Annotated in this window: 48 protein-coding genes and 5 pseudogenes (2 of these 53 only partly in view); 31 read left to right on the top strand and 22 right to left on the bottom strand. The window is 58.7% G+C overall.

The annotated features are described in order from the left end of the window. The 5 genes from KKQ10_RS03140 to KKQ10_RS03120 all read right to left on the bottom strand — a co-directional run. Positions 1-59 carry the start of a PqiC family protein gene (locus KKQ10_RS03140; protein ID WP_215500150.1) on the bottom strand. 493 nt of this gene lie to the left of the window's left edge, so the window shows 59 of its 552 coding nt (coding positions 1-59); its start codon is at positions 57-59; the stop codon falls past the left edge of the window. Between the two features lie 16 nt (positions 60-75). Next, positions 76-1,731: a PqiB family protein gene (locus KKQ10_RS03135; protein WP_127647282.1), complete on the bottom strand. Its 1,656-nt coding sequence runs from the start codon at positions 1,729-1,731 to the stop codon at positions 76-78. A gap of 256 nt (positions 1,732-1,987) precedes the next feature. Beyond that, positions 1,988-3,289 (bottom strand): NAD(P)/FAD-dependent oxidoreductase, encoded by a 1,302-nt coding sequence (locus KKQ10_RS03130; RefSeq protein WP_215500149.1) that lies wholly within the window; start codon positions 3,287-3,289, stop codon positions 1,988-1,990. After that, on the bottom strand, positions 3,286-4,374 hold the full coding sequence (locus tag KKQ10_RS03125) for a polyamine ABC transporter substrate-binding protein (RefSeq protein WP_127647286.1): 1,089 nt from the start codon (positions 4,372-4,374) through the stop codon (positions 3,286-3,288). Before KKQ10_RS03125 ends, KKQ10_RS03130 begins: the two co-directional genes overlap by 4 nt. Positions 4,375-4,532: 158 nt before the next feature. Further along, positions 4,533-5,891, bottom strand: a complete 1,359-nt coding sequence (locus KKQ10_RS03120) for a glutamine synthetase family protein (protein WP_127647288.1) — start codon at positions 5,889-5,891, stop codon at positions 4,533-4,535. A 161-nt stretch (positions 5,892-6,052) separates the two neighbouring features. Here KKQ10_RS03120 and KKQ10_RS03115 point away from each other — a divergent pair, with 161 nt between their 5' ends. Further along, entirely contained in the window at positions 6,053-6,949 is an 897-nt protein-coding gene (locus KKQ10_RS03115) for a helix-turn-helix domain-containing protein (RefSeq protein WP_215500148.1), read from the top strand. 111 nt (positions 6,950-7,060) lie between these two features. On the opposite strand, the gene KKQ10_RS03110 is transcribed toward KKQ10_RS03115, so the two are convergent. The 4 genes from KKQ10_RS03110 to KKQ10_RS03095 form a co-directional block, all read right to left on the bottom strand. Next, a complete protein-coding gene (locus KKQ10_RS03110; RefSeq protein ID WP_215500147.1) occupies positions 7,061-8,263 on the bottom strand; it encodes a hypothetical protein in 1,203 nt (400 codons plus the stop codon). A gap of 29 nt (positions 8,264-8,292) precedes the next feature. Then, positions 8,293-9,606, bottom strand: coding sequence for a tyrosine-type recombinase/integrase (locus KKQ10_RS03105; RefSeq protein WP_502941535.1), 1,314 nt, complete (start codon positions 9,604-9,606; stop codon positions 8,293-8,295). A gap of 1,431 nt (positions 9,607-11,037) precedes the next feature. Next, complete coding sequence (locus KKQ10_RS03100) at positions 11,038-11,649, bottom strand: dTMP kinase (protein WP_215500146.1); 612 nt, start codon at positions 11,647-11,649, stop codon at positions 11,038-11,040. Between the two features lie 57 nt (positions 11,650-11,706). After that, on the bottom strand, positions 11,707-12,888 hold the full coding sequence (locus KKQ10_RS03095) for a XylR family transcriptional regulator (RefSeq protein ID WP_215500145.1): 1,182 nt from the start codon (positions 12,886-12,888) through the stop codon (positions 11,707-11,709). 175 nt (positions 12,889-13,063) lie between these two features. Between KKQ10_RS03095 and xylA the strand changes: the two genes are divergently transcribed. The 5 genes from xylA to KKQ10_RS03070 all read left to right on the top strand — a co-directional run bounded on the left by xylA (position 13,064) and on the right by KKQ10_RS03070 (position 19,772). Next, complete coding sequence (gene xylA / locus KKQ10_RS03090; RefSeq protein ID WP_215500144.1) at positions 13,064-14,380, top strand: xylose isomerase; 1,317 nt, start codon at positions 13,064-13,066, stop codon at positions 14,378-14,380. A gap of 149 nt (positions 14,381-14,529) precedes the next feature. Continuing rightward, positions 14,530-15,531, top strand: a complete 1,002-nt coding sequence (gene xylF / locus KKQ10_RS03085; RefSeq protein WP_102899781.1) for a D-xylose ABC transporter substrate-binding protein — start codon at positions 14,530-14,532, stop codon at positions 15,529-15,531. A 165-nt stretch (positions 15,532-15,696) separates the two neighbouring features. Continuing rightward, positions 15,697-17,253 (top strand): D-xylose ABC transporter ATP-binding protein, encoded by a 1,557-nt coding sequence (gene xylG / locus KKQ10_RS03080; RefSeq protein ID WP_215500143.1) that lies wholly within the window; start codon positions 15,697-15,699, stop codon positions 17,251-17,253. Continuing rightward, complete coding sequence (locus tag KKQ10_RS03075; protein WP_215500142.1) at positions 17,254-18,390, top strand: sugar ABC transporter permease; 1,137 nt, start codon at positions 17,254-17,256, stop codon at positions 18,388-18,390. It begins immediately after the preceding gene. Between the two features lie 248 nt (positions 18,391-18,638). After that, the gene (locus KKQ10_RS03070; protein WP_127647319.1) at positions 18,639-19,772 is read left to right on the top strand and encodes an aminotransferase class V-fold PLP-dependent enzyme; all 1,134 of its coding nucleotides are present in this window, start codon (positions 18,639-18,641) and stop codon (positions 19,770-19,772) included. A gap of 126 nt (positions 19,773-19,898) precedes the next feature. Here KKQ10_RS03070 and KKQ10_RS03065 read toward each other — a convergent pair whose 3' ends face one another. Both KKQ10_RS03065 and KKQ10_RS03060 read right to left on the bottom strand, forming a co-directional pair. After that, on the bottom strand, positions 19,899-20,303 hold the full coding sequence (locus KKQ10_RS03065) for an acyl-CoA thioesterase (protein ID WP_127647321.1): 405 nt from the start codon (positions 20,301-20,303) through the stop codon (positions 19,899-19,901). Positions 20,304-20,428: 125 nt separating this feature from the next. Continuing rightward, the gene (locus tag KKQ10_RS03060; RefSeq protein WP_215500141.1) at positions 20,429-21,994 is read right to left on the bottom strand and encodes a carbohydrate porin; all 1,566 of its coding nucleotides are present in this window, start codon (positions 21,992-21,994) and stop codon (positions 20,429-20,431) included. A 169-nt stretch (positions 21,995-22,163) separates the two neighbouring features. On the opposite strand from KKQ10_RS03060, the gene KKQ10_RS03055 reads away from it, so the two are divergent. The 7 genes and pseudogenes from KKQ10_RS03055 to KKQ10_RS03025 form a co-directional block, all read left to right on the top strand. Further along, the gene (locus KKQ10_RS03055) at positions 22,164-23,438 is read left to right on the top strand and encodes an ABC transporter substrate-binding protein (protein ID WP_215500140.1); all 1,275 of its coding nucleotides are present in this window, start codon (positions 22,164-22,166) and stop codon (positions 23,436-23,438) included. 21 nt (positions 23,439-23,459) lie between these two features. Then, complete coding sequence (locus KKQ10_RS03050; RefSeq protein ID WP_215500139.1) at positions 23,460-24,422, top strand: carbohydrate ABC transporter permease; 963 nt, start codon at positions 23,460-23,462, stop codon at positions 24,420-24,422. Then, the gene (locus KKQ10_RS03045; RefSeq protein ID WP_215500138.1) at positions 24,419-25,261 is read left to right on the top strand and encodes a carbohydrate ABC transporter permease; all 843 of its coding nucleotides are present in this window, start codon (positions 24,419-24,421) and stop codon (positions 25,259-25,261) included. The genes KKQ10_RS03050 and KKQ10_RS03045 overlap by 4 nt, the downstream gene beginning before the upstream one ends. 27 nt (positions 25,262-25,288) lie before the next feature. Next, a complete protein-coding gene (locus tag KKQ10_RS03040; RefSeq protein ID WP_215500137.1) occupies positions 25,289-26,434 on the top strand; it encodes an ABC transporter ATP-binding protein in 1,146 nt (381 codons plus the stop codon). Continuing rightward, positions 26,431-27,933, top strand: a complete 1,503-nt coding sequence (locus tag KKQ10_RS03035) for a glycoside hydrolase family 32 protein (protein WP_215500136.1) — start codon at positions 26,431-26,433, stop codon at positions 27,931-27,933. The genes KKQ10_RS03040 and KKQ10_RS03035 overlap by 4 nt, the downstream gene beginning before the upstream one ends. Before the next feature lie 75 nt (positions 27,934-28,008). Then, positions 28,009-29,001, top strand: coding sequence for a LacI family DNA-binding transcriptional regulator (locus KKQ10_RS03030; RefSeq protein WP_127647335.1), 993 nt, complete (start codon positions 28,009-28,011; stop codon positions 28,999-29,001). 20 nt (positions 29,002-29,021) lie between these two features. Continuing rightward, positions 29,022-29,570: pseudogene (locus KKQ10_RS03025) on the top strand (erythromycin esterase family protein); the annotation flags it as partial. A 16-nt stretch (positions 29,571-29,586) separates the two neighbouring features. Here KKQ10_RS03025 and KKQ10_RS28355 read toward each other — a convergent pair. From KKQ10_RS28355 to KKQ10_RS03015, 3 genes and pseudogenes are all read right to left on the bottom strand, one after another. Then, positions 29,587-29,694, bottom strand: a pseudogene (locus KKQ10_RS28355) (alpha/beta hydrolase); the annotation flags it as partial. Positions 29,695-29,701: 7 nt separating this feature from the next. Next, complete coding sequence (locus tag KKQ10_RS03020; RefSeq protein ID WP_215500135.1) at positions 29,702-30,409, bottom strand: phosphoribosyltransferase; 708 nt, start codon at positions 30,407-30,409, stop codon at positions 29,702-29,704. Between the two features lie 165 nt (positions 30,410-30,574). Then, complete coding sequence (locus KKQ10_RS03015) at positions 30,575-30,772, bottom strand: hypothetical protein (RefSeq protein ID WP_215500134.1); 198 nt, start codon at positions 30,770-30,772, stop codon at positions 30,575-30,577. Here KKQ10_RS03015 and KKQ10_RS03010 point away from each other — a divergent pair. The 3 genes from KKQ10_RS03010 (at position 30,765) to KKQ10_RS03000 (ending at position 33,633) form a co-directional block, all read left to right on the top strand. Continuing rightward, on the top strand, positions 30,765-31,331 hold the full coding sequence (locus KKQ10_RS03010) for a phosphoribosyltransferase family protein (protein ID WP_215500133.1): 567 nt from the start codon (positions 30,765-30,767) through the stop codon (positions 31,329-31,331). The genes KKQ10_RS03015 and KKQ10_RS03010 overlap by 8 nt on opposite strands. 38 nt (positions 31,332-31,369) lie before the next feature. Next, on the top strand, positions 31,370-32,335 hold the full coding sequence (locus tag KKQ10_RS03005) for a ribose-phosphate diphosphokinase (RefSeq protein WP_215500132.1): 966 nt from the start codon (positions 31,370-31,372) through the stop codon (positions 32,333-32,335). An 89-nt stretch (positions 32,336-32,424) separates the two neighbouring features. Continuing rightward, positions 32,425-33,633 carry an acetate/propionate family kinase gene (locus KKQ10_RS03000; protein ID WP_215500131.1) on the top strand — a complete coding sequence of 403 codons (1,209 nt, stop codon included), beginning with the start codon at positions 32,425-32,427 and terminating at the stop codon, positions 33,631-33,633. Between the two features lie 9 nt (positions 33,634-33,642). Here the strand turns inward: KKQ10_RS03000 and KKQ10_RS02995 are convergent, their stop codons facing one another. The 6 genes and pseudogenes from KKQ10_RS02995 to KKQ10_RS02970 form a co-directional block, all read right to left on the bottom strand. Then, the gene (locus KKQ10_RS02995) at positions 33,643-35,925 is read right to left on the bottom strand and encodes a heavy metal translocating P-type ATPase (protein WP_215500130.1); all 2,283 of its coding nucleotides are present in this window, start codon (positions 35,923-35,925) and stop codon (positions 33,643-33,645) included. A 68-nt stretch (positions 35,926-35,993) separates the two neighbouring features. Continuing rightward, positions 35,994-36,356: an ABC transporter permease gene (locus tag KKQ10_RS02990; RefSeq protein WP_215500129.1), complete on the bottom strand. Its 363-nt coding sequence runs from the start codon at positions 36,354-36,356 to the stop codon at positions 35,994-35,996. Between the two features lie 81 nt (positions 36,357-36,437). Further along, the gene (locus KKQ10_RS02985) at positions 36,438-37,061 is read right to left on the bottom strand and encodes a Spy/CpxP family protein refolding chaperone (RefSeq protein ID WP_215500128.1); all 624 of its coding nucleotides are present in this window, start codon (positions 37,059-37,061) and stop codon (positions 36,438-36,440) included. Positions 37,062-37,162: 101 nt separating this feature from the next. Continuing rightward, positions 37,163-37,345: a hypothetical protein gene (locus KKQ10_RS02980; protein WP_215500127.1), complete on the bottom strand. Its 183-nt coding sequence runs from the start codon at positions 37,343-37,345 to the stop codon at positions 37,163-37,165. Positions 37,346-37,356: 11 nt separating this feature from the next. Next, positions 37,357-38,687 (bottom strand): annotated as a pseudogene (locus KKQ10_RS02975) (sensor histidine kinase). Next, positions 38,684-39,343 carry a response regulator transcription factor gene (locus KKQ10_RS02970; protein WP_127647357.1) on the bottom strand — a complete coding sequence of 220 codons (660 nt, stop codon included), beginning with the start codon at positions 39,341-39,343 and terminating at the stop codon, positions 38,684-38,686. Before KKQ10_RS02970 ends, KKQ10_RS02975 begins: the two are co-directional and overlap by 4 nt. Positions 39,344-39,474: 131 nt before the next feature. Between KKQ10_RS02970 and KKQ10_RS02965 the strand changes: the two genes are divergently transcribed. The 8 genes from KKQ10_RS02965 (at position 39,475) to KKQ10_RS02930 (ending at position 47,696) form a co-directional block, all read left to right on the top strand. Further along, entirely contained in the window at positions 39,475-39,798 is a 324-nt protein-coding gene (locus tag KKQ10_RS02965) for a PepSY domain-containing protein (protein ID WP_215500126.1), read from the top strand. An 86-nt stretch (positions 39,799-39,884) separates the two neighbouring features. After that, a complete protein-coding gene (locus tag KKQ10_RS02960; protein WP_215500125.1) occupies positions 39,885-40,355 on the top strand; it encodes a DUF2271 domain-containing protein in 471 nt (156 codons plus the stop codon). Between the two features lie 25 nt (positions 40,356-40,380). After that, on the top strand, positions 40,381-42,561 hold the full coding sequence (locus tag KKQ10_RS02955) for a PepSY domain-containing protein (protein WP_215500124.1): 2,181 nt from the start codon (positions 40,381-40,383) through the stop codon (positions 42,559-42,561). Further along, positions 42,551-43,549: an FAD:protein FMN transferase gene (locus KKQ10_RS02950; RefSeq protein WP_215500383.1), complete on the top strand. Its 999-nt coding sequence runs from the start codon at positions 42,551-42,553 to the stop codon at positions 43,547-43,549. The genes KKQ10_RS02955 and KKQ10_RS02950 overlap by 11 nt, the downstream gene beginning before the upstream one ends. A gap of 3 nt (positions 43,550-43,552) precedes the next feature. Further along, positions 43,553-44,254 carry a VIT1/CCC1 transporter family protein gene (locus tag KKQ10_RS02945; RefSeq protein WP_215500123.1) on the top strand — a complete coding sequence of 234 codons (702 nt, stop codon included), beginning with the start codon at positions 43,553-43,555 and terminating at the stop codon, positions 44,252-44,254. 62 nt (positions 44,255-44,316) lie between these two features. Next, entirely contained in the window at positions 44,317-45,237 is a 921-nt protein-coding gene (locus KKQ10_RS02940) for a cation:proton antiporter domain-containing protein (protein WP_252191449.1), read from the top strand. A 164-nt stretch (positions 45,238-45,401) separates the two neighbouring features. Then, positions 45,402-46,742, top strand: a complete 1,341-nt coding sequence (potE, locus tag KKQ10_RS02935) for a putrescine-ornithine antiporter (protein ID WP_215500122.1) — start codon at positions 45,402-45,404, stop codon at positions 46,740-46,742. Positions 46,743-46,790: 48 nt separating this feature from the next. Continuing rightward, a complete protein-coding gene (locus KKQ10_RS02930; protein ID WP_215500121.1) occupies positions 46,791-47,696 on the top strand; it encodes an amino acid ABC transporter substrate-binding protein in 906 nt (301 codons plus the stop codon). Between the two features lie 44 nt (positions 47,697-47,740). On the opposite strand, the gene curR is transcribed toward KKQ10_RS02930, so the two are convergent. Beyond that, positions 47,741-48,334: a TetR family transcriptional repressor CurR gene (curR, locus tag KKQ10_RS02925; protein WP_127647371.1), complete on the bottom strand. Its 594-nt coding sequence runs from the start codon at positions 48,332-48,334 to the stop codon at positions 47,741-47,743. 285 nt (positions 48,335-48,619) lie between these two features. Here curR and KKQ10_RS02920 point away from each other — a divergent pair, with 285 nt between their 5' ends. The 5 genes and pseudogenes from KKQ10_RS02920 (at position 48,620) to KKQ10_RS02900 (ending at position 54,150) form a co-directional block, all read left to right on the top strand. Beyond that, complete coding sequence (locus KKQ10_RS02920) at positions 48,620-49,744, top strand: alkene reductase (RefSeq protein ID WP_215500120.1); 1,125 nt, start codon at positions 48,620-48,622, stop codon at positions 49,742-49,744. A gap of 85 nt (positions 49,745-49,829) precedes the next feature. Continuing rightward, positions 49,830-49,982 (top strand): annotated as a pseudogene (locus KKQ10_RS02915) (DUF3833 family protein); the annotation flags it as partial. Positions 49,983-50,051: 69 nt separating this feature from the next. Further along, positions 50,052-50,162: pseudogene (locus tag KKQ10_RS02910) on the top strand (tryptophan-rich sensory protein); the annotation flags it as partial. Between the two features lie 188 nt (positions 50,163-50,350). Continuing rightward, on the top strand, positions 50,351-52,756 hold the full coding sequence (locus KKQ10_RS02905) for a glucose/quinate/shikimate family membrane-bound PQQ-dependent dehydrogenase (RefSeq protein ID WP_215500119.1): 2,406 nt from the start codon (positions 50,351-50,353) through the stop codon (positions 52,754-52,756). Between the two features lie 104 nt (positions 52,757-52,860). Continuing rightward, positions 52,861-54,150, top strand: a complete 1,290-nt coding sequence (locus KKQ10_RS02900) for a carbohydrate porin (RefSeq protein ID WP_215500118.1) — start codon at positions 52,861-52,863, stop codon at positions 54,148-54,150. A 93-nt stretch (positions 54,151-54,243) separates the two neighbouring features. On the opposite strand, the gene KKQ10_RS02895 is transcribed toward KKQ10_RS02900, so the two are convergent. Next, entirely contained in the window at positions 54,244-55,176 is a 933-nt protein-coding gene (locus KKQ10_RS02895; RefSeq protein ID WP_215500382.1) for a helix-turn-helix transcriptional regulator, read from the bottom strand. 592 nt (positions 55,177-55,768) lie between these two features. Here KKQ10_RS02895 and KKQ10_RS02890 point away from each other — a divergent pair. Both KKQ10_RS02890 and KKQ10_RS02885 read left to right on the top strand, forming a co-directional pair. After that, on the top strand, positions 55,769-57,118 hold the full coding sequence (locus tag KKQ10_RS02890) for an MFS transporter (protein ID WP_215500117.1): 1,350 nt from the start codon (positions 55,769-55,771) through the stop codon (positions 57,116-57,118). Between the two features lie 99 nt (positions 57,119-57,217). After that, a protein-coding gene (locus tag KKQ10_RS02885) for a fumarylacetoacetate hydrolase family protein (protein ID WP_215500116.1) crosses the window boundary here: on the top strand, positions 57,218-57,518 show its start. The gene runs 392 nt beyond the window's last position; 301 of the gene's 693 nt are visible here — the first part of the coding sequence; the start codon lies at positions 57,218-57,220; the stop codon falls past the right edge of the window.

Here is a 57,518-nt window from a genome sequence, read left to right as displayed (position 1 = left end):
CGACAGGCGCCGAGCAACAGGCACGCTGCAAGCACGGTGATCTTCAACGGTGCAGCCATGGTCTGACTCCTGTGCTCAATTGCGCGGTGGTCCTTTCAGGTCCAGCGGTGCAGCGTTGTCGGGACGGCCACGGATCAGCGATTCCGGGTGGCGGCCGAGGTAGTCCGAAAGCTCACGCAGCGAACGCGACATGCGCCCGAGTTCGTCGAGTGTTTCGTTGAGTTTTTCACGCTGTGGCGAGTCTTCGGCCAGTGTCGAGCTGGCCGATTGCAGGGTCTTGCTGACATCCGCCAGGGTGGTCTGCACGCCTGGCAGGGTCTTGGCGTTGAACTGTTGCAGGCCTTTGCGCAGCTCGACCAGATTGCTGTCGAGGTTGCCGGCAATCCGTTCGACCGGCAGTTTGTTGAGCTTGTCGACCATCGCTTCAAGTTTTTCCTGCAGTTGTTCGAGACTGCCGGGAACGGTCGGCAGAGCAACCGGGCGAGCCGTTGGGTCGAACGCGACTTTTTCCGCTTTGGGGAAGAAATCCAGCGCGATGTACAGTTGTCCGGTCAGCAGATTGCCGCTACGGGCCTGGGCGCGCAGGCCGTTATCGACGAAGGTGCCCAGCAGCCGAACACCGGCAGCCTCGTCGTTGGGATCGTGCTTGAATTCCGTGAGCATCTTCTTGTAGGCCTGGCCGAGGCGCTGCGGGTAAATGACGATCCCGACGTTAAGCGGGAAGGTGCGTTTTTTCGCGTCGAAATCCAGGTTGATGCCCACGACCCGACCGATCTCCATGCCGAGAAACTCCACCGGCGCATCGACCTTGAGTCCGCGCAACGACTGCTCGAAACGCAACACCATGTATTGCGCCTTGCCATTGGGCGGGGCGAGGGCGGCCTGTTGATCGGCGAACAGCTCGAAGTCCTTGTCCTCGCCTGCAGCCACATCGTTGGGACTGTAATCCGGCGCACGGAAAGCAATGCCGCCCACCAGCAGGGTCGAGAGTGATTCGGTCTTCACCGCAAAGCCGTTGGCGCCGACATTGATATCGATACCGCTGGCATTCCAGAACCGGGTGTTTTCGGTGACGAAGGCGTCGTTCGGCGAGTGAATGAACACTTCGATATCCACCCCTTTGCCTTCGGGATTGAGGGCGTAGGTGACGACCTGGCCGACCGGAATCTTGCGGTAGTAAACCGGGGAGCCGATGTCCAGCGAACCGAGATCCGGTGCGTGCAGCATGAAGCGCTTGCCCGGTTCGCCGTAGGTGATCGGTGGCGGATTTTCCAGGCCCTTGAAGTGTTTGGCGCGGTTGTTGGCCTGACCGATGTCAGCGCCGATATAGTCGCCGGAGAGCAGGGTGTCGATGCCCGAAACGCCACCGGCGCCTATGCGTGGGCGCACGACCCAGTACTGTGAGTCTTCGCGGGTGAAGGTTTCGGCCTGTTTGGACAGTTTGATGGTGGCGTCGACGCTCTTCTGGTCGCCGCTCAACTCAACGTCAGTCACCTGACCGATCACCACGTTGCGGTATTTGACCTCGGTCTTGTTGGCGGTCAGACCGCTACCGGTCTTGAAGTTGACGATGATCGTCGGGCCTTCCTGCATCACGTTGTGCACCACCAGCGAAATGCCGACCAGCACCGCCACGATCGGCACGATCCACACCAGTGAAATGCTGAAACGTCGGGTCTTGATCGGGGCTTGGCCCGGTGCTCGCGGCTCATCGGCGGCTGACGACTTCATCCATGTCCTCCTCGGTTTATCGGGCACTGAGCGCCAGGAACGCAAAAGCACTTCATCAATATAGAAGTGCTTGGCGATAGAGCAAATGTGTACAGCTCACCAGATAAGAAACAGAGTAAGGGGACAGTGATTTGTGGCGAGGGAGCTTGCTCCCGCTAGGGCGCGAAGCGGCCCTCGTTCTTCATTACCTGAAAAGCCAGGGACTGCTGCGCAGTCCAGCGGGAGCAAGCGCCCTCGCCACAAGTACGATATTGCGTTAACCGAGGATTTCCCGCAGGCGATACCAGAACATGCCCAGTGCCAGCAGTGGCGAGCGCAGGGCCGGACCGCCGGGAAAAGTCATGTGCGGCACTGCGCTGAACACGTCCATGCCCTGACTGTGGCCCGCGTGGATTGCCTCGCCCAGCAGCTTGGCGCACCAGTGCGTGACGTTCAGGCCGTGACCGGAATAACCCTGCGCGTAGAACACGTTCGGCTGCTGCTTGAGGCGCCCGACCTGCGGGAAGCGGTTGGCTGTGATGCCGATCTTGCCGCCCCATTGATAGTCGATGCGCACATCCGCCAGTTGCGGGAAGACCTTGAGCATCTTCGGTCGCATGTAAGCGGCGATGTCCGCCGGATCGCGTCCGGAATAATGGCAGGCGCCACCGAACAACAGACGCCGATCCGCCGAGAGCCGGTAGTAATCGAGGCCGACTTTCTGGTCGCACAGCGCCAGATTCTGCGGGATCAACTGCGCGGCGTGCTCCTCGGACAGTGGCTCGGTGGCGATGATGTAGCTGCCGGCGGGCAGCACTTTACCGCTGAGTTGCTGTTCGAGTTCGTCCAGATGCGCGTTGCAACCGAGCACCAGACTGCCGGCGCGGACGGTGCCCGTGGCGCAGCGCACCTGGACAGTTTCGCCGTGGACGATCTGCTGCACCGGGCTCTGCTCGAAAATCCGTACGCCGAGGGAGGCCGCCAGACGCGCTTCGCCCTGCACCAGGTCCAGCGGGTGCAGATGGCCGGAGCCCATGTCGACCAGACCACCGGCGTAAACGTCGGCGTTCACTACCTGCTGCCGAATTTGCTCCGGACCGACCAAGCGGGTTTCATGGCGGTAGCCGAGTTCGCCGAGGCTGACTTGCTCGTCCTTGAACGCGGCGAACTGTGCGGGAGTGTTGGCCAGCTCGCAGAAGCCCCAGCGCAAGTCGCACTCGATACTGTTGTCGGTGATGCGCTGTCGCACCAGTTCCACCGAATCGATCCCGGCGCGCTGCAAGTAGCGCACGCCGTCATTGCCGACATAGCGCGCGAAGCCTTCGACCTCATGACCGATGCCGCGGATCAACTGCCCACCGTTGCGCCCACTGGCGCCCCAGCCGATGCGCCGGGCTTCGATCAACACCACCGACAACCCGCGCTGCGCGAGCTCAATGGCGGTGTTGACCCCGGTGAAACCACCGCCGATCACGCAGACATCAACGCTCAGGTCACCGTCCAGCCTGGGGTAGGGAGTGGTTGCCCGCGCCGAGGCTGCGTAATAGGAGCGGGCGTGTTCCTGGGTGTACTGATTCATTTGTTCGACTTCACTTTGCTCCAGGACCGGGTCATCAGACGCATGATCGACTGGGGCGGGGTGGTGGAAATGTACAGCTTGTCGAGGACTTCCTGTGGCGGATAAACCTCTGGGTTATTCACCAGCGCCACGTCCATGTACTGTTTGGCGGCCGGGTTCGGGTTGGCGTAACCGACCGAGGCGCTGACCTTGGCGATCACTTGCGGATCGAGCAGGTAATTAATGAAGGCGTGGGCTTCCTTCGGGTTGGCGGCGTCGGCCGGAACCGCGAGCAGGTCAAACCACAGATTGGAGCCTTCCTTGGGAATGGCGTAGGCGATGTTCACGCCGTTCTTGGCTTCCTTGGCGCGGTTGGCGGCCTGGAACACGTCACCGGAATAACCGAAGGCTACGCAGATGTCACCGTTGGCCAGGTCCGAGACGTATTTGGAGGAGTGGAAGTAGGTGATGTACGGGCGGATGCTCAGCAGTTTGGCTTCAGCCTTTTTGAAGTCTTCCGGGTTCTCGCTGCGCGGATCCATGCCCATGTAGTTGAGGATGGCCGGGAACACTTCGTCAGCCGAGTCCATCATCGACACGCCGCACTGCGACAGCTTCTTGATGTTTTCCGGCTCGAACAGCACGGCCCAGGAATCGATGTGGTCGATGCCCAGCACTTGCTTGACCTTGTCGACGTTGTAACCGATGCCGTTGGTGCCCCACAGGTACGGCACCGAGTGCGCGTTTTGCGGGTCGTTTTTCTCCAGCAGCGCGAGCAGTTTCGGGTCGAGATTTTTCCAGTTCGGCAACTGCTCGCGATCCAGTTTGAGGAACGCACCGGCCTTCACCTGACGGGCAAGGAAGTGGTTGGACGGTACCACCACGTCGTAACCGGTACGCCCGGCGAGCAGTTTGCCTTCCAGGGTTTCGTTGGAGTCGAAAACGTCGTAGATCACCTTGATCCCGGTCTTGGCCTGGAAGTCGGCGAGGGTGGTTTCACCGATGTAGTCGGTCCAGTTGTAGACGCTGACCTGGGGTTGGGCCAGGGCTGCGGTGCTGCACAACATTGCCAGTGCGGCGGGGACCATGGATTTCAGTAGACGCATATCGACACCTCTTGAAGTTATTGGATTTTTTCAGGTGGTTCGCTATTCCCCTTGTGGGAGCGAGCCTGCTCGCGAAAACGGAGGGTCAGGCAACGTCGATGGTGACTGTGCTGACGCCTTCGCGAGCAGGCTCACTCCTACAGGGTTTTGGGCTGGAGTCAGACGCTCAGCAGCAGAAACTCGCGCTCCCACGAACTGATCACGCGCTTGAAGTTTTCGTGCTCGGCGCGTTTGACGGCGACGTAGCCGCGGACGAATTTGCTGCCCAGGTACTCGGCAACGGTGTCGCACTCTTCCATTTGCGTCAGCGCCTCTTCGATGGTGATCGGCAGGCGCAGGTTGCGGCGCTCGTAGGCCCGACCTTCAACGGCCGCGCTCGGCTCGATGCCTTCGACCATGCCGATGTAGCCACACAGCAAACTGGCGGCGATCGCCAGGTACGGGTTGGCGTCGGCGCCCGGCAAGCGGTTTTCCACGCGCATCGCTTCCGGGCCGGAGGTCGGCACGCGCAGGCCGACGGTGCGGTTTTCTTCGCCCCATTCGACGTTCACCGGTGCCGAGGTGTCCGGCAGGAAGCGGCGAAACGAGTTCACGTTGGGCGCGAACATCGGCAGCACTTTCGGGATGTACTTCTGCAGGCCGCCGATGTGATGCCGGAACAGGTCGCTCATCTTGCCGTCGGCGTCGGCGAAGATCGGCTTGCCGCTGGCAATTTCCACCACGCTCTGGTGCAAGTGCATGGCACTGCCGGGCTCGTCGCCAATCGGCTTGGCCATGAACGTGGCGGTGACGTTGTGCTTGAGGGCGGCTTCGCGCAGGGTGCGTTTGAACACGGTGATCTGGTCAGCCAGATCGAGGGCGTCGCCGTGACGGAAGTTGATTTCCATCTGCGCCGGCCCGTCTTCGTGGATCAGCGTGTCCAGGTCCAGACCTTGCAATTCGCACCAGTCATAGACGTCTTCAAACAGCGGATCGAATTCGTTGGCGGCGTCGATCGAGAATGACTGACGGCCACTTTCCGCACGGCCCGAACGGCCCAGCGGCGCCTTGAGTGGCAGGTCCGGGTCTTCGCAGCGCTGGGTCAGGTAGAACTCCATTTCCGGCGCGACAATCGGCTTCCAGCCTTTGTCGGTGTACAGCTGCAGGACTTTCTTCAGTACGTTGCGTGGTGACAGTTCGATCGGGTTGCCGAACTTGTCGAAGGTGTCGTGGATGACGATGGCGGTCGGCTCGATCGCCCACGGAATCACGTACACGGCGTCGGCCACCGGCTTGCAGACCATGTCGATGTCGGCCGGGTCGAGCAGGTCGTAGTAGATGTCGTCGTCGACAAAATCCCCGGTTACCGTTTGCAGCAGCACACTTTCCGGCAGGCGCATGCCTCGCTCATGCAGGAACTTGTTGGTCGGTGCGATCTTGCCGCGGGCGATGCCGGTCAGGTCGCTGACCACACATTCAACTTCGGTAATCTTGTGATCTTTCAGCCACGTGAACAGCTGATCGAAAGGGGCATTCATAAAGACCTCGTTATTGGTTTCATAGACGCCGGGGAGGGCGGGTTTCATCTTCCGCCCCTTCCCCTGTGGCGCGTTGACGACTATCTTGGGCGTGCCTTGCAGTTCCATCTATCCACTTTAAGCAGCACCAAAGCGCACCAAAAGAGTGCGCAAGGTCTCTCATGACAACGTGCAATCCTCTACAGGTTCAGGCTTTCAATACCGCTGATGTCACCGAGCAAATCCGCGCCACGCCGGGTTGGGTCCAGCATTACCAGCAGATGTCTCCCGGACATTTCGCCGGGCAGATTCGCTATCTGGATTTGCAGGGTGTGCAGGTTTACGAAGAACAGATGAACACGCGCGTCGAGCAGAATTTCAGCGCGCCGGCGGGTGCTTTGGCGTTTTGTTTTGATCGCAGCGACAACGCGCTGTACCTGCTCAACGAAGAGAGCCGCAACATCTGGATCACTCCGGAGAACTACCAGGAAATCGCCGTGGTGTTCGGCCCGGAATTCGTTCAGCAACACGGTCTGGATGTTCGACGCCTCGAGGGTTTGTTCATGGCGCCGCTGAATTGCGGGCAGAACGCCTTGTTCAGTCGCTGGTTAAGCTCGACTCTCACGAAGTTGACGCAATCCCTTGATCCGCCAAGTAAAGAGGCGCTGACCCAGCAACTGTTGGAGGACTGTTTGTTCATCCTCGATAACGCGCAGGTGTGCCTGGATCGCGGCGGTTTACAGCGCCGCGCAGAAGAGCGAAACATCATGAAGCGCGTAGGGGAGTGGGCTGCTGATTCACCGGAGGAGACACTTAATCTGCTTGAATTGGCGCAGGTGGCCGGCGTGTCGTTGCGACAGTTGCAACACGCGTTCAAGGCCTACACCGGGATGACGCCCAGTCACTGGTTACGCCTGCGGCGGTTGAATAGCGCACACCGTGAACTGCGCCAACGCAGCCCGACGGAGACTACCGTTGCGCAAGTCGCGATGCAGTGGTCGTTCTGGCATTTGGGGCGGTTTTCCAGCAGTTATCGAGCGCTGTTCAATGAGTTGCCGAGCGAGACGCTAAAGCGGTGAAAATCGGTAAATATCGGCCATCGTCTGTTAACTACACTAAATCACTATTTAGTTGAGCTAAAAAAATTACTGGAAAGAAATCACGTAAAGAGCAGGGTAGCCTGCAAAATTCTAACCACGCCACGCAATGAAACGTCGGTAGGCATTTTCGGCATTTGATTTTCGCACAAGTTTGATTACGTCATCCATCCCCATTGTCCTTGCGCTATGGTGCATACCTGTTTCTCGCAACCAGAACAGACTCGCTTTACGGAACCCTGACTCAGGCGAGACTTCATATCCGCTTTCGGTAAGCCGATCAATGACAACCTGACATACAGCTCTGAATAACAGTCTCGCGTGAGCTGAACTTATCGAACCCTTCCCACGAATCTTCCCGAACAATAATGTGTGATCACGCTCCAGTGGAAGGGATTTTCGGCCAAAATTTTCACGATAACGATTCACGTACTTAGTTACAAACTCGGGATGGATTTTCCACGCCCGATTGCCCGGGAAATGATCCTCCACTAAATCGTAAGTTCCATCGCGCATAAGCCCCAGCGCACTGAACGTTAGTTTACCCCCTAAGCTGTCGATCTCAGATGGCTGCATCCTAAGATAATAAATTGATGCCATCATGAGTAGCGTACGTTCATTTTGGATGTCCTCATCCGCCATGTCACTGAGCGTCAACATCAAGACCGCAAACTCTTCGTCAGTGAAAACATTCCCACCTGTGTGAATGGGAAGACTTAAAGCGTAGAAGCCGGCAGTGTGGAGCCTTCGCGCAGGATTGACTGCTATAAGTTCACTGTAGTGCAGATGCAGAAAAAAAGTCGCAATCACAGACCACTGTTTAGCGAGCGCGCCTCTACCAGCTATGTACGTTAAGCGAGTACCGTATTCCCCAACAGACGTCTTATCAAAGCTAAACGGACGCCAGGCGGGGTTAATTCCTATCACCTGTTTCGTGTCGCCGAGAGTGAATCGCCGACATGACTTATCTGCCACCCAAGAGTCGGGGGGAGATGTGCAGAAACTCATAAACTCCTGAATGTCGCCTTCATTCAATTCGGTTATGGGTTTTTTTACCTCCAAAATGCTCCAAAGTAAAAGTCGCTCGATATACCTTCGGTAGTTTGAATAACGAGTAGATTCAGCATGCTTAATCAAAAACTGTTTAACCAGCAGGTAGCTTCTCGTCGGCAGACTGCAGCCTGGACAATTGTTGAGAAAACGCTGAATTACAGGCAGCTCATCATCAAGGGTGTCTGGGTCTAGCCGTGAAAATTCTTCCAGCGCTTCAAAGCAAGGGCGGGGCATTGATTCCATTATTTTTTTCTACCAATTGTTTATGAAAATTATTCGCGATTTTTCAAACCCAGTGTTTTAAGCGAGTACGAGCGCTTATTTTCATAACTGCTGTAGTAGATGTCCTGAGTAGTGGATAAATTGTTGTGACGTAGATCCATCTGCAAGTCCTTAGGGTCTCGCCAAGGGGCATCAAGTGTCGCAGCCGTATGCCTAAGCCAGTGCGTGGAGGCCAGCCGCAGAGCCTCGATCTCGCCAGGTTGGCGATCTTCGTTCACCATTTCATTAATAGCTTGGTCGAATAGCTTCTGGATGATCGAATGAACCATTCGAGTGGATAACCCTGGACGACCATTCAAGGTCGCAATCAGAGGGGTCTGTTCGTTAGGTAATGGCAGTTCAGGCAGCCCCATGAAGCGTCGGTAGCGCTTTAGGTAACGATCAATATATTCCGGCCTTACAGCTACCTTGCCGGCTTTGTCACCCTTACCAATGAGGTAGAACCACCAGTTGCCTTCATGATCTGTCTTGAAGGAGCCCATTGTGGGCTGCCAATTCACCCGACCACAGAGATCTGAAACGCGTAGGTACATCGAAAACAACGTCGCGGCGATGAACAGAGTGCGTTCATGGTGTTCAGGAGCCGTTGCTGCCATTTTTTCAGCGGTGGTCAGTACGAAGTCCCATTGAAGAGGCGTGAGGGCGCGTCCTGTTTGCGCCATTGAGCACGAGGCTTTGAAGCGCGATTTCTGTTTGATCGCTCTGAAGGGATTCGTCGACGTCAGGCCCTCATCTAGGCCGTATTCGTACAAGCTGCTGCAAACCGAGAAAACCTGGGAAATGCTCCCTCGTGATGGTTGGTATGGAACGCCAGTAACTGGGCGGTCGAGATCAGCCGCATTGCTCATGTGCTTCGATGTTTTCACCGAGAATGGATGCCAACGTGGATTTGGGCACAGCTCTGCATATTTGTTGGATGCCACGATCAGAAACCTACTACGTGTCACAGGGCCGAGCCAACCTATGGGTGGAGCCATGCAGAACTCCAAGAAGGCTTCAGCGTCTGCGCGACGCAGCTCCATCAGGGGCTTCTTTCTGATCAACAATGCCCAAAGCAGCAGGCGCTCGGCATGGGTGCGATATGAAACGAATGTCGCCTCGACGTTGGAGTACGAACGCAGAAAACCACGGACAGCTTCGAAACCATCCATGGGTTTGAGATGTGCATCAAAATTCGCCAGATAGTTCATCACCAGCGGTAGGCACGGGTCGGGTTCATCGCAAGTGTGATTGACGAATTCTTTATAGGTGTTAAACAGCGGATACGGGCCCGGCATCTTGTTATCCTTTACGGGATACTGCATTGCAGACTTCCGATTCTGGGAGTTATTGGAAGTAGGGGGCGTATCCTTCCGCTTGTTCGAGGCGAGTGTGTCCGTCAGCTTGGATGAATCACTCATCACCTAGCCCTTACCATTTGATCGATGTCATGTAGGTTATACATAGCAAGCCTGGCTTTGCAAGTGCGCTCTTGGAAAGCTTCACTGACGGCCAGGCAACTAACTTCCCTTCAGTTATATATTGAGAGTCATGGTCGAATCTGATTTAGGGAATTCCGACCGCACGGCTGCACGCCCCAAGCCGTGCGGGCTCAGCCCTTTAACCGTCCAGATGTTTAGAGGCGCCACTGCTGCTTTAGATGGCTGGGCTGGCGTTCACGAAAGACGTGACCTAGGAGGTCACTTTTAAAAGATTCCGGCATTTTTAAAAGTGTTTAGCAGTACCGCTCCGGAAATACATAGGCCCGGCAGTTCTTCGCCATATTTAGCGAGCTTGATCATTTTTAAAAGTTTCGGCCATTTTTAAAAGTTAATGTTTTGAATGTGCAAGGGCGCTTGAGGGTGACCAGTTATCAGCCCATGAAAAAGACTATTGAAATCCTAAAGCATTAGTGATTTATACTGAAGCTTCTTCGAAGCTTCAGTATTTAATCCACCTTTAGATAGTCTCCTTCCGCGTATATAGCGCTGTTCTAAACACCTGAATCTCTCCTGAGCTGACGTCACGCGCTCAAACATCTATCCACGCTACGCACGCCGACGGAGTTAGTCCGCAACCAGGCTGAGTCTTCACGCCGAGGGCGAGGTTCACATCACCTCGGCATGGCTCCCGAGTTTTCTCCTTGATATTCGACCTTTGTAGATCATCGTGAACCGGCGGATGAGACTGAAACGATCTGAGGGCGATCGATTGAATGTCACGTGTTTCGAGTGCGTCTCAGCTCTCAGCAAATCGCAAACCGTCGCATTCATTGGGTTACAGACGTGGTCACTTTTAAAGGGTTCAGCCATTTTTAAAAGAGGTCTCGCATCCTGGCTCTTTGTTGCACTGAACGAGCCAGGTCGAAATGGACGCTTACCAGGACGCATGGAAGCCTTTTTGCTCGGCATGCGGCGTCTCGATCCCACAAAAAATGACCAAACTATGCGTTATGCGCCGATGTAGCCAGAATTAAGAAACACTGAAATGGAGATTTCCGAGGGAGTTGATTGCTCGCGAAGGCGCGGATTGCGAGGCTTTCGGGGTGGAAACGCTAGGCGCCATCTTAGGCGCCATCTTTAAGGGAGGGCCACACAGGTATCAGGGGGCGACGCTTGCAAGCGGTCGCTGGAGATTGAAAACGCGTGCGCAACTGGGCTGATTCTGAAATATCTTGTTACGTGTAATGTATATTATGTTAAATCAAGTATTACGCTATGCACCCTAGCACCAACACCTATCTCTATCTCGAAAAATCACCCCAGCACTTTATAGATCTCAGAAACCACCTGCCTCGTCGCGTCCTCAATCGTTCCCTCATTACGGCATAGAACCCAGCCGTGCTCCTTAACCGCGTGCTCGAACATCTCCGTACACGCCACATGCGCTGGGTGCTTCTGGATCACAGTGCCGCCCAATCCTCGCGATCGCGCCGTGGCCCTTGCCCATGAAATATCCGGATCGGTGACGACGCCGACATGCAGGTCCGGCACTCGCACGCCTCGATCTATGTTCAACTGCAGAATCTCGGCAAACGGGATGGTTTGGCGAAACGCGGCATCAGACGGATACCAGCGATCGATCAAGATAATGCTGTCCAGCGGCTGCTTCGTCAGTACGTTATGGGAGATCCAACTGCGGCTATCAGCAAGTCGCTGACACACAGCCCATTCCAGATCCCGGGAAGGATTTCTGGCCAGCGTGTTAACCAGGGCCATGGTTTCCCCCCTGAAAGGATCGCTTTTTCTCTCGCATAGCCGGATGACTTTCTGGTTGCCCGCCCTCAGTACTTGCGTAACGGCCTCCAACAGTGTGGTTTTGCCGGTGCCTTTGGGCCCATCCAGAGAAACGAACAGCGGACGATTCATTGTTCACGCAACAATCAAGACATTGATGACCACTCTAACCTCATTTCCGGCATTCCATTAGCGCATCCCTGCCCCTTGCTGATACTCCCGAGGCGTACAACCAAACTCCCGCCGAAACACCGTGTGCAGATACTGCGCAGATTTGAACCCACAGCTGCGCGCAACGTCGGCAATCACTGAGTCGGTATTTTTCAGGCCGCGGGTGGCCGCTGCCAGTTTGAAACGCAAGATCTCGTCATGCACGCTGCAGCCTCGCTCGGCGCGGAAATGCGCTTCGAGTGATGAGCGCGACACGCCGACATAAGCCGCCACTTGCGCCGTTTTGATGCCTTGGCAGGCGTATTGGCGGATGAACAGCAGTGCTTGCATGACGTAGGGATTGCCCAATGGCTGGTGCAAACTCGACACCTGCACGTTGACCGCATCGGGAGGAATCAGGATTTGTGTGCCGGTGGATGGCATGCCGTGAAGCATCTGGTGGAGCAATTGCGCGGCGGTACGCCCCATGGTTTCCGTGCCCTGGATGACCGAACTCAGGGGCACTCGGGTCAGGCTGCGGGTCAGCGGGTCGTTGTCGATTCCTATCAATGCCACTTGCTCCGGCACGGCGATGCCGGCGGTCAGGCAGGCTTGCAGCAACTGTCGCGCGCGGGCGTCGCTGACGGCGATGATACCGATGGGCTTGGGCAGGCTTTGCAACCAGGCGATCAGTTGTTCGACGGCGCTGTCCCACAGCGGTGCGCTGGTGCCCATGCCGCGGTAGATTTCGGCGTGCAAGCCGTCGCGCCGCATCAGTCTGCGAAAGGCTTTTTCCCGCTCCTGCGCCCATCGATTGGCCTGCGCTTCAGGCAGGCTGAAGCAGGCAAAACGCTGCAGTCCCGCCTCGATCAAATGCGAGTAAGCCAAGTTGATCAGTGCATTGTTATCGGTGGCGACGTACGGGATCGCTTTCGGATAAGCGCGCTTGTCCTCGTACGACCCCCCTACTGCTACTACCGGCAACTGAATGTCGGCCAGCGCTTCGCCAATCAGCGGATCGTCAAAGTCGGCAATGATCCCGTCACCCTGCCAGCGCTCTATCCCTTTCAAACGACAGAGAAAATCCTCTTCCAGAAACAGGTCCCAGGAGGCGCGAGTGCTGCTCAGGTAGTTGCCGATGCCGCTGATGATCCCACGGTCATAGATCTTGCTACCGTTGAACAACAGGGCGATGCGGTGAACAGGCGGTACGGTTTTCATTGTTTTTATGCTTGTTCTGAGCCCCTTGTCACAGAGGCGATTGGCACAGACTAGGCGCCTCACCGAAGAAGCTCAATACGCAAAATCGCACCTGGTGTTGGTGCTTTTCATAATCAGCAGGCACAGGGCCGTTGCTAGTATCGAGACACCGCCAAGAACAACAAGGACAAGGTCCATGCAGTATTTCCCCGATGTCGAGCCGATTCGGTTCGAAGGCCCAAACAGCGATTCTCCCCTCTCCTTTCGTCACTACGACGCCGACAAACTCATCCTCGGCAAACCCATGCGCGAACACCTGCGTATGGCCGCCTGTTACTGGCACACGTTCGTCTGGCCGGGTTCCGATGTGTTCGGCGCGGGGACGTTCAAGCGCCCGTGGCAACACGCCGGCGACCCGATGGAGCTGGCCATAGGCAAGGCAGCCGCGGCCTTCGAATTTTTCTCCAAACTGGGTATCGACTATTACTGCTTCCATGACACGGATGTCGCCCCGGAAGGCAGCTCTCTGAAGGAGTACCGCAACCACTTCGCGCAAATGGTCGATCACCTGGAGCGACATCAGGAACAAAGCGGAATCAAGCTCTTGTGGGGCACCGCCAATTGCTTCAGCAACCCGCGTTTCGCTGCCGGTGCCGCGAGCAACCCGGATCCGGAAGTGTTCGCCTGCGCCGCTGCCCAGGTGTTCAGCGCGATGAACGCGACCCATCGCCTGAAAGGCGCCAACTACGTGTTGTGGGGCGGCCGCGAGGGCTACGAAACTCTGCTCAACACGGACTTGAAGCGTGAACGCGAACAACTGGGCCGCTTCATGCGCATGGTGGTCGAGCACAAGCACAAGATCGGTTTCACCGGCGACCTGCTGATCGAACCCAAGCCGCAAGAGCCGACCAAGCATCAATACGATTACGACAGCGCCACTGTGTTCGGCTTTCTCCAGCAGTACGGACTGGAGCACGAAATCAAGGTCAACATCGAGGCTAACCACGCGACGCTGGCCGGGCATAGCTTCCATCACGAGATTGCGACGGCCGTCTCGCTGGGGATTTTTGGCAGCATCGACGCCAACCGTGGTGATCCGCAAAACGGCTGGGACACCGACCAGTTCCCCAACAGCGTCGAAGAAATGACCCTGGCCACCTATGAAATCCTCAAGGCTGGCGGGTTCAAGAATGGCGGATTCAACTTTGACTCCAAGGTGCGTCGGCAAAGCCTCGATCAGATCGATCTGTTCCATGGCCACGTCGGCGCCATGGACGTTCTCGCCCTGTCTCTGGAACGGGCAGCGGCCATGGTGCAGAACGACCAGCTGCAACGGCTCAAGGATCAACGCTACGCCGGTTGGACGCAGCCGTTCGGGCAGGCGGTGATGGCGGGTGACTTCAATCTTGAGTCCTTGGCCGAGCACGCGTTCACCAACGAGTTGAATCCGCAAGCCGTCAGCGGCCGGCAGGAAATGCTCGAGAACATCGTTAACCGGTTTATCTATCGCTGAACGCTACGAGACTCTGCCGGCGCAACGACGCGGTGACAATTGCACGACAAATCTGTGCCTGCGGCGCCTGCGGATTCTCTACAGTTTTACCAGCCCGATACTCATCGTCAGGCCGTGTCTTTCCAACAACAATAAAAGGACGCCCCACCATGAAGAACGTAAAACGCACGTTATTGGCCACTGCCTTGGCATTGCTGTCACTGCCAGTGATGGCTGACGCTGCCCACCCGAAAATCGGTTTCTCCATTGATGATCTGCGCCTGGAGCGCTGGTCGCGCGACCGCGACTATTTCGTCGCGGCGGCAGAAAAAATGGACGCCAAGGTCTTCGTGCAGTCGGCCGATGCCAACGAGCAAAAGCAGATTTCCCAGATCGAAAACCTTATTTCCCGAGGCGTCGACGTCATTGTCATCGTGCCGTTCAACGCCACGGTGCTGACCAACGCGGTGGCTGAAGCGAAGAAAGCCGGGATCAAAGTCGTGTCCTATGATCGCCTGATCCTCAATGCCGATGTTGACGCCTATATTTCCTTCGATAACGAGAAAGTCGGCGAGATGCAGGCCAGCGGCGTGCTGAAAGCTGCGCCCAAGGGCAACTACTTTTTGCTCGGTGGTGCGCCCACCGACAACAACGCAAAAATACTGCGCGAGGGTCAGATGAAAGTGCTGCAGCCGGCCATCGACAAGGGCGATATCAAGATCGTCGGCCAGCAGTGGGTGAAGGAATGGAACCCGACCGAGGCGCTGAGCATTGTTGAAAACGCCCTGACCCGCAACGACAACAAAATCGACGGCATTGTCGCCTCCAACGACGCCACGGCGGGCGGTGCCATTCAGGCACTGGCGGCGCAGCAACTGGCTGGCAAGGTACCGATTTCCGGGCAGGACGCTGACCTCGCCGCGGTCAAGCGCGTGATCGCCGGCACGCAAACCATGACCGTGTACAAGCCGCTCAAACTGATTGCCTCAGAAGCAGCCAAGCTCTCGGTGCAACTGGCGCGCAACGAAAAACCCGCCTTCAGCTCGCAGTACGACAACGGCAGCAAAAAAGTCGACACCATCCTGCTCACGCCAACCCCGCTGACCAAGGACAACATCGACCTGCTCGAACAGGACGGCTTCTACACCAAGGCGCAAATTGCCGGGAAGTGATCACATCACAAACTCCGGTTATGCGAAAACCCTTGTGGGAGCGAGCTTGCTCGCGAATGCGTTGCGTCAGCCAACGAAGCTTTGTCTGAACTGACGCTTTCGCGAGCAAGCTCGCTCCCACACAGGTTCAGTGGTGTGTGAGTCTTTGATATACGAGCCCTCTCCATGTCCGACTATCTGCTGCAAATGAACGGCATCGTCAAAACCTTCGGTGGTGTCAAAGCGCTCAACGGCATCGACATCAAGGTCAAACCGGGTGAATGCGTTGGCTTGTGCGGCGAGAATGGCGCCGGCAAGTCCACACTGATGAAGATCCTTTCGGCGGTTTACCCGCACGGCACTTGGGACGGTGAAATCCTCTGGGACGGGCAACCGCTCAGAGCGCAATCGATCAGCGAAACGGAAGCCGCCGGCATCGTCATCATTCACCAGGAACTGACGCTGGTGCCCGACCTGTCGGTGGCTGAAAACATTTTCATGGGCCATGAACTGACACTGCCCGGCGGACGCATGAATTACCCGGCGATGATCCACCGCGCCGAAGCCCTGATGCGCGAATTGAAAGTGCCGGACATGAACGTATCGCTGCCGGTTTCGCAATACGGCGGTGGCTATCAGCAACTGGTGGAAATCGCCAAGGCCCTGAACAAAAAGGCCCGCCTGCTGATCCTCGACGAGCCCTCATCGGCTTTGAGCCGTTCGGAAATCGAGGTGTTGCTGGACATCATCCGCGACCTCAAAGCCAAAGGCGTCGCCTGCGTCTATATCTCGCACAAGCTCGATGAAGTGGCCGCCGTGTGCGACACCATTTCGGTGATCCGCGATGGCAAACATATCGCCACCACCGCGATGGCCGATATGGATATTGCGCAGATCATCACCCAGATGGTCGGGCGGGAAATGAGCAACCTCTACCCCACCGAGCCACACGCCATCGGCGAAGTGATTTTCGAGGCCCGTCATATCACCTGCTACGACGTCGACAACCCCAAGCGCAAACGGGTCGACGATATTTCCTTCGTCCTCAAACGCGGCGAAATCCTCGGTATCGCCGGGCTGGTCGGTGCCGGCCGTACCGAACTGGTAACCGCACTGTTCGGCGCTTACCCCGGCCGCCACGAGGGCGAAGTCTGGCTGGACGGACAACCCATCGACACGCGCACGCCGCTCAAATCAATCCGTGCCGGCCTGTGCCTGGTGCCGGAGGACCGCAAGCGCCAAGGCATCATTCCAGACCTGGGCGTCGGCCAGAACATCACCCTCGCCGTGCTGGACAACTACTCGAAACTGACCCGTATCGATGCCGAAGCCGAACTGGGCTGCATCGATCAGGAAATCTCGCGCCTGCACCTCAAGACCGCAAGTCCGTTCCTGCCGATCACCAGTCTGTCGGGGGGCAATCAACAAAAAGCCGTCCTGGCGAAGATGCTGCTGGCCCAACCGCGGGTGCTGATTCTCGATGAGCCGACCCGAGGCGTGGACGTCGGCGCCAAATACGAAATCTACAAATTGATGGGCGCGCTGGCTGCCGCAGGCGTGTCGATCATCATGGTGTCGTCGGAGCTGGCCGAAGTGCTCGGCGTTTCCGACCGCGTGCTGGTGATCGGCGAAGGCCAGTTGCGTGGCGACTTCATCAACCATGACCTCACCCAGGAACAGGTGCTCGCCGCCGCCCTCAGCCAGCCTGGCAGCCATAACAATAATGATCGGAAATCCGCGTAAATGAATCAGGTCAAACAACTGTTCACCCGCTACAAAATGCTCGCGCTGGTGTTTGCCGTGGTGCTGATCTGGCTGTTTTTCAGCTGGCAGACCGAAGGCGGATTCCTGACCCCGCGCAACCTCTCCAATCTGCTGCGTCAGATGTCGATTACCGGCATTCTCGCTTGCGGCATGGTGCTGGTGATCATCAGCGGCGAGATCGATTTGTCGGTCGGCTCTTTGCTCGGCCTGCTCGGTGGCCTCGCGGCCATTCTCGATGTGGTCTACCACATTCCTCTGCTGGCTAACCTGAGCCTGGTCGCGCTGTGCGGACTGCTGATCGGCCTTGCCAACGGCTACATGGCGGCTTACCTGCGCATCCCCTCATTCATTGTCGGGCTGGGCGGCATGTTGGCGTTTCGCGGGATTCTGCTGGGGATTACCGGCGGCACGACCATTGCGCCGGTATCGCCGGAACTCGTCTACATCGGCCAGGGCTACCTGCCCCATGCGATCGGCACTGGGCTGGGCGTTGTGCTGTTCGCGCTGACGGTGTTCCTCACCTGGAAACAACGGCGCAATCGTGCCCTTCACGGGCTGGCGGCGCATTCATTGGTGCGTGACGTCATCCGCGTGTTAGTGATCGGCGCCGTGCTGGCCGGCTTCGTGCAGACGCTCAACAGCTACGATGGCATTCCCGTGCCGGTCTTGCTGCTGCTGATTCTGTTGGGCGTGTTCAGTTACGTGACCAGTCAGACCGTGTTCGGTCGGCGCGTGTACGCCGTGGGCAGCAACATGGAAGCGACGCGCCTGTCCGGTATCAATGTGCAGGCTGTGAAGCTGTGGATTTTCGGGATCATGGGCGTGATGTGCGCCCTCGCCGGCGTGGTCAACACCGCGCGCCTCGCCGCCGGCTCGCCTTCGGCCGGCAGCATGGGCGAACTCGACGCCATCGCCGCCTGCTTCATCGGCGGCACCTCCATGCGCGGTGGCTCCGGCACGGTCTACGGCGCCCTGCTTGGCGCGCTGGTCATCACCAGCCTGGACAACGGCATGTCCATGCTCGACGTCGACAGCTATTGGCAGATGATCGTCAAGGGCAGCATTCTGGTGTTGGCCGTTTGGGTGGATGTGAGTACGCGGACCGGGCGCCGTTGAGCCACAGAGGGCTGTTTCAGGTACGTGGCTCGGTGCGCAGCCTGTTGACCATTTTCATCGTGTTCAGCAGCGTCAATCCGGCAGGGTTTTATCGCGGGTGATCGTCCTGCTGCCGTTGTCCTCGACGCTGCTCGCGGTGAGGTTGTTTCTGCTCGGCGGCGGTGTTACTCCACCCCGGGCAACCTTGTCATTTGCCCAGGCTTGAGGCAGGGTCGATATCACTACATCCCTGCCAAAGGAGTTACGCCATGTCAAAGCTCTATCCCGGTATCGATCCTGAGGGGCTGGTCGAGTACTCAGTGGTCTACACCGACCGCTCGCTTAACCACATGTCGCAGTCTTTTCAAGGCGTGATGAAGAATATTTCCAAGACCCTGAAACAGGTCTACAACGCCGAGGCCGTTGCGGTGGTGCCGGGCAGTGGCACATTCGGCATGGAAGCAGTGGCGCGGCAGTTCGCCACCGGCCAGCCATGCCTGGTGATACGCAACGGCTGGTTCAGTTATCGCTGGAGCCAGATCCTTGAGATGGGCAACATCCCGGCAGCTACCACGGTGCTCAAGGCCCGTCCGGTCGAGACGGGTCGCCAGGCAGCCTACGCCCCGCCGCCGCTGGACGAAGTGCTGGCAGCCATTGCGGCGCAGAAGCCGCAGGTGGTGTTCGCGCCCCACGTTGAAACGTCCTCCGGAATCATCCTGCCCGACGAGTACCTGCGAGCGGTCGGCGACGCCGTGCATGCGGTGGGCGGTCTGTTCGTGCTGGACTGCATCGCCTCGGGCACGATTTGGGTGGATATGCACAAATGCGCCGTGGACCTGCTGATCAGCGCACCGCAGAAAGGCTGGAGCGCCTCCCCTTGCTGCGCCCTGGTGATGTTCAGTGCTCTGGCCCTCGAACGCATCGAGCAGACACAAAGCAGCAGCTTCGCCTGCGACTTGAAAAAGTGGCTGCAGATCATGCAGGCCTACGAACAGGGCGGACATGCCTATCACGCAACCATGCCCAGCGATTCCCTCGCGCGGTTTAACGACGTGATGAAAGAGACGCAAGCCTACGGCTTCGACAAGATCCGCGACGAACAACAGGCGCTGGGTGATCGGGTACGCGCCATGTTGACCGGCAAAGGCTTCAAAAGCGTGGCCGCTGCCGGCTTTCAAGCCCCGGGCGTCGTGGTGAGCTACACCGATGATGCCGACATCAAGAACGGCAAGAAATTTGCCGAGCACGGTCTGCAGATCGCCGCCGGAGTGCCGTTGCAATGCGATGAACCGGCCGACTTCCAGACCTTCCGTATCGGGCTGTTCGGACTCGAGAAGCTGCAGAATATCGAGCGCACGGTCAGCACGCTTGAGCAGGCACTCGACGAGGTGATGGTTGACTAGCCCTCATCTTGCCCTTGGTTGATTTTAGCGACAGCAGCTTGGCTGCCGTCGCGGTCAGCCACCAACGCCGCGAACGGATGGCGACCTCCGGCTTCATTAGGCCACTACCCGTTCGCCGCTCGCTCTCTATGAAAGAAGTGCTCTCAGCGGCGCCGGAATGGATATAACTTCCTTACTCTCCGGTGAGATACATACATGGGTGACATTCGCCGTAAAAGCCAATACGCCCTCACCTAGAAAACCCTCAACCAAAAAGGTAAAAGAGTGTTCCCCCAGCCTGGCCACACCAACCTTTATAATCATTTCATCATCCCACGTCACCGGGCTCAGCAACTCAATCGACATCGCGCGCACCGGCGGCAATATATTAAAACCCATTAAAGTTCGAAGCCCCGGAGCGCCCACCCACCGATCAAGCGCTACGCCAATAGCCTCTACAGCAAAATATGAGAACCGTGGAGTGTAAACCACCCCTGCCGGATCACAATCTCCGAACAAAACAGTTCGATTTACAAAAACTGCATCCGGCATTAATTCATCCCTATGGTTATTGCTTGCCCGAGTCGTCGGCACCTTGTTTTAGTATTGCAACAGGTGCCGATCTTCATTAACAGCCAACAGGTCAGCAGAAGACGTGTTGGCCAAACGCTTCAATTTTAAAACCAGGTCTCCATCTGTATGCCGTACTGCCATACACCTCCAGCATGGAAGTCAGTCATGCCAAAGGCGTCTGTGGTACTGAATCTGTCCAGATCCGAAGACCAGTTCATGAAGCTTGCGAACACTCGCAATTCGGGACGCGTGAGAAGATCTGCGACGTCAAGTTTGAAAGTCGGAGCGACCGTGAATTTCCAGAAGTTACCGTCGACCGCATTACGTTGCAGATAGCCCTTGGGGTCGAGGTTCATGGTTTGCCAGCTCATTTCGTAGGCCATTTCGAAGTTGCTGTTGATTCTGTTAGCCAATCGCACGTTCAGGGTCAGCCAGCGGTAGTCGTCACCTTTGACGTATCTATCCTTGCTCTGTTCGGCCAGCAAGCTGGGCCCGATGCGCCAGTCAGACGCAAGAGGCGTTTCACCGTAAAGCGCCAGCCGCAGCGCGCGGGCGTCATCAATCAGTTCACCGTCCGAGCCAACGTTCTTGACCTCTGCCCCCAGACCTTGCCCATAGAGCAGCGCCGTTTTGAAGAAGCCTTCTCTACCGAAAAAGGTTTTCTGGTGGTTGGCCAGCATGCTGTGCAAGCCGGAATCCGCAGGCGTCAAGCCGGCTTTATTGGTGCGGGTACCGAAATCGTTTTTCTTTGCGCCGATGGCGTTGTACATCCACTGCCACTGGCCATCGTCGAAGAACTGGTTGGAGGTCAGGATGTAGCTTTCCACATCGGCATTAATACCGCCTTGACTGAAATCGCCGTAGCTACGACCAATCAAGGAGTAATTCGAGCGCCAGTTCTTGCTCATCTGCACATCGTAAATTCCCCCGCCGGTGCCGGCCAGGTAAACGACGTCCGAGTCGAGCCAGTGGATATCGAAATTGTCTCTGTCGAATCGCTTGCCAGCCCACAGCGTGGCGTTCTCGAACGCTGAGTTGCCTTTGAACGCAGCGACATGGTCGAGCGTTGTGAATACCTGGCGTACGTTCAGTTTGCTTTCGTCGGCCGTCCAGTCATTGGAACTTTCCACACCGTCGGCGATGGAGACCGTGAATTTGGCACGGGTGCCGTTTTGCGCATGGATTTCTTTCGACAGGTCTATACGCATGTAGGTGTCGTCTTCGTTGCCGAGTCGTCCGACTGCCCCACCCACCGAGCCGGCCGGCGTTGTGTAAGGGCCGCCACGGCCACCCCCCAGCCCCTCGTCGACCAGCAATCCGGAGCGGGCATAACCGTTGAAGCTGAACCCATCGGTGAGGTGGCCGGTATTGCCCTCCTTCTCCAGGCTTTGCTGGCGGGCTTCGAGTTTTGCCAACCGGGTATCCAAAGCAGGCGCCGAAACTGCTGTCGCAGTAGAGGCGGCGGGCGGCAAGGTAGACGTTGAAAGTTTGATCTGCTGCAGTTCCCTGGCAAGTGCCTGGGTCTGCTGTTCGGCTGCGGCTGCACGCTTTTCCGCTGCGCTGGCACGGGCTTCAAACGCGGCCATGCGTTCTTCCAGAGTCGCGGCCTGAGAGGTCGCTGCCGTTGTGCCGAGCACACCTGCCAGTAGCCAGCCTGTTGCTTTCTGCATGTGAAAATCCCTGTTTTGTTTTTATTGTTTGTTGACGCAAGTAGTCGTTTTTTGCGTGCGTTGCGAGTTGTCGCAATCGACGAAAAAAAGGGTGCCTCATCGCAAATACGCTGCTACATTTGGCGATGTTAACGTTAACTTTTCTAAAAACAAAAATAAAGGACGCTCGATGAAACACCTGAAATCGCTCCTGCCCAGCGCATTGATCACCCTGTGTGCCGCACTTCCATCCGTATCGAGCGCAGCCGATCTAACGATCTCGTGCGGCGCGGTGGGTGCGGAGTTACAACTGTGCAAGGAGGCCGTCGAGACATGGTCGAAGCAGACCGGCAACAACGTTGAAGTGGTTTCCACGCCTAACTCGGCGACCGAGCGGTTGTCGTTCTACCAACAGATCCTCAGCGCGCAGTCCACTGACATCGACATCATTCAAATCGATATGGTGTGGCCGGGAATGCTGGCCAAACACCTGATGGATCTGCGTGAGGTGCTTCCAGCCAACGCGACCGAAGGCTACTTCCAGGCACAGGTCGATAACGCCACGGTAAACGGACGGCTGGTGACGATGCCGTGGTTCACCGACTCGGGCCTGTTGTATTACCGCAAAGACTTGCTCGAGAAATACAACAAACAGGTTCCCCAGACTTGGGAGGAAATGACCGCTACTGCCAGGGATGTTCAGCAGGCTGAGCGCAATGCCGGGAACGCCAACGTGTGGGGTTACATCTTTCAGGGACGCGCGTACGAGGGCCTGACGTGTAATGCGCTGGAGTGGATCAGCAGCCAACCGGAAGGCGGGCTGGTCAATCCACAAGGCGACATCGTGGTCAACAGTCAGGCCTCAAAAGCGGCTTTGACCCTGGCGAAAAGCTGGGTGGGAGACATCTCCCCGCGTGGCGTACTGAACTACACCGAGGAAGAAGGCCGGGGTGTATTCCAGTCGGGCAATGCGCTGTTCATGCGTAACTGGCCTTACGTCTGGGCCCTGGTGCAAAGCCAGGACAGCGCCGTAAAAGATAAGGTCGGGGTCGCTCCCCTGCCCCGCGGCGGCGAGACCGGCCGCCATGCATCCACCCTCGGTGGCTGGGGCTTGGCGGTATCGCGCTACAGCGCCCATCCCCAACTTGCCGCCGAGCTGGTGAGCTACCTGACCCGAGCTCAAGAGCAAAAACGGCGTGCCCTGATAGGCGCCTATAACCCGGTTATCGAGTCGCTGTATCAAGATCCCGAGCTGCTCGCGGCCATGCCTTATTACGCTCAGTTGCACAGCATTCTCAACGACGGGGTCATGCGCCCCGCTTCGATCACCGCCGATCGCTATCCACGGGTCTCCAATGCGTTCTTCGATCGAGTGCATGGCGTGCTGGCGGGCGAGTTGCCTGTCGATCAGGCGCTGGTCGAACTGGAAAGCGAACTCACGCGCATCAAACGCCGGAACTGGTAGGCCACAAGGAAGGAAATCACCATGTCTGTCTCTACTACCCATGCATCCTGTGACGAGCGCCTGCTCACCAGGGAAACGCCCATACAGCGCCGCCGAGTACGTGCCGCCTGGCTGTTTCTGACACCGATGTTGCTGTGTCTGACCCTGGTGGCGGCCTGGCCGCTACTGCGCACATTCTGGTTCAGCCTGACCGACGCCAGCCTGGCGGACACCGGTGGCGCAACCTTCATCGGCTTGAGCAATTATCTGTTCCACGACGGTTCCAGCTGGTCGGGCATCCTCGTCGATCCACAATGGTGGAACGCTGTGCGCAACACGTTGTATTTCACTGTGGTGTCGGTGGGGCTGGAAGTCGTCCTTGGGCTGTTGGTGGCGTTGCTGTTGAACATCAAGTTCACTGGCCGCTCCCTCGTGCGCGCGTTGATTCTGATTCCCTGGGCGATTCCGACCATTGTCTCGGCGAAGATCTGGTCATGGATGCTGAATGACCAGTTCGGCATCATCAATCACCTGATGCTGAGCCTCGGCCTGATTGACGCGCCTCTGGCCTGGACGGCAGATGCGGATCTGTCGATGTGGGCAGTGATCATCGTCGACGTGTGGAAGACCGTCCCGTTTGTCACGCTGCTGATGTTGGCGGCGTTGCAGATGTTGCCGAGCGATTGCTACGAAGCCGCCAGGGTCGATGGCATTCATCCGCTGAAAGTATTCTGGCGCGTTACGCTTCCCCTGTTGATGCCTGCACTGCTGGTGGCGGCGATCTTCCGCATCCTCGATTCCCTGCGGGTATTCGACGTGATTTATGTGCTGACCTCGAACTCGTCGAGCACCATGAGCATGTCGGTGTATGCCCGCCAGCACCTGGTGGAGTTCCAGGATGTCGGTTACGGCAGCGCGGCCTCGACGCTGCTGTTTCTGGTCGTTGCGGTGATCGCCATGCTTTATCTCTACCTCGGACGTCGTCAACTGGAGGTCCGGTCATGAACCTGCGCCTACTGAAAAAATTGCTGTTGCGCCTCGGATTCTGGTGTCTGATCGGAGTTTTGCTGCTGTATGCGGTCTTCCCTTTCTACTACGCCATCGTGACTTCGCTGAAACCGTCGAGCGCCTTGTTCGAGGTGAGCTACTGGATCGAAAGCCCGGACTTCTCCAATTATGCGGCGGTACTTCACCAAGCCTCATTCCTGCGGGCAATTGGTAATTCGCTGGTGGTTGCGCTGTGCGTGGTGACGCTGGCGCTGTTCCTCAGCCTGACCGCTGCCTATGCCTTGGGCCGGGTGAAATTCCGTGGGCGTGGCACGGTCTTGATGATAGTTCTTGGGGTGTCGATGTTTCCTCAGGTCGCGGTGCTGTCGGGGCTGTTCGAAGTGATCCGTGCCCTGGGCCTGTACAACACGTCCTGGGCGTTGATCCTGAGCTACACGATTTTCACCCTGCCCTTCACCGTCTGGGTGCTGACCACGTTCATGGGGCAACTGCCTCATGAACTGGAGGAAGCGGCAATCATGGATGGCGCCTCGCCTTGGGTCACGCTGACCCGCGTGCTGTTGCCGCTGCTCTGGCCCGCCCTGGTCACCACTGGTTTATTGGCCTTCATCGCCGCGTGGAACGAGTTCCTGTTTGCCCTGACCTTCACCCTCACCGACACCCAACGCACGGTGCCGGTCGCCATCGCCTTGATTTCTGGCGGCAGCCCCCATGAGTTGCCTTGGGGCTTGTTGATGGCTGCGTCGGTGCTGGTCACCGTCCCACTGGTGATTCTGGTGCTGATCTTCCAGCGCCGAATCGTTTCCGGTCTCACTGCCGGCGCGTTAAAGGGTTGATGCCCAACAAATACAAGGAACAGCATCGTGATCAAATTGAAACTGGACAACGTGAACAAACAACTGGGCGGTGTGCGGATTCTTCGCGACATCAACCTGGAGATCGCTGCGGGCGAGTTCGTGGTGTTCGTCGGCCCTTCGGGCTGCGGAAAGTCGACTCTGCTGCGGCTGATCGCCGGACTGGATTCGATCTGCACCGGCGACCTGCTGATCGACGGGCGACGGGTCAACGACCTGGAACCGCGCGAACGTGGCGTCGGCATGGTGTTTCAGTCCTATGCGCTGTACCCGCACATGAGCGTCTACGACAACATCAGTTTTGGTCTCAAACTGGCCAAGACCGAAAAGACCAGCCTGCGCGAGCGCGTGCTGAAAACTGCGCAGATCCTGCAATTGGACAGCCTGCTGCAACGCAAGCCAAAGGAACTGTCCGGAGGCCAGCGTCAGCGTGTGGCGATGGGCAGAGCCATGGCGCGGGAACCGGACATTTTGTTGTTCGATGAGCCGCTTTCCAACCTGGATGCTTCCTTGCGGGTGCAGATGCGCAACGAAATCGCCCGGCTGCATGACCGACTGGGCTCGACCATGATCTACGTCACCCACGATCAGGTGGAAGCGATGACCCTGGCCGACAAAATTGTCGTGCTCAATGGCGGTCGCGTTGAGCAGGTCGGCTCACCGCGCGAACTTTATGAACGCCCGGCCAGCCGCTTTGTCGCCGGTTTTCTCGGTTCGCCCAGAATGAATTTTCTACCGGCGCGCCTGCATGCCCCGGGCGAAACCAGCCGGGTCGATACTCCCGTTTTGGGTATGGCCGCCCTACCCTTCGACAGCTCGGATCTGGCGGCAGGCACGCTGATGAGCCTGGGGATTCGCCCGGAGCACGTATCGCTCAAAGCGGCGGAAGAAACCGCCGGCATCGTCGTGACCGGGGTCGAATACCTGGGCAGCGAAACGTATGTGCACCTCGAAACAGGTCAGGACGAGCCACTGATCTGTCGTTGCGAGGTCAGCGCCGGCTGGCAGGCAGGTGATCGGGTCGAACTGCAACTGGACACAGACCACCTGCACCTGTTCGACGCCGACGGTACGGCCTTGAAACGCCACCCACACGCCATTGGAAACCTGCCGGATGACATTCCTCTGCGCTCAGTCCGCGCACGCGCCCTATGACCTTGTCTTTGAATACCATGAGCGACCCGATGTCTTCTTCCCTTGACCTTGCGCAGCGTGCGCTGAGTGACGGCGTGTCTCGCGTCATCCACGATTATCGCCCCGGCTATCATATTGCCCCGCCGGCAGGCTGGATGAACGACCCTAACGGAGTCGTGTACTTTCGTGGCGAATACCACGTGTTCTATCAGCATTACCCCTTCGACGCGAAATGGGGCCCTATGTATTGGGGCCACGCCAAGAGTGCCGATCTGGTTCATTGGCAGCACCTGCCCATTGCGCTGGCCCCCGGCGATGACTTCGACCGTGACGGTTGTTTTTCCGGTAGCGCCGTGGTGTGTGGCGATACCCTGGCCCTGATCTACACCGGGCACACCTGGCTGGGGGAAGTGGGTGACGAGCGCTTCATCCGTCAAGTGCAGTGCCTGGCCACCAGTAGCGATGGCATCCGCTTCGTCAAACAGGGCGCCGTCATCGACACCGCGCCGCAAGACACCATCATGCACTTCCGCGACCCCAAGGTATGGCAGGAAGATGACTATTGGTACCTGATCGCCGGCGCACGTCTGGGCGATGTGCCGCTGCTGCCGTTGTACCGTTCCACGGATCTGCACGTCTGGGAGTTCCTTGACTATGTGTCCGGCGGCAGCGAGGGCGATGGCTACATGTGGGAATGCCCGGATCTGTTTCGACTGAGTGGACGCGATGTACTGCTGTACTCGCCCCAAGGCATGCAAGCCGAAGGTTACGACCGGCTCAACAAGTACCAGACGGGTTATCGAGTGGGCCGACTCGATAGCGAATGGCACTTCACGGGAGGGCCTTTTATCGAACTGGATAACGGCCATGATTTCTATGCGGCACAAACGCTACTGGCCGCTGATGGTCGGCGCCTTGTGTGGGCGTGGCTCGACATGTGGGAAAGCCCGATGCCGAGCCAGGACCATCACTGGTGCGGCATGCTCGGTTTGCCGCGCGAACTTGAACTGTGCGCCGATCGCCTTCGCGTGTATCCGGCGCGGGAGCTCACCGCCCTACGCAAGGCGCCATTGCCGAATACGCTCTGGTGGGATGGGACGGGGTCCCGGTGGGTGCCGGACGTGAAAGGCGACATGCTCGAAATCCATGTGCATCTGGATTTGCTCGGTTGCACCGACGGCCACTTGGGTGTTGCTTTGCGTTGCAGCGACGATGGTCGTGAAGAAACCCTGCTCTACTACGATGCATCATTGCATCGCCTGGTGCTTGACCGTAGCCGCTCGGGTGCGCAAGTCACCGGCCAGCGCAGCGTATCGATAGACCGGGCACAAGAGCGACTTGAACTGCGCGTGTTCCTCGATCGCTCGTCCATCGAGGTATTCGACGAAAACGGGCGCTTCAGCCTCAGCAGTCGCCTCTATCCGCGGCCTGACAGTCTGGGCGTGAAGCTTCTGGCTAACGGGAGTGGCGGGCGTGTCTCGATTGCCAAAGCGTGGTCTCTCGGTTCTGGATGGTTATGAGCGGCGTCATGCGGGTCGCGAGAAGCCGGGGCCATGTGTCATGATTCGGCGTCAACCTGACCGATTTCGCCTCACATGACTTCAGTGAAAGACGTTGCACAGCTGGCCGGCGTGTCCCTGATGACGGTTTCTCGCGCGCTCAATACGCCGGAAAAATTGAGCGCCGAAACCCTTCTGCGGGTGCGTCGGGCCATTGATGAACTGCAGTTCGTGCCGAGCCTGTCAGCGCGCAAAATGCGCGGCGACAACCTGCAGTCGCGAACCATCGGTGTGTTCGCGCTGGACACTGCGACCACACCCTTCGCGGTCGAGTTGCTGCTGTCCATTGAGCAGACCGCGCAGCAAGCAGGCTGGAATGTCTTTATCCTCAACCTGCTGAGCAACCCGCCCACCGACCAGAACATCGACCTGATGCTGTCGCATCGTCCGGACGGCTTGATCTTCAGCGCCATGGGATTTCGCCAGGTGTCCATTCCCGAGCGATTGAAGAGCAAGCCCTTGGTGCTCGCCAATTGCCTGGCAGATGACAGCCGTCTCGTCAGCTATGTACCAGACGACGAAATGGGACAGTATCGGGCCGTACACCACGCGTTGAACCTCGGTTATACACGCCCTCTGTGTATCAACCTGCCCAAACAAAGCCTGGCCTGGGGGCTGCGACAAAAAGGCCTGCAGCGTGCCTGCCAGGCATTCGGTCTGGCGCCTGACGCGCTCCTGCAATACGACCTTTCCGATCACGATGCCTATAGTGAAACAGCCGCTATCCTCGACCGGCACATCATTGAGGGGCGTCCCCAATTTGACATTCTGATCTGTGGCAACGACCGCATTGCCTTTTGTGCCTATCAGCTGTTGTTGGGCCGTGGCCTGAACATTCCCGACGATGTCGCGGTGCTCGGCTATGACAACATGATCGGTATTGCCGAGCTGTTCATTCCACCGCTGACCACGGTGCAATTGCCCTACTACGAGATCGGTCGCAAGGCTGTACGGCACCTGATCGAGACCCTCGACGTATCGGGCGCCCAGCCAGTTGATTGTCCACTGGTGGTCAGGGCATCACTGTAATTATGAATCGGTGCCGAGAAAACACGCTTCGGGCACCGCTTGAACACCGGGGCCCGCATGCCAAGGCCGTGGTCTGGGCGCACAATTCTCATATCGGCAACGCAGCCGCGACGGAAATGGGCTGGAAGGGGCAGTTCAACATCGGTCAGCTGTGCCGCAGTGCTTATGGGCGCGATGCTGTTCTGATCGGTATGAGTACCGACCGTGGCAAGGTGGCTGCGGCCGATGACTGGGACGGCGACATGCTCATCAAGGACATCCGGCCCTCCCGCCCGGACAGTTGGGAGCATCAGTTCCTCAAGGCCGGTGTGCCGGCGTCATTGACCGACTGGCGAGACCCGGCGCGCAATGAGCTGCGCCGGGTGTTATCCAAACCCTTGCTGGAACGGGCCATCGGGGTGATTTACCGCCCTGAAACCGAGCGTGGCAGTCACTACTTCGAAGCGATGCTGGCCGATCAGTTCGATGCCATGATCTGGATTGAACAGACCCAACCCGTGACAGCACTGGCGCTGCCGAAAAGCCAGCGACTCGAGCCGGAAGACGAAACCTATCCGTTTGGCGTGTGAGGCCGCTCAGGCGCTGTCAGTCGGGCCCGTGCAGATGCTTCTCGAACCAGTCTCCAGCGTGTCTGGCGACCTCTTCAAGGGCTCCCGGTTCTTCAAAAAGATGGGTTGCGCCCGCCACGACTTTGTACGGCTCAATCATCAACGCTCCCCTGAACCGAGGCGCCGGTGGCGGCTTCTCGCTGCCAGGCCAGTTGCAACAAATCAATGACTTCCTCGTCCGGGACCTGGGGGAAACTCAAGTACCAATACCCGATCGACATCATCCATTCAGGCACGAGCGGGCAGATCACCTCGTCGACTTCAAAGCTCAGCGTATTCACCGTTTCCAGCGGGGCAACCGGCACGGCAACGACGATACGAGCAGGTGCCTGCATGCGCACCGCACGGATCGCCGCCATCATCGAGGCGCCTGTCGCCAGCCCGTCATCCACCAGAATCACCACCTGCCCCTTGAGCTGTAAGGGTGGCCGGACGCCCCGGTACAACTGCTCGCGCCGCTGCAATTCCCGTGTTTCATGCGCGACCACAGCATCGAATGCAGCCGGGGTAATCGGGTGGGCCCGCAGCGCTTCTTCATTTCGAATCTGAATACCGCCACTGGCGATGGCGCCCATGGCGAATTCCGGGTTGGACGGCACGCCCAGTTTACGCACCAGCATCAGGTCCAGGCGTACGCCCAGGGCCTTGACCACTTGAAAGGCAACCGGCACGCCGCCACGGGGCAAGGCCAGGACGATGACATCGGGTCGATGCGCGTATTTGAGCAAGGGTTCCACCAGACGTCGACCTGCGTCCGTGCGGTCCTTCAACGTGGTCTGTAATGAGGGGCTTTGAGTCATGAAGAACCTCCCCGGATGATGAGTAACAAGCGTTGAGAGCTGACTCCAGACAGGAGGACTCGACGTCCATTGCTGCACTGTGGATCAGGCACCCGTGTCGATTCAGCGTCCTCCGTTGATGCCGCCCGGGCGTTGATTTATGTCAAATCTGCGCGTAACGCCGTTCTATGGCGTAACGCCGCTCATGGATTGAGCTTTCATTTCGCCATACTTGATCAATATCAACAGGATCGGGCCGAGCGGGATTACGTTGGCAACATGGAGCAGCATTTTCATGGCGCTCTGGGTGTTGATATATGCCGGTTCCATGATGTTTTCATGCCCCGAACGCAGCAGTTTCCGACAGGAGATGGCAATGTCCATTCCACTTGCGAGTCAGCGGTTGCGCTTGTATGACAGCGATGAACTCGATGGCGTGCTGCAGGCGATGGCGCGCCAAGCGGCGATATTGTTGCCGCCCGCTCAAGCGGCACTGATTGGCATCCAGCGCCGCGGCGAGCCGCTGGCACAGCGCTTGCGGCAGCATCTTTCGCGTCAGACCGGTCAGCCAGAACTGGCGCTTTACCCCCTGAAGGTCAAGCGCTATGCCGATGACCTCAAGGTCTTGCATGCACACACGGAATTGACCGAGAACCCGCTTCTGGGAGAGCTGGATCTTGCCAATACCACCCTGCTTGTTGTCGACGATGTGCTGTTTGAGGGCCACTCACTCCTGCGCACCTGTGCCTATTTGGCGCAGCTGGGGGCTCGTCGGGTCTACACTGCGGTATTGGTTGACCGGCATGTTTGCCAGCAACCGATCCATGCCGACATTATCGGCGTGCATCTGCAAGTTGCCGCCCATGACATCGTCGAATGCAATGTCCCGCCCTATGAAATGGAGTTCTGCATTGAAGTGTTGCGTCATGCTGCTGCCCGATGACGGCGCACTCTTTCGATAAGTCTCAAAGGAGCCAACGCATGCTCACCGACCGCCCGCTTCTTTTTGCCCTGCAAGGCAGTGAGCACTATGCAACCCGTGTTGCGCAACGGCTTGGCTGCCAACTGGCCTTGCATGAAGAGCTTGACTATGAAGATGGCGAACATAAATGCCGACCGCTGGCGTCGGTTAACGGTCGCGAGGTCGTGGTGTTCCATTCCTTGTATGGGGATGACCGGCAGAGCGCTAACGACAAATTGTGTCGCCTGTTGTTCTTTTGCGGTGCACTCAAGGATGCCGGCGCTCGCCATGTGCAGGTCGTAACACCTTATCTCTGCTACGGGCGCAAGGATCGTCGCAGCCAACCTCAAGACCCCACGATCACCCGCTACCTGGCGACCCTGTTTGAAGCCTGCCGCGTTGATCGTCTGGTTGCCCTGGAAGTTCATAATCCGGCAGCGTTCGACAATGCCTTTCGCATTCCTGCGTGGAACGTGCAGTGCACAGAATTATTCGCCGAGCATTTCGCCAGATTCGTCGGCGACGCCGACGTGGTGGCGGTGTCCCCGGATTCCGGTGGCGCCAAGCGTGCCGAACAGTTTCGTCAGGCCCTCGAACGACAACTGGGACGCTCAGTGGGCAGCGCGCTGATGGAAAAGCACCGTGCTCATGCGACGTTGACGGGCACCCTCCTGGCTGGCGACGTATCGGGCAAGACAGCCATTGTTTTCGACGACCTGATCAGTACCGGTGAAACGCTGAAGCATGCGGGCCTTGCCTGCCAAAAGGCTGGAGCCACACGATTATTCGCTGCGGCGACCCATGGGTTGTTCACTGCGGGCAGCCATCTGTTCGACCCGCCGCTTTTCGAGCACATTGCGATCTTTGACAGCGTGCCCCCATTTCGCCTGCTCCCCGAGTGCGTGACGCAGCACGTGCACGTACTCGACAGTACCGCCCTGGTAGCCACCTTGCTGGCTGAAAATGGAGCATTCGATACCGTTTGATTTGAGCAGATGAAGATGCCGATCAAAGTCAGTGGGGCAATACCCGTCCCGGCTCGCCACGTCCGACCATCAATACGGGCAAACCAGCCATGAACGACACAGACAAAGGTGAAGTGATCCTGGTCCTCAATGCGGGGTCGTCGAGCATTAAGTTCGCCTTGTTCGACGCCACCTGCTGTCCTTTGGCTCGCGCACCCCTGTGGCGGGCAAAGGTCGACGGCATCACGGGGCCAAACTCGGTGGTCAGCGAAAACGGCGGCGACGATCAGCCACTGACGCTCGATGAAAAGCATCCTTATCACGATGCCCTTGGGTATGTTCGTGAGCGGCTGCAAACTCAACTGGCAGGCCGCTCGATCAGGGCCATCGCCCACCGCGTCGTGCATGGAGGGATTAAATACTCAAAACCGGTATTGATCGACACGCAGGTGCTGGCCGACCTTAAAAGCTACATCCCGCTGGCCCCTCTGCATCAGCCCTTCGCCCTGGAGGCCATCGAAACGCTGCTGCAAACCCGCCCCGACCTGCCACAAGTGGTGTGCTTCGATACCGCCTTCCACCAGACCCTGCCAGACGTGGAGAAAATCCTGCCGCTGCCTTGGTCGGCCTGGGAAAGCGGCTTGCGTCGTTACGGGTTTCACGGGCTTTCCTATTGCTACCAATCCATTGCGCTGGCCGAGCGCTATGGCGATCAGGCGCGTGGTCGGACACTGGTCGCGCATCTGGGCAGCGGCGCCAGCCTGTGCGGTATGCGGGACTTGAAAAGCGTCACCACCACCATGGGTTTCTCAGCGCTGGACGGTTTGATGATGGGCTCGCGCTGCGGGGCGCTGGACCCTGGCGCGGTGATTTTCCTGATGGAAATCTGGAAACTGAGCCTCGAGCGGGTCAGCCAAATTCTGTATCACGAGTCTGGTCTGCTGGGAGTTTCCGGCATTTCCAGCGACCCGCGCGAATTGCTCAAAGTCGAAGCTACTGTGCCTCGCGCGGCCATGGCCCTTGCGTTGTACCAGCGCCGCTTCATCCACGAAGCCGGTGCCCTCGTCGCGGCACTGGGGGGGCTTGACATGCTGGTGTTCACGGCGGGTATTGGCGAACACAACGCAGCGATTCGCTCTCGTATGTGCGCGGGCCTGCAGTATCTGGGCGTGGAACTGAACGAAACGGCCAACCAGGCCAATGCCGCTGTGATCTCGACTCCGGGCAGCCGAGTCAAGGTGGTGGTCGAGCCCACCAACGAAGAATGGGTCACGGCGCTCGATGCGCTCCGCTTGACCACCCGTTTGCATTCGAGCTGAGCCGAATTTCTAACGTCCATCAAGATAACGGAACAGTTCCTCCTCCTGATCAAAGTGCAGTCGCACGAGGGTATCCAAACGAATCAGCTGGTGCTGAATCTCATCAGCAGGTGCCGTTGCGGGGTCGGCGCTGAAGTCGCCGCTCATGCGCGTCAGTAAATGGATAAGGCGAAAAATCTCCCGGTGCACGTGGCTCATGGCCGACATCGGATCCTCGCCCGGCATGCTTCGCGTCAGCAGCGGGTACAGTGTGTTTTCATCTTCATGTTCATGCTGCGCCAGTGATGTCTGCAGCTTGTCGACCAGTTCCAGCAAGTCAGCCTGTGCTTGCGCAAGTGGGCGTTGGGCAAAGTCATTGGCCAGTTGGTGCAGATCGTTCAGTACGCTGGACAGTTGCCGGTGTTCATCTTGCAGGCGATCGATATGCTCTGCGGTAAACTTTCGTTTGCTCAGCGCCCATGACGGTCCCAATGCCCGCAAAGCATTAATGATGATCGCCACGTCGATGCCCTCCTGCACCACGGCGCCAACCAACGGCGGCAGGTAACCGAGGGCCGCCACTGCCATGGCCAGCAACGACATCCCCATCCCGATCAGCACGCCTTGGCGCGCGATGTGGCCGGTTCGCCGGGCAATGTCCAACGCCTCGACCAGGCGATCCAGACGATCCACCAGCAGCACAACGCCCGCGGCTTGCGCAGAAGCAGTGGCACCGCCCGCCCCCATGGCCACGCCGACGTTGGCCGCCGCCAGCGCCGGGGCATCGTTGATGCCGTCGCCGACCATCAGTGTGCTAGTGCGCAGGCAACCTTGCTGCACGGCACGCACTTTATCCTCGGGGGTCAACCCGGCACGCAGCTCGTCAATCCCGGCAGAGAGCGCAATCATCTCTGCGGTTTCCAGGCGATCCCCGGTGAGCATGACGATCTTTTCGATGCCTCTGTTGCGCAGTCGACGCAGAGTCTGTGGGGTTTCGCGCCGAACCTTGTCCGAGAAAACCAGCAGGCCTGCGAGTTTCCCATCCACATCAATGAAGCTTCCGCTGCACGCCAGGTAGTCCATGTGGCGCAACATGGCGGCGACCCAGTCGGTTTCCGGGACTTCTTTGTGAACGAAAGACAACGTGCCGAAACGCACCTGCACGCCATCGACGCGCCCACAAAGTCCCGAGCCTGGGCTTTCTTCTACTGCCTGTGGGACGCTGAGTGGCAATTGGCGCTGATGCGCCGCTTCAACAATTGCCTGGGCGACAGGATGCGTCGAGGCCTGCGCCAGCGATGCGGCGAGAGCGAGAAGGCGCTGCGGATCGCCCAATCCGTTGACCTCTATCGACTGCAGCCGGGCATGGCCGCTGGTCAGCGTACCGGTCTTGTCGAGAAACACCTGTTTGACCCCGGCCAGTGCTTCCAGGGTCGCGCCGTCCTTGATCAGGATTCCGCGTCGCGCTGCCCTCGAAATACCCGACATGAAGGCAATCGGTACGGCCAGAATCAAGGGACAAGGTGTGGCCACCACCAGAACCGCCAGCGCGCGTAAAGGATCGCCACTCAATTGCCAGGCCAATCCGGCAATCAGCAATGTCAGTGGGATGAAGAACAAGGCATAGCGGTCGGCCAGGCGCACGAAAGGTGCGCGCGAACGACGTGCCTCCTCGGCCAGGCGCACGATGCCGGCATAGGTACTCTGCGCGGCCGTTCGCGTGGCGACCAGCAGTATGGGCGCACCGACATTGGAAACGCCGCTGGGCAGTTGCTCACCTTCTCGACGGGTGACGGGCAACGACTCACCGCTGAGCGCCGATTCGTCCAGAATGGCCACGGGACTGAGCAGTCGGCCGTCGACCGGTATCACCTCCCCCAGCCGCACCAGCAATGTTTGATACGGCTGGACCTGCTCAACGGGGATCTCGCGCAAGCCGCCCTCCTCCTGCAGCCAGGCAAAACGTGGTGCCCGGTCGATGAGCGCACGAAGCTCGCGGTCGGCGCGTTGCCTGGTGAAAAACTCCAGAGTGCGTCCGGTCGCCAACATCAAGGCAATCACCGCCGCCACAAGTGTCTGCTCAAAGACCAGGGCGGCAGTGATCGACAGCAGCGCGATCAGATCTACTCCGGCCTCACGCCGGGCCAGGCGCCTGACGATTTCAACGAGCAGTACCGCAGACATCACCAGACTTCCTGCGGCCCAGCACATCGATGCCCAGTCAGGCTTTTGCGCAACATACGCAACGCCGCCGGCCAGCAGCGCCAGTGCGGTGAGCAACAATAGAACCGGGTCCAGCCACTTACTGAGCATCTAAGTGAGTTCCTCATAAGCGATTCGCATGGGTGAACGCCGATGGGGTTCAACGCTGTACCGGCGATCTACCACCGAGCGATCCGCCCCGCGCCTCCCCCCCTGAAAATGCCGAATGGCTCGATCCTCAAAACCTTGCGGATCCCCGGATAACTGGAAAAACCGGCGATCAAGCGCACCCGTCCAAACGCCAGCCCATAACCGGTCGTGGCCGTGAACAGGATCATCCAGACCCGCTCACGGCTCTTGGCACCAATCGCCTTGAGGGTGGCGTACTTTTCCAGGTTTTCCAGCATGAAGGTGTAGAACGTTTGGCCGGATATCGATAGGCCGACCAGAAAACTGATGATGGTCATCATCAGGATGTGGGTAGCCATCCCGGTTTGATGGATGCGATTGGGCGTTGGCCGGTAAGGCCAGGCTTGCGGCAATCAGGAATATCCCTGTCAGCACGCGACGTCTTACCGTGTCCAGGTTCATGATGTTCACCCAATCGAAGAGTGAGTCAGCGTCTACTTCTGGTCTGTCTGGTCCTGGTCGCCGTCCATTTGCGGATTTGACATGTGCATTGGCATTGGCATTGGCATCTGCATTGGCATCGACATCTGCATTGGCATCCGCGAACCGCCATAGCCAGCGTTCCTGTGATGCATCACTGCCCAGAACAGGTCGAATATGGTTTTCTGTTCAGTGCCCAGTGCGTCATAAAACGTTTTGGTACGCGCCTGAGCAGCCTCCAGGCGCACCAACTGCGCCTGCATCCAGTTGGTTTTTGCGCGCAGACGCTCTATCCCTTTTGCCATTCTTTCCGGCGTCGTTTCATTAATCAGCGCTTGCTTCGCACTCGCCATCTCGTTGTGTCGGGTCTTGTCTTTTTCCAGTTGCTGATTGGCATCGGCGATGACCCCGGTCGCCCATGTCTCCCAGGCGGGCATTTGCTCTGGCTTGAGATTGAGCTTGGCTTTCAGTGCATCCAAGCTCTGCTGCGTATGTTTGACCCAATCGAAGTCCTGGGAATGGTGGTACATGCCACCTTGCGGTGACATGGTTGGGTTGGCGAAGACGTTGCTGGATGGCATCAAGAAAACGCTCGCCGCTATCAACATGCATTGGCCGATCACGCTTGATTTGTTCATTTCAGCTCTTCTCATACCGTGGGGGATGGTTCGAGATTAGGAGCCGGGCAGCTGGATAATCTGATCCATATCAGAAAACAGCCAGACAAATGACGATGCGGCTAGACGGTCGATATTGGCAGCCTGCCGTGTTCAATGATGACGCCGCTGAAATGGACGAAAACAGCTTCCAGGCGGGTATTTTCGCCATTCTGCGTTTTGGCGTTAATCGGGTTTACCCCGACCGCCAGATGCCCTTGGTGAAGGATCGCCAGCTCATCGCAAGGCACCTCCGCGTCCTCCATGTCTGCCGCCTTCATTGGCCATGAGCACAAAACTGCACGCTCACTTCAAAGCCCTCCTTCCTGCCTGTCGCCGGTGACGCCAGCGTCAGTGTGGCGCCGACGCCTTGTGCAATGGTTTTGCTGATCGCCAACCCTAAACCTGAGCCGCTGATTTCACTGTGCCCGCGCACAAAACGCTCGGTCAGATGCTGCAGTACCGACTCAGGCACCGCCGGGCCGCCATTGATGACCCGCAGCAACGCGTCGCCGGTAAGGCTGACTTCGACCGGTTGATCTGCTGCACCGTACTTCAATGCATTCTCGATCAAGTTGCGCAACAGAATGCCGAAAGCATCGGATCAATCGCCGAGTACACATGGGTCTGGGCTGGCAGTTGCAACTCGACCCGATGCCCACTGCTGTGGTTCCACTCATCGACCCCATGGGCCAGCAACGGAATCAGGTCCTGGGGCGCTTCGGACAACAGTCCGCCGCCCTCGGCCTTGGCCAGTTGCATGAGTTTTTCCGAGAGCCGCGCCAACGCCCTTAAAGCGCTTTCAATCTTCGCCGCGCGCACTTGCAGCGGGCCATCGGGCGCTTCGTGGCGCAGCCGCTGGATCTGCGCCAACGTCGCTGCCAGCGGGGTACGCAGTTCATGGGCGCTGTTGGCCGTGAAACTGCGCTCGGCCTCCAACGCTTTGCGTAAACGCTCGAGCAAATGGTTGACCGCATCGGCCAGCGGGTCGATTTCCGCAGGCAATTGGGCGACTTTGATCGGAGACAGGTCGCCCACGCCCCGCGCTTCCACGGCCCGACGATAGGCCAACACGCTGCGCAGACTGATGCGGACAAACAGCCAGGTGCCCAACAGGCTGATGGGGATCAACGCCAACAACGGCAACAGCAAGGCAAACAGCGCTTCGCGCGCCGCTTCACGACGATGGCCGAGAGGTTCGGCGATTTCGATAAACAGTGTGCCGCGCAGCGCTGAAGCACCGTACAAGCGGTACTTTTCGGTGGTGGTAAACCCTTCGCTCGGTTGTTGGTTGAAGATCTTTGGGTTGGCATCGTGGGACTGCATCAGAATCTCGCCCTTGGCATCGCGAACCAGATACGTCAGGTATTCCTTATGCATTTTCAGAGTGGCAATGTGTTGCGCCTCTGCAGGTTCTTCCCGGTTACTGATTTCCAGTACCGCCAGAGGCAAGATGCGCTGCGCGGTCTCTTCCAGCGCGCTGTCGAAGGCTTCATTCAACTCGTGTTGCACCACCAGCCAGGCACCGACGGTGGCTCCCAGCCAGAGCAAGGTCATGCCCAGTGTCAAACCGAGGCCGAGGCGTTTTTGCAGACTGGAAGACTTCATAGCGGCATCAACCGGTATCCCATGCCGCGCACGGTTTCGATCAGCTCGCGCCCGAGTTTTTTGCGCAGGCGACTGATGTAGACCTCGATGGTATTGCTCTCGATCTCCGCGCCAAAGGCATACAAGCGCTCCTCGAGTTGCGCCTTTGACAGCAACGCATTGGGCCGCTGGACGAAGGCTTCGAACAGCGCCCACTCACGGGCTGTCAGGTCCACGGTGGCACCGGCGCGCTGCACCGAGCGAGCGCTCATGTCGATCTGCAATTCGCCCAGCCTGATCTGCGGATTGGGATTGCCGCTATAACGTCGGGCCACGGCGGCAACCCGGGCGGAAAGTTCGAACAGGTCGAACGGTTTGACAAGGTAGTCGTCAGCCCCGGCATTGAGGCCGGCGATGCGATCGGAGATCTGATCCTGAGCCGTCAGGATGATCACCGGGGTTACGTTCCCGGCCGAACGCAGCTGACGCAAGAAGTCCAGACCGCGACCGTCCGGCAGCATCAAGTCCAGCAAAACAAGATCGTAAGGCGTGGTGTGCACACTGTTGCGCGCATGGTCCAGGCGTTGCACCCAATCCACGGCGTGACCGTCATCGGCGATCTGCTCGCGTACCGCTTCCCCTAGTCCCGGTGCGTCCTCGACCAATAAAACCCGCATCTGGCATCCCCTGTGATCGTTGTCGTGCAGCACCTTAATCGCCTTACCTGACGTGAATCTGAAGATTCAGCTGGTTGTCAGGAATGCACCTTAGGGTATGCCACTGACGCCGACACGGCAGGAGACAGATCATGAAATCAGCTTTTATCGCCAGTACCGCCCTGTTGAGCGTGCTGCTCAGCGGTTATGCCCTGGCCGATGACGACTGCAGCGACCCCGTCAGCGACTGGCAGCCACGCGAAACCTTGCGTCAGAACGTGGAGCAGCAATGGGGCTGGAGCGTACAACGCATCAAGGTCGACGACGGTTGCTACAAGCTCAAGGGTGCCGACCGCAAGGGCAACGCGATCGAAGCCCGCTATGCACCCGCCTCCCTGCGACTGCGCACACTACAGATCGATTTCGGCAATGACGGCGATGCCGGGGACTACCTCGTCAGCCCTGCTCGTCAATGATTTTTCCAGAAGCCTGCAGGTTGTTCAGGTTGCTGTCAGCCAGCAGGTGCAGGCTCTGGCCACACCCTTTGAAACAGGACACCCTCATGAAAAAGCTCATCGCCGCCACCTGTCTCGTCGGGGCCATCGCCCTGCCAGCGCTGGCCCAGGCCCGTGAAGTGACCCTGACGACCCAGCTGAAGAACTACAACGGCAACGATGCGTACCTGGCGATCTACGTCACCGACGCCAATGGTCAATACCAGAAGACGCTTTGGGTGGCGGGCAAGAAAGCCAAGTACTACCGGCACTTGACCGACTGGGCCCGTGGCAGCGGCATGAACCGGAGCGAATTCGACGGGGTCAGCGGCGCCAGTGTCGGCAGTGGGCAAACGCTGAAAGTCAGCGTTGAACTGGCAGACACCTTGATTGATGCCGGGTATCAGATTCGTATCGACAGCGCCGTGGAGGATAAACGTGAAGGCCGCGCCGACATCAGCGTCCCCCTGACCTCCAAAGGTTCGGGCGCAGCGGCGACGGGCAGCACCTACGTCGATTCGTTCACTTACGACCTATAGCACCGGCACGTACTGGAGGCTGAACATGCTTCGCCAGTTCCACTCTTTGCCCGGCCTGATTGCCGCCCTGTTGGTCATGTTGTTGGCGATCAGCGGCGCGATATTGTCCGTGAATCCAGCGCTGGAGCGTCTGCACAGCACACCGGTTGCTGCCGGCCAACTGAATGTCGGTCAATTGGCCGCACGGGTTGCCAGGCACTTTCCGGGCGCGGAGCAAGTCCAGCGCACCGCGTCCGGGACTGTCATCGTCTACTACAACCAGGACGGTCAGTCCGGGGCCCAAACGGTCGATCCACTGACCGGCCAGGGCCTTGCGCCCTACGCACCGTCCGCCGTCACTCGCTGGATCAAAGACCTGCACCGCTCGCTGTTGATGGGCACGCCAGGCCACGCGGTGTCAGGCGCAGGTGCGCTGTTCATGTTGATCCTGTCGGTGTCCGGCGGATTGTTGCTGGCTCGTCGCTTGGGCGGATGGCGCAATCTGCTGCGGCCACTGCGCGGAACGTTCAGCCAGCGCTGGCACGCTGAAGTCGGTCGTCTGGCCTTGCTTGGGCTGCTGTTGTCGGCCCTGAGCGGGCTGTACATGTCCGCCACTACGTTCGGCTTGATCGCTGACGGCAGTCAGAATGAGCCACCCTTCCCCGCTCGGATCAGCGCTGGCCCGGCGTTGCCGGTGGCGAACCTGCAAGCCTTGCAGGCCATCGACCTGAATGATCTGCGCGAACTGGTTTACCCGAGCCCCGGCAATCCGCAAGACGTCTTTTCCGTGCGCACCGCCCAAGGCGACGGTTACGTGGACCCGGTCAGCGGCACCTTGTTGTCCTGGCAAGCCCATGACTCTATGCATAACGCATACGAACTGATCTATCGGTTGCACACCGGTGAAAGCCTTTGGTGGTTAGGCCTGCCGCTCGGGTTCTGCGCCCTCTGCGTGCCGTTGATGAGCGTGACCGGCCTCCTGCTCTGGTGGCGTCGTCGCAAGGCTGGCCCGAACATCAGCCACAACAGCCCTGGCCACGCCGCTGACAGCGTGATTCTGGTGGGCAGTGAAAACAACAGCACTTGGGGCTTTGCCAAAACCCTGCACGATGCCTTGCACCGGGCCGGCCATCGGGTGCATAGCGTGGCGATGAATGAATGGACAGGCGATTACCGCAGCGTCCAGCGGCTGTTCATCCTCACCGCAACCCATGGTGACGGCGATGCCCCCGCTTCGGCGTCGCAGTTCCTGGCACGGCTGAACAAGGTCGGCGTCGAACCGGGCCTGCCATTCGCGGTGCTGGGTTTTGGCGACCGACAGTTTTCGCAGTTCTGTCGGTACGCCCATCAGGTACAGGATGCAATGGTGCAGGCCGGTGGTTTGCCACTGCTGGGGCTGGAAACCGTCAACCGCCAGTCAACCCAGGAGTTTGCGCGCTGGGGTCGCGGGTTGGCTGCTGTGCTGGGGCATGACTTGAGCCTTGTCCACACGCCGGAGCAACCGCGCACCCATCAACTGGAATTGACCGAATGCATCGCCTACGGTGAAGAGGTGAATGCTCCGACCCACATCTTGCGCTTCAAGGCACCGGGCGATCTGCCAGGTTTTCAGGTCGGTGATCTGGTGGGGGTTGTCCCTCCCCGGAGTCCGGTCCCGCGTTTCTACTCGCTGGCCAGTCAGTCCGCAGACGGTGTTCTCGAGATCTGCGTGCGCAAGCACCAAGGTGGCGTATGTTCGGAATTTCTGCATGGCCTGAAGATTGGCGAGTCGATTGAGGCGTTCATTCAGCCCAACCCACAATTTCGACCCGCGTCCGGCGCGCACCCCGTCATCCTGATCGGCGCTGGCACCGGGATCGGTCCTTTGGCCGGTTTTATCCGGAACAACAAGGCCCGACACCCGATGCATTTGTATTGGGGCGGGCGCAACCCGGCGTCGGATTTTCTCTACGAACCGGAGCTCAACCGTTATCTGGCGGATCGACGCCTTACCGCGTTGCGCGCCGCTTTTTCCCAGGTTCAGGACCGCAGTTACGTGCAAGACCGGTTGATCAGCGATGCCCTTGCCGTGCGCCGGCTGATTGAAAAAGGTGCTCAGGTATTGGTGTGTGGCAGCCGTGAAATGGCCAAAGGCGTGATGCAGGCCCTGGATGAAGTGTTGGCGCCGCTCAATCTGAGTGTGCAGTCCCTCAAGACACAAGGACGCTATCGTGAAGATGTCTACTGATGGGCAACGCTACAGCCTGAACGGCGAGACCATGGGCAGCCGCTACACAGCGCTCTTCTATGCCGCTGCGGGCATCGATGCCGATGAAATAGGCCGGCGCCTGGCTCAGGCTGTCGAGCGTGTGGATCAGCAAATGTCGACCTGGCGAGCCGACTCCGATCTCAACCGTCTCAACGCCGCGCCCGAACAGCAATGGCTACCCGTGCCCAAAGAGCTGACGACAGTGCTGGCGACGGCGCTTCGGGTCAACCAGCAATCCGGCGGCGCCTTCGACATCGCCGTCGGTGATCTGGTCGACGCCTGGGGGTTCGGCCCCGGCGAACAGACGATCACCGAACAGTCGCTGACGGCAACATCATTGTCTACACGACCGTCCGCCGGTGCGGCACTGGTGGTTGACCTGCTGCACAATCAGGTGCGCAAACGGGCGCCGTTGCACCTTGATCTGAATGGCATCGCCAAGGGTTTTGGGGTCGATGAACTGGCCCGCTGCCTGGAAGGTTTTGGTATCAATCGCTACCTGGTCGGCATCGATGGCGAGATGCGCGCCCGCGGGGTCAAGCCTGATGCGCAACCCTGGATCGTGGCCATCGAAAAACCCCGCCGGGGTGTGCGTGAAGTCATGGGGGTGATGGAACTGGGCGATGCCGCCATCGCGACCTCCGGGGACTATCGGCAGTGGGTCGATGTGGGTGGGCAGACCTACGCCCATACCATGAACCCGGCCACCGGCGCCCCACTGCGCAACACATTGGCGGCGGTCACCGTGGTGGCAGCCTCGTGCATGCTCGCCGACGCCTGGGCTACAGCGCTGCTGGTGCTGGGCGAAATCGAAGGCCCGCGCCTCGCTCAGGAGCGCGGGATGGACGCGTTGTTCGTGCTGCACGACGGTGAGCAGTTCAAGGAGATTTCTATAGTCGGTGGCCAGGTGCAGGAGCACATTGAACACCGTCCGACTGATCAACCCAACGACAGTGAGTCCCGCTAAACCATGAAATTCATGCACAGACACACCGAGTCTCATCGCAGCGATCGTATCGGCTGGCTGCGCGCCGCCGTTCTGGGGGCCAACGACGGGATCGTTTCCACTGCCAGCCTGTTGATCGGCGTCGCAGCTGCCAACGCCAGCCACGCCACGCTACTGGTCACCGGGACGGCCGGCCTGGTAGCGGGCGCGATGTCCATGGCCGCCGGGGAATACGTCTCCGTGCATTCCCAGGCGGACACCGAGCAGGCCGATCTGGCGCGGGAGCGGGCCGAACTGGCCAGCGACCCAAAGGCCGAACGTATTGAACTGGCGAACATTTATATGCATCGCGGCGTATCGCCCGAACTGGCGCATCAACTGGCCGACCAGTTGATGACCCATGATGCCTTGGGATCCCACGCCAGGGACGAACTGGGGATCAGCGAAGCGCTCACGGCCAAACCGTTACAAGCCGCCCTCGCCTCGGCCGCCAGTTTCGTGGTCGGCGCAGCCCTGCCGCTGGCAGTGACCATCGTCGCGCCAACCCACAGCGTTGTGCCGTGGGTTTGTGGCATGTCGCTGGTTTCTCTCGCCAGTCTGGGGGCTGTCGCGGCCAGGGCCGGGGGAGCCAGTATGGTGACCGGTGCCTGGCGCGTGACGCTGTGGGGGGTGTTGGCCATGGGCATTACGGCGTTGGCGGGATCCTTGTTTGGCGCTGTGGCTTAGAACGCTGTTGGCGAGCCGCACAGTGACCCGCACGAAGAGTGCAGGAAGGATTACCGCTGCGCTTGTTGTTGATCGGACTGCCGCTGACCACGTTAAGTGGCTGGCTGGTTGGCATCTGGTTGTTCCCGCAGATACCTGCGATAGAACTGGCAATACTGGCGACCCTTCTGGCGCCCACCGACGCAGCGCTGGGTAAGGCTGTAGTGAGCAATCCAAAGGTTGCAGCGTCCGTGCGTGAAGGGTTGAACGTGGAGAGCGGGCTCAATGACGGCATCTGCGTACCGGTGTTGTTGATGTTCCTGGCCCTGTTGATCGAAGAGCAGGCGCAGTCTCCCGTCTTGCTGGCGGTAGAGCTGGTTTTCGAGGCGCTTGGTATCGGCGCACTCGTCGGCGCCGCCCTTACTTTCATTGCCTGGCTGTTGCAGCGCTACTCTGCAAAACATCATTGGCAAACACCCATGTGGTCGCAGCTGACGCTGCCCGGATTAGCCCTGCTTTGCTTTGCCACCGCGCAGACACTAGGCGGTAGCGGGTTTATCGCCGCGTTCGTTGGCGGGTTGCTCGCCAGCTACCTGTTTACTGAGAAAAAGCACGATCTGCTCAAGGCCAGCGAAGAATTCGCCAGCCTGCTATCCGTCATTACCTGGGTCGTATTCGGCGCGCTGGTGATCCCTTGGGCCTGGAGCAGTTTGACTCTGAATATCTGGCTGTATGCAGTGCTCAGCCTGACCGTGATTCGCATACTGCCAGTACTCATCAGTCTGGCAGGGACCGATTTCGATTTCGAAACCCGGCTGTTCATCGGCTGGTTCGGCCCGCGAGGTCTGGCAACCATCGTCTTCGCCGTAATGATATTGGACTACCCTCTGCAAGCCGGTCGTACGTTGGTGGCTGTAGCCGCCTGCACCGTTTTACTCAGCGTGCTGCTACATGGCTTGAGTGCCAATCCTTGGGTCTCGCGCCTGGCAAATCGTGCTCATTGATATGGGCAGCAACACGAGTGTTGTCAGGGAGCTTGTCGGCTTGCCCATCGCCATTTTTGTCGGGTGCCCGAGCCTGCTTGTCAGTTGCGGCAAAGAACCCACTGCACGCCTGCCAATAGTCGATGGCTGAGCGGTGATGCGTTTCGCAAATCGAGGTGATTTCGATGACCGACTCAAACAAGAAAATGAGCCTCATGGGGCTCACCACACTGGTGACAGTCAACATGATGGGCTCAGGCATCATCATGTTGCCGACAAGCATGGCCCAACTCGGGGCTGTCTCGTTGTTATCATGGATCGTCACCGCTGTCGGTTCCATGGCCATCGCATATTGTTTTTCCCAGTGCGGCATCTTTTGTCTGCGCTCGGGCGGGTTATCCGCGTACACCGAAGAAGCGCACGCAAAGTCGGGATTTTTCCTCTGTTCGTATCTGTATTTCCTGTCGCTGGCCATCGCCAACGTGGCGGTGGCCATCTCCGCCGTGGGATACATGACTTCGTTCATGCCTTGGCTGGGAAGCGGCGCCATTCCTTTGTTCATCGGAACGGTCGGCTTGCTCTGGCTAACCACCGTGGCAAATTTTGGCGGCCCCGGCATTACCGGCAGGATCGGTGCGATTACTGTCTGGGGAGTGATCATCCCGGTAGCGGGCTTGAGCCTCATCGGATGGTTCTGGTTCAAACCCGATCTGTTGATCGCCGCCTGGAACCCTTACAACCTGCCCATCTCCGAAGCGATCAGCAAAGCGATTCCCCTGACACTCTGGGCCTTTCTCGGCATGGAGTCGGCAGCCCAGGCCTCTGATGCAGTAGAGAACCCCACGCGCACGGTGCCGCTGGCCTGCCTGTTCGGCACACTGGGGGCAGCCGTTGTCTATGTGCTCTCGACGACGGTCATTCAGGGCATCATTCCCAATGCTGAGCTGGCCAACTCGTCAGCCCCTTTCGCGCTCGTTTATGCCCATATGTTCAACCCCACGGTCGGCCACATCATCATGGCGCTGGCGGTGATGGCGTGCGTGGGCTCGCTGTTGGGCTGGCAGTTCACGTTGGCGCAAACCGCCAAGATGACGGCTGACCAGGGCATGTTCCCCAAACTGTTCAGCAAGGTCAGCGCACGCAATGCCCCCATCGTCGGGATGCTGGTCTGCGGTGTGCTGCAGACCTTGATGGCACTGTCGACCATCTCGCCCAATGCCAGTGCGCAGTTCGGCAAACTCGTCAGCCTCGCCGCAGTAACCAACCTGATTCCCTATGTGACGGCGGCAACCGGGCTGCTGGTCATGATGTACAAAGCCAAAGTCAGTGCAGGTGTGTACACACGCAATGCCTTGCTGTTGGTGGTGGCCGTGGCGTACTCCCTCTACGCGTTGTATGCCTGCGGCAAAGATGCCGTGTTCGGCGGCATCCTGGTCCTGGTGTTCGGTTACCTGCTCTACGGTTTCCTCGCCAAACGTTTTATCGACGTGTCTGTGCCCGATCACCCCCGGGCCGACAACCCTTGACCGCTGTCTTCAGGACCGCTCAGACATCTGAATTCGGGGAACCCGCGCATGAACGTGAAACCGATCAAGTCCAACCCTCTGCTACTCGTCTGCATACTGGCGCTGCTGCCGGTAATGGCTCATGGCAGCACGCTTGAGCGCATACGCACGAGCAATACTTTCACCCTCGGTTACTTGCCTGACTTCGCGCCGTTCAGCTATCAGGGCGCCGACAAGGCCAGCGGATATGCCATCGATCTCTGTCTGAAAATAGCCGAGAAGGTCAAGAGCGAACTGGCTTTGCCCGCGTTGAAGATTCAGTACCAGCCTGTGTCTCTCAACGACGAAATCAATGCCGTCAACTCGGGGCAGGTCGACATTCTCTGTACACCGACCCCACCGACACTGGCGCGGCGCAAGCAGGTCAGCTACTCGGTGCCGATCTACACCGCCGGTCTCTCGGCAGTGGTGCGCCAGGATGCATCCGAGGCTTTGCTCAATGTGCTCAATGGCAAGGTGGCTCATACCGGGCCAACGTGGCGCGCCACTGCGAACCTTGGCCTGTCCAATCAAACGTATGCTGCCATCGCGGGCGGTGTCACCGAGACGTGGATACACCAGCAGATGCGATTGCTCGGGGTGGTGGCTACTCTGGTCACCGTAGAGAACGCCGAGGCAGGTCTCAAGCTGGTTGCCGATGGCAAAGCCAATGCGTTCTTCGCTGAACGCATGGTGCTCAAGCACCTGCTGGGCAGCAATTACCCCGCAGGCCACCTGGTGGTGCTGGAGCGGATTTTCGAGTACGCACCGACGGCAATGGCGCTGGATCGAAACGACGAAGATTTCCGTCTGCTGGTCGACACCGCGCTGAGCGAAATATACCGCTCCGGCGAGATCGAGCAGGCGTACGACAAATACCTGGATGGCGCCGGCGACACGGCGAAGAAGCTGTTCAAGATCTACGCGATACCCTGAGTGCCAGGCCGGAATGACCCGACGCGATCAACACGCGTAGCGCTTCAGTTTGATGGCCGCTGCAAAAACCGCTTGGTCATCACCATCGACGTCTGCAACGACTGCCCGGTGCGCTGCAGCTTGTTCAACAAACTCGCCCCCAACCAAAGTTGATAAAGGGTTTCGGCCAGTTGGCGCGCATCGGTATCCGGCAAACTCTTATCCAGCCGCCCTTCTTCCAGGCACGTCGTAATCCGCGCAACGATGCGTTCGGCGCCATCACGCAAGGTGAGGCGCATCGATTCGGACAGGTCGGCGACTTCCGCGCTCAACTTCACCACCAGGCATTCATCGCCATGGCCTTCCAGGGTGCAGCGGTTCTGCCAGCCCTGCCAGTAATCCATCAGCCGCTCATAAGCGCTGAGGCCCGGTAGTGTCAGGCGGCGCTCCATGTCTGCGAGGTAGCCGACAAAGTAATCCTCCAGCAGCGCCTGGCCGTAGAGTTCTTTGGATTTGAAGTAATGATAGAACGAGCCCTTGGGCACGCCGGCGGTCTGCAGGATCTCGCTCAGGCCAACGCTGGTGAAGCCCTTTTCGGCCATCATGCGGTGGCCGGTGTCGAGCAGGTGTTGGCGGGTATCGTCGTAGGTCGGTTTCATGGGGCGCAAAATACCAAACATTAGACCAGTCGTATATTTCTGATGAGCAGGAGTTTGCCACAGTGATCGTGCGGAAACACGGTCGCAAAAAATTACTAGACGACCGGTCTAATTGGTATCTATGCTGTGGTCCGTGAACCCTGCCAGCTCGGCAGCCGTCGCTGAAAAACTGCTGAAACTGTTGGCGTGAGCCCTCCAGCCCCCCAAACCCCGTGCGCGTGATGCACGGTTTTTTTTTGCCGCATCAATAGTCGACTGGTCTAATAAGGCCGAAACAGGAATTACATGAAAAACCGCCCTTACTTCACCCCTGTCACCCTGGGCCTGCATACCCTGAAGAACCGCATCGTCCTGCCTCCCCTTACCCGCCAGCGCAGCACGCAACCGGGCAATGTCGCCAACGCATTGATGGCCGAGTATTACCAGCAACGCGCCGGCGCCGGTCTGCTGGTCACCGAAGGCACGCAGATCGAGCCTCGCGGTCAGGGTTACGCCTGGACACCCGGCATTCACACGCAGGAACAAATTGCCGGATGGCGCAAAGTCACCGAAGCGGTTCATGCAAAGGACGGCGTGATATTCGCGCAGCTTTGGCACGTCGGGCGCGTGTCCCACACCGCGCTGCAACCCAATGGCGCAGCACCGGTTTCAGCTTCTGCCATCGCCACCGAGCGGGTCAGCGTGTTCATCGAGACCGCGCCGGGTGCCGGGGAGCTGGTTAAGCCATCCGCGCCGCGAGCGCTGAGCACCGATGAAGTCCAGGAACTGGTTCAGCTCTATATTCAGGCCGCGCGCAATGCGATGGACGCCGGCTTCGACGGCATCGAACTGCACTGTGCCAACGGCTATCTGGTGAACCAGTTCATTTCTGCCCACAGCAATGTGCGCACCGATCAGTACGGTGGCTCGCTGCACAATCGCCTGCGTTTTCTGCGCGAAGTGGTGTCGGGTATCGCCGAGTGCATCGGCAAGGAGAAAGTCGGCGTGCGGTTCGCGCCGCTGTTCACCACCACCGATGAAGCGCGCACCTATCTGGGCATGGTCGAGGAAGACCCGCATACCACCTACATCGAAGCGATCAAGGTGCTTGAGGACGTGGGCATTGCCTACCTGTCCATCGCTGAAGCGGACTGGGACGACGCCCCCGTGATGCCGCAGACCTTCCGCCGTGCGGTGCGTGACACTTTCAGTGGCGCGATCATCTATGCCGGGCGCTACAACGCCGAGTCCGGTGCAAAATTGCTTGAATCGGGACTGGCTGATCTGGTGGCTTTCGGCCGGCCGTTCATGGCCAACCCGGACCTGCCGGCGCGCATTGCCAATGATTGGCCGCTCAATCCGCTGAATCCCGCCACGGTCTATGGCGGCAACGCTGAAGGCTATGTGGATTACCCGATCTACAGCGAATAAATCATCGAGTTCGCACAGCGCTCCCGCTTCCCCGGGAGCGCACCAGCCCGTCAAAGCCTGGGGCATGTTCCAGAAGCGCAGCGGTGATGACTCGACTTACGAAATGAGCATGGACGACTGGATGTACTTGATGGACGAGGACACGCTGATCAACCGCACCAGCATGTCCAAGCTCGGGGTAGAGGTCGGCCAGGTGACATTGTTCTTCCGTCGCCAGGCTGCCGGAGCAAGCCAATGAATCCGACGCTGACCACAGCGTTATGAAACGGTTACTGCCGGATTGCATTGAATGAACCAGAACCGTCGGTTGCGCCTGGATCTGATCACCGGGCTGGTGCTGTTTCCTTATCTGGCCTGGCTATGTGTTGCTGCCGCGTTGAATTTCTCGATTCTGCGCAATAACCGACAGCTGTCATAACTCACATTTTTCCTGACAAAAAGCCCCTTTTTAAGGCATTCAAAATATCTTTGCAGCCCGCTGAAAGCGCAAGTCCCCGCTCAGAAAGGGGATTTCGCAATGAACAACAGTTCATTACTGAATTAGTGATTTAACTAGGTAGTTACCTATCTATATAATGCACGCCTCATTTCAACGGGACATTCAACGTGAAGCAGAGTCAACGCCTCTCAGGCATATCAACATTCATTCTGGTCGGGCTGGGCGTGATCATCGCCCTGCTCGGCTTGGCACTTGCTGCTGGCGGCGTGAAATTGGTCAGCCTGGGAGGGTCCTGGTACTTCCTGGTGGGTGGGCTGGTGATGGCCGTTTCCGGTCTGCTGATCGCTCGCTTCAAAACGGCCGGCGCGTGGTTGTTCGCAGCCTTCCTGGTGGGAACGGCGATCTGGGCAGTGAGTGATGCCGGGCTGGTGTTCTGGCCGGTGTTCTCGCGCCTGTTCATGTTCAGCGCCGTTGGCCTGGCGGTGACGCTGGTCTACCCGCTGCTCAAGCGTGCCAACGGTGGCGTGCCGGGGCGCGGCGCTTATGGCGTTGCCGCCGCATTGGCCGTGGCGCTGGCCGTTGCAGCAGGCAATATGTTCGTGGCGCACCCGACGGTTGCTGCTACCGGCACGGGCCCGGGCCTGACACCTGTCGAACCGGCCAACGCGCAAAAGGACTGGGCACATTACGGTAATACCGAGGGCGGCAGCCGCTTTGCTGCGCTGGACCAGATCAACCGTAACAACGTCGACAAGTTGAAAGTGGCGTGGACCTACCACACCGGTGACATCGCCGAGAGCGATGGCAACGGCGCGGAAGACCAGCTCACCCCGCTGCAGATCGGCAACAAGGTGTTCATCTGCACCCCGCACAACAACCTGATTGCGCTGGATGCCGACACCGGCAAAGAACTGTGGAAGAACGCGATCAACGCCCAGTCCAAAGTCTGGCAGCGTTGCCGTGGCATGGCTTATTTCGATGTCACCAAGGCCATCGCTCAGCCGAACAATTCGAGCATCATCGAAGCCAAACCTGCGCCGGCCGCCAACTGCCAGCGCCGTCTGCTGACCAACACCATCGATGCGCGCCTGATCGCGGTCGATGCCGATACCGGCGAGTTCTGCCAGGGTTTCGGCAACAACGGTCAGGTCGATCTGAAGGCCGGTCTGGGCGATGTCCCAGACAGCTACTATCAACTGTCCTCCGCTCCGCTGATGGCCGGCACCACCGTGGTGGTGGGCGGTCGCGTGGCCGACAACGTGCAAACCGACATGCCGGGCGGCGTGATCCGTGGTTTTGACGTGATCACCGGCGCCATGCGCTGGGCATTCGACCCGGGCAACCCGCAGGACAAAAAAGCCCCGGCCGACGGCAGCACCTATGTGCGCAGCACGCCGAACAGCTGGGCGCCGATGTCCTACGACCCGGCGACCAACACCGTGTTCCTGCCGATGGGCAGCTCGTCCACCGACATCTACGGTGTCGAGCGCAGCAAACTCGATCACACCTACGGCGCTTCGATCCTGGCGCTGGACGCCACCACCGGCGATGAGCGCTGGGTATTCCAGACCGTGCACAACGACCTCTGGGACTTCGACCTGCCGATGCAGCCGAGCCTGATCGACTTCGACAAGGACGGCAAAACCGTTCCGGCGCTGGTCATTGGCACCAAGGCCGGGCAGATCTACGTGCTCGATCGTGCCACCGGCAAGCCACTGACCGAAGTTAAAGAAGTACCGGTCAAAGCCGCGAACATCCCGAACGAACCGTACTCGCCAACCCAGCCGAAATCGGTGGGCATGCCGCAGATCGGTGCGCAGCACCTGACCGAATCCGACATGTGGGGCGCAACGCCGTACGACCAGTTGCTGTGCCGGATCGATTTCAAATCGATGCGTTATGACGGCCTGTACACCGCGCCGGGTACCGACAAATCGCTGAGTTTCCCGGGGTCGCTGGGTGGCATGAACTGGGGCAGCATCTCCACTGACCCGGTCCACGGCTTCATCTTCGTCAACGACATGCGCCTGGGTCTGTGGATTCAGATGATCCCGTCGCATAACAAGGCTCAAGCGTCTTCCGGTGGTGAAGCGCTGAACACCGGCATGGGCGCCGTGCCGCTCAAAGGCACGCCGTATGCGGTGAACAAGAACCGCTTCCTGTCGGTTGCCGGCATTCCTTGCCAGGCGCCGCCGTTCGGCACCCTGACCGCCATCGACATGAAGACCCAGAAAGTCGCCTGGCAGGTGCCGGTCGGCACCGTTGAAGACACCGGTCCACTGGGCATCCGCATGCACCTGCCGATCAAGATCGGTCTGCCAACCCTCGGCGGCACCCTGTCGACCCAAGGTGGCTTGATCTTCATCGCTGGGACTCAGGACTTTTACCTGCGCGCCTTCAACAGCGGCAACGGTGAAGAGGTGTGGAAAGCGCGTCTGCCCGTCGGCAGTCAGGGCGGCCCGATGACCTACGTCTCGCCGAAAACCGGCAAGCAGTACATCGTCGTCACCGCCGGTGGTGCACGCCAGTCGACCGATCGCGGCGACTACGTGATGGCCTACGCCTTGCCGTAAGCCGCTCTGCCCGTGTCAACCACGGGCGCTTCCATTTGAGCGCGGCACCTGTGGGTGCCGCGCCGCTTTCCGATATCGCTAAAGATTTGTGCAGGAAGATCTCCATGTTTCGTTTTACTCAATCCGGCTGGTTCAACGGCGTGCTGTTGGGCCTGACTTGCAGCGCCGCCCTGCCCGCCTTCGCCGACACTGATTCGAACCTGCTGACCCGCAATACCCTGACCGGCGACTGGGGCGGCCTGCGCCACCAGATGGACGAAGACGGCATCAAGTTCACCGGCGATTACACCGGTGAAATGGCCTACAACGTCGACGGCGGCCTGCACCGTTCAGCGCGCTACTCGCAGAACATCAAGCTCGGCGTGCAGTTCGACCTGAGCAAACTGTATGGCGTGGACAACGCCGGCAAAGTGCAGCTGACCATCAACGACCGACGCGGCAACAGTGCCTCCGAAGATCTGGTCGGCAACCGTCTGCCGATCCAGGAAAACTACGGCGGCCTCTACACTCGCCTGACCGAGCTCAGCTACGAGCGCAGCCTGTTCACCCCGGCGCTCAACGTGAAGCTGGGTTACATGGCCATGGGCAACGACCTCGGCGGCCTCGACAGCGGCATTCTGTGCAACTTCATGAACGCCGGTTTCTGCGGCCATCCGCTGAACATGTCCGGTGGCAGCGGCTGGACCAACTACCCCAACGCCCACCTGGGCGTGCGCGTGAAGTACGACCTGTCGCCGTCCTGGCAGTTGCGGGTGGCCGCGTTCAATGTCGATCCAGAGAGCAACGGCAACTCCAGCCGCGCCTGGCATCTGGGCCCGAAACACACCACCGGGACCGTGGTGCCGATCGAGCTGGTGTACAAACACGCCGGTGAGTTGCCCGGTGAGTACAAGGTTGGTTACTACTACGACAGCTCTGATGTGAAACGCATCGGCAGCGACAAAGACGTCTCCGGCCGTGGCGGTCATTACCTGCTGATCGACCAGGCGGTGTGGCGTTCGCCGTCGTCCGAGGGCCGCAGTCTGCACGCCTTCGGCCAGTACTCGGCGGCCAGCGAAGCGGCGTCGCCGTTCAGCAAGTGGTACGGCACCGGTCTGGTGTTGTACAAACCGTTCGAAGGTCGCCCGCGTGACACCGTTGCGCTGGGCTACGGCCGCGCTGTGCCCAACCCGCGCAGCCGCGATGTGCAGCAGGACGCCGCGCTGGCCAACGGTACGCAGTTGCCAAATCTGGACAGTGGCGAGCAATTGATCGAACTCGGCTACGGCTATCAGGCCACACCTTGGCTGACATTGCGCCCGAACATGCAATACATCATCGAACCGGGTGCGTTTTCCGGGCAGGACATCGACAACGCGTTGGTGTTTGGTTTGCAGGTGAAAGCTGCGCTCTGATCCCTCGATTTGAAGGGACTGCAGATATCAATGAACCCGGCACAGCGCCGGGTTTTTTGTTGCTCGATTATCTCGACTCGGCAGGTTCCCTCATCAGGTGTTCAAGGCTGACTGCGGCGTGTCAGGGTTGAGTTGCCGGCGTCGGAATTGCCCGGGAGGCTGTCCATGAATCTGACGAAAGCGCCGGGAAAAATAAGCTTCATCCGCGAAGCCGCATAACCTCGCCACCTCACCCACCGGGCGTGTGCCATTGAGCAGGTAATTACGCGCCGTGTGCATCCTGCGTTCAAGCACCAGTTCGGTAAACGTCTTGCCGATTTCCTTGCGTAACCAGTGGGTCAGGTACGTTGGTGACAGATAGGTCGCAGCCGCCACCTTGATCAGGTTGAGATCGGGATCGGCAATGTTCTTGCGCAGATACTCAAACATGCGGCTCAGCGCATCGCGTCGACTGGCTTCAGCCGCATTTTCCTCTGCCAGGCGTTTGAGCGGCTCGGCATACAGAAAACAGACGCGGCCTATCAGTTGCAATAACAAACCCTTGAGCATTTCGCGCGTACCGAACTGACGGTTTTCATCCAGGGTGCGCATTTGTTCGATCAAGAGACAGAGCCTGCTGAAATCCTCATCCCCCAGAATAAAGTCCAGATGCTCCTGAAAGCGGAACGGTGACAACTCAGGTGCCAGAAGAATCGACACCTCCTCAAGGTCCATCGGGTCGCACTGCAAATGTGGCAACAGGAAGGTTTGGGAAAAGTTGATCACGATGAAGTTGCTGTCCGCCGGATGCGGGATCACATGCACGCGATGCGGCAGGATAAAGGCCAGGGTATTGCGCGGAAACGGTCGCACAGCGTTACCAATGTGCTGCACGGTGTCGCCGCCTAGGTTGATCTGAATCTGGAAGTACTCATGCCGATGCGGGCTGGTCTCGGCGCGTCGACCCTTTTTGTCGCGAATGTAAAAGTCGGTGAGCTCACTACGTTGCTGCATGACATAGGTGGGGACACGGCTGGGTGACGACATTTTTCGAGAATCCTCGACAGGTACGTTGGCAGGTTGTCCTGGCGTTGCCGGGCAAGTGGCGGCATTCATCTTGAAACATCAGGGCCATGCCTTCAAGAAGTCATACGATGTCTTCGCGAGTGAGCAGTTTTTCCAGCAATGCGTGCCGATTCTGGCTGTCCAAAAAAACCACCTCAAGGTGATTTCATTTAGTTATTTAAAAACAGACAGATAGACGAATATCACGCATTGATTTCGAAGATTTCTATCTTGGCTTGTTCTTGGACAGGTTTGTCCAATCGGCTTTTCAACAAAAAAACGATCTAACACCTGGATTGATTTAGCGATGTTGTACGACCACTGTAATTAACCACGCAGCCCGACTTCTATCAAAAACAATCAAAGGTGCGCACGTCATGACTCTGCTTTTGCTCCCCGCTGACCCTCCCGAACTCACGCCTGAAGCGCGTGGCGCACGACGGACCTGAACGTCTGCGGCTAACGCTCACTGTCCTTTTTTCAGCACTCGATGACTCACGCCCCGCTTTTGCGGGCACGGCTTCGGCTGCTCGAAAACATCTCGACATTTCTAACAATAAAACGAGGCACGCTCATGTCGAACACCCACACCTCCCAGACCACCGCTGCGCCGTTGATTGCCGGTGCGCGAGACAGCGTACTGCCTCAGCGGCTGCCGTCGCGGCGCCGTTGGTTCATGCTCTCTTTGCTGCTGATTGCGACGATCATCAATTACATCGACCGGGTAAACATTTCGATTGCAGCACCGTTCATGGCCAAGGACCTGGGCCTGGACAAGATCGAAATGGGCCTGATTTTTTCGGCCTTCGCCTGGACGTACGCTCTGGCCCTGGTGCCGGCAGGTTTTATAGCCGACCGCTTCGGTTCACGTTTCACCTACGGTGTCTCGCTGATCAGTTGGTCGACGGTCACCGTCTGCCAGGGATTTGCCACGGGGTTTGCCTCACTGTTCGGCCTGCGACTGGCCGTCGGCGCCATGGAGGCTCCGGCGTTTCCGGCCAACAGTCGTGCAGTCACCGTGTGGTTTCCGGCACGCGAGCGCGGTTTGGCCAGCAGTATCTATGTTTGCGGCCAGTACCTGGGCACGGCGTTGTTTACCGGTGCGCTGTTATGGCTGGCCACGACCTTTGACTGGCGCCACGTCTTCTACAGCACTGGCACGCTCGGTGTTGTCTTTGGTGTGCTGTGGCTTTATCTGTATCGCGATCCGCTGAACTGCAAGAAAGTCAGTAAAGAAGAGCTGACCTATATCGAAGCCGGCGGTGGACTGGTCAAGAGCAGTCAGGAACGCACCCGCTTCAACTGGCGGCAAATCGCCGAGCTGTTCAGCTACCGGCAGATCTGGGCGATTTGCATCGGCAAATTTGCCAGCACCTCTGCACTGTACTTTTTCCTCACCTGGTTCCCGACCTACCTGATCGAAGAACGCAAGCTGACCATGATCAAGGCCGGGATTTTTGCCGTGATGCCTTTCGTGGGCGCGACCGTTGGCATCCTTCTCGCCGGTATCGTTTCCGACCTGCTGATCCGTCGCGGTTATTCGATGTCCTTCGCGCGCAAATTGCCCCTGGTCATTGGCTCGATGCTGGGAATGTCCATCGTTCTGGTGAATTTCACCGACTCCAACGTGATCTGCATTGCCGTATTGACCGTTGCTTTCTTCGCTCAAGGGATCGCTTCGTCTTCATGGGCTGCGGTGTCGGAAGTGGCGCCCAAGGAACTCATTGGACTCACCGGCGGCATCACCAGTCTGGCCGCGAATATCGGCGGCATCGTCACGCCGATCGTGATTGGCGCGATCGTCCACGCCACAGGTTCGTTCGCCTGGGCCTTCTGGTTCATTGGTGGTGTCGCACTGATCGGTACCCTTTCCTACTCGCTACTGCTCGGCCGGTTGTACCGCATCGAATTGAAGGCGAGCTGAGTCGCAAAGCACCGTTTTCTCCAACAAGAGGCGGCATTCGTCCAACTTTGCCAACGACCGCCGCCGTACGCTGCAGCTTCTGACAGGACTTTTAACAGGATGAACATGACCGAGTATGTTTTTACCCCGGATCTGCCAGTGACCTTGCCGGTAGTCGGCAGTGACCAGCGTTTTCCCGTCGGCCGGGTGTTTTGCATCGGCCGTAATTACCCCTGGCCAGACACTCAGGGGCAATCCCGCCAGCCTCCGGTATTTTTCATGAAGCCGGCGAGCAATGTGGTGGACGCCGTTGGTGAAGTGCCATTCCCGCCTCTGACCGAAGAGTTTGTTCACGAAATCGAACTGGTCGTGGCCATCGGTGAAGGTGGCGCGGATATTCCAGAAAGCGAAGCGTTGGCCT

Origin of the sequence: Pseudomonas sp. MG-9 (genome assembly GCF_018729515.1) — a bacterium.
Classification (GTDB): domain Bacteria; phylum Pseudomonadota; class Gammaproteobacteria; order Pseudomonadales; family Pseudomonadaceae; genus Aquipseudomonas; species Aquipseudomonas serboccidentalis.
Note: the sequence above shows the minus strand (reverse complement) of the source record. Positions and strands in the feature narration are given on the sequence as shown.

What these genes read in the sequence shown, in the direction of transcription:
- xylF (WP_102899781.1), top strand. Translation starts at nt 14,530, where the DNA reads ATGAAGAACGTAAAACGCACGTTATTGGCCACTGCCTTGGCATTGCTG.
- KKQ10_RS03030 (WP_127647335.1), top strand. Translation starts at nt 28,009, where the DNA reads ATGACTTCAGTGAAAGACGTTGCACAGCTGGCCGGCGTGTCCCTGATG.
- KKQ10_RS02970 (WP_127647357.1), bottom strand. Translation starts at nt 39,343, where the DNA reads ATGCGGGTTTTATTGGTCGAGGACGCACCGGGACTAGGGGAAGCGGTA.
- KKQ10_RS03095 (WP_215500145.1), bottom strand. Translation starts at nt 12,888, where the DNA reads ATGAAAACCGTACCGCCTGTTCACCGCATCGCCCTGTTGTTCAACGGT.
- KKQ10_RS03070 (WP_127647319.1), top strand. Translation starts at nt 18,639, where the DNA reads ATGTCAAAGCTCTATCCCGGTATCGATCCTGAGGGGCTGGTCGAGTAC.
- KKQ10_RS03100 (WP_215500146.1), bottom strand. Translation starts at nt 11,649, where the DNA reads ATGAATCGTCCGCTGTTCGTTTCTCTGGATGGGCCCAAAGGCACCGGC.
- KKQ10_RS03050 (WP_215500139.1), top strand. Translation starts at nt 23,460, where the DNA reads ATGTCTGTCTCTACTACCCATGCATCCTGTGACGAGCGCCTGCTCACC.
- KKQ10_RS02895 (WP_215500382.1), bottom strand. Translation starts at nt 55,176, where the DNA reads ATGTCGTCACCCAGCCGTGTCCCCACCTATGTCATGCAGCAACGTAGT.
- KKQ10_RS02890 (WP_215500117.1), top strand. Translation starts at nt 55,769, where the DNA reads ATGTCGAACACCCACACCTCCCAGACCACCGCTGCGCCGTTGATTGCC.
- xylA (WP_215500144.1), top strand. Translation starts at nt 13,064, where the DNA reads ATGCAGTATTTCCCCGATGTCGAGCCGATTCGGTTCGAAGGCCCAAAC.
- KKQ10_RS02930 (WP_215500121.1), top strand. Translation starts at nt 46,791, where the DNA reads ATGAACGTGAAACCGATCAAGTCCAACCCTCTGCTACTCGTCTGCATA.
- KKQ10_RS03045 (WP_215500138.1), top strand. Translation starts at nt 24,419, where the DNA reads ATGAACCTGCGCCTACTGAAAAAATTGCTGTTGCGCCTCGGATTCTGG.
- KKQ10_RS03020 (WP_215500135.1), bottom strand. Translation starts at nt 30,409, where the DNA reads ATGACTCAAAGCCCCTCATTACAGACCACGTTGAAGGACCGCACGGAC.
- KKQ10_RS03120 (WP_127647288.1), bottom strand. Translation starts at nt 5,891, where the DNA reads ATGAATGCCCCTTTCGATCAGCTGTTCACGTGGCTGAAAGATCACAAG.
- KKQ10_RS03130 (WP_215500149.1), bottom strand. Translation starts at nt 3,289, where the DNA reads ATGAATCAGTACACCCAGGAACACGCCCGCTCCTATTACGCAGCCTCG.
- KKQ10_RS02965 (WP_215500126.1), top strand. Translation starts at nt 39,475, where the DNA reads ATGAAATCAGCTTTTATCGCCAGTACCGCCCTGTTGAGCGTGCTGCTC.
- KKQ10_RS02945 (WP_215500123.1), top strand. Translation starts at nt 43,553, where the DNA reads ATGAAATTCATGCACAGACACACCGAGTCTCATCGCAGCGATCGTATC.
- KKQ10_RS02920 (WP_215500120.1), top strand. Translation starts at nt 48,620, where the DNA reads ATGAAAAACCGCCCTTACTTCACCCCTGTCACCCTGGGCCTGCATACC.
- KKQ10_RS03110 (WP_215500147.1), bottom strand. Translation starts at nt 8,263, where the DNA reads ATGGAATCAATGCCCCGCCCTTGCTTTGAAGCGCTGGAAGAATTTTCA.
- xylG (WP_215500143.1), top strand. Translation starts at nt 15,697, where the DNA reads ATGTCCGACTATCTGCTGCAAATGAACGGCATCGTCAAAACCTTCGGT.
- KKQ10_RS02950 (WP_215500383.1), top strand. Translation starts at nt 42,551, where the DNA reads ATGTCTACTGATGGGCAACGCTACAGCCTGAACGGCGAGACCATGGGC.
- potE (WP_215500122.1), top strand. Translation starts at nt 45,402, where the DNA reads ATGACCGACTCAAACAAGAAAATGAGCCTCATGGGGCTCACCACACTG.
- KKQ10_RS03060 (WP_215500141.1), bottom strand. Translation starts at nt 21,994, where the DNA reads ATGCAGAAAGCAACAGGCTGGCTACTGGCAGGTGTGCTCGGCACAACG.
- KKQ10_RS03105 (WP_502941535.1), bottom strand. Translation starts at nt 9,606, where the DNA reads ATGCAGTATCCCGTAAAGGATAACAAGATGCCGGGCCCGTATCCGCTG.
- KKQ10_RS03005 (WP_215500132.1), top strand. Translation starts at nt 31,370, where the DNA reads ATGCTCACCGACCGCCCGCTTCTTTTTGCCCTGCAAGGCAGTGAGCAC.
- KKQ10_RS03065 (WP_127647321.1), bottom strand. Translation starts at nt 20,303, where the DNA reads ATGCCGGATGCAGTTTTTGTAAATCGAACTGTTTTGTTCGGAGATTGT.
- KKQ10_RS02995 (WP_215500130.1), bottom strand. Translation starts at nt 35,925, where the DNA reads ATGCTCAGTAAGTGGCTGGACCCGGTTCTATTGTTGCTCACCGCACTG.
- KKQ10_RS02980 (WP_215500127.1), bottom strand. Translation starts at nt 37,345, where the DNA reads ATGGAGGACGCGGAGGTGCCTTGCGATGAGCTGGCGATCCTTCACCAA.
- curR (WP_127647371.1), bottom strand. Translation starts at nt 48,334, where the DNA reads ATGAAACCGACCTACGACGATACCCGCCAACACCTGCTCGACACCGGC.
- KKQ10_RS02900 (WP_215500118.1), top strand. Translation starts at nt 52,861, where the DNA reads ATGTTTCGTTTTACTCAATCCGGCTGGTTCAACGGCGTGCTGTTGGGC.
- KKQ10_RS03115 (WP_215500148.1), top strand. Translation starts at nt 6,053, where the DNA reads ATGACAACGTGCAATCCTCTACAGGTTCAGGCTTTCAATACCGCTGAT.
- KKQ10_RS02955 (WP_215500124.1), top strand. Translation starts at nt 40,381, where the DNA reads ATGCTTCGCCAGTTCCACTCTTTGCCCGGCCTGATTGCCGCCCTGTTG.
- KKQ10_RS03010 (WP_215500133.1), top strand. Translation starts at nt 30,765, where the DNA reads ATGTCCATTCCACTTGCGAGTCAGCGGTTGCGCTTGTATGACAGCGAT.
- KKQ10_RS02985 (WP_215500128.1), bottom strand. Translation starts at nt 37,061, where the DNA reads ATGAACAAATCAAGCGTGATCGGCCAATGCATGTTGATAGCGGCGAGC.
- KKQ10_RS03000 (WP_215500131.1), top strand. Translation starts at nt 32,425, where the DNA reads ATGAACGACACAGACAAAGGTGAAGTGATCCTGGTCCTCAATGCGGGG.
- KKQ10_RS03075 (WP_215500142.1), top strand. Translation starts at nt 17,254, where the DNA reads ATGAATCAGGTCAAACAACTGTTCACCCGCTACAAAATGCTCGCGCTG.
- KKQ10_RS02960 (WP_215500125.1), top strand. Translation starts at nt 39,885, where the DNA reads ATGAAAAAGCTCATCGCCGCCACCTGTCTCGTCGGGGCCATCGCCCTG.
- KKQ10_RS03015 (WP_215500134.1), bottom strand. Translation starts at nt 30,772, where the DNA reads ATGGACATTGCCATCTCCTGTCGGAAACTGCTGCGTTCGGGGCATGAA.
- KKQ10_RS03055 (WP_215500140.1), top strand. Translation starts at nt 22,164, where the DNA reads ATGAAACACCTGAAATCGCTCCTGCCCAGCGCATTGATCACCCTGTGT.
- KKQ10_RS03125 (WP_127647286.1), bottom strand. Translation starts at nt 4,374, where the DNA reads ATGCGTCTACTGAAATCCATGGTCCCCGCCGCACTGGCAATGTTGTGC.
- KKQ10_RS03135 (WP_127647282.1), bottom strand. Translation starts at nt 1,731, where the DNA reads ATGAAGTCGTCAGCCGCCGATGAGCCGCGAGCACCGGGCCAAGCCCCG.
- KKQ10_RS03035 (WP_215500136.1), top strand. Translation starts at nt 26,431, where the DNA reads ATGACCTTGTCTTTGAATACCATGAGCGACCCGATGTCTTCTTCCCTT.